Raw genomic sequence first — 57,671 nt, forward strand, 5'->3', positions numbered from 1 at the left:
AATCAAGCCAATCAAGCCAATCAAGCCAATCAAGCCAATCAAGCCAATCAAGCCAATCAAGCCATTTTTAAATCTTGATAAGTAGCATTTCAATGCCTTATTAAAGTAATGTACTTATGAAGATTAAATCTGTCGGCGGGCATACTAGCAGAAAATTATGCAATTTCTATTATGATTTGTGCTCAAATCCTATTAAAAAATAGCGTAGTGTATATTTTTTGTAAGAATTACTTGTTTTATTTACAACTATTAAAATCATTTACATTTTAACTCTATTCAGTTTTTATCATCAATCCAGAAATATAGTTACAAATTGCTATGTATATAGCCAATAACTTGGGTAGAATAGCTTCAATTTTAAAATTTAAAAATAATCTCTGGGAAAACGTGTGCGACACTTTCAACTAGCTGCTTTATTGGCATGTGGCATTGCTACTACAGGGTGTGCAGTCACCTCTGGTTTACAAACATATGACTTACCTAGCGAAGGCGTTTTTCAAACCGACCTCGGTACGACAGTCAATGTCATAAAACTCACTCAAGATTCTATGATGGCTGTTCAGCCTGCTGTACAGAATATTCAACAACAATATGCCCATCTGTTTAATACACAGCATCGTAACTACAATCTGAGTCCAGGCGACATTCTATCAATTTACTTATGGGCTTATCCTGAACTCACCTCTCCTAGCAATAGTATTAATAATGATCAAGCTGCTCAAGCCAGTGGTTTCCAAATCGATTCAGAAGGTTATATTCAGTTTCCCATTATTGGCCGTTATAAGGCCGCTGGGAAATCACTGACACAAGTCAATCGTGAATTACGCAGCCAATTATCACGTTACCTGAAAAACCCAGATGTGATTGCACGAGTATTGTCTTATCAAGGCCAGCGTTACTCAGTACAAGGTAATGTGATGAAGGGCGGTCAATTTTACTTAAGTGACCAACCTGTGAGTGTTTATACTGCTTTAGGTATGGCAGGTGGTGTGAATGCACAACAAGGTGATAATGCCTCTATTACATTAGTACGCCAGGGACGTTCATATAGCCTAAATACCGTAGAGCTAGAAAAAGCAGGGCTTTCACTGCATCACTTGTTGATCCAGCCAAATGACACGCTATATGTCAACAACCGTGAAAATCAAAAAATCTATGTCATGGGTGAATCGGGTAAAAACCAATCTTTAGCATTGCGTGATCAAGGCATGAGCTTAAGTGATGTTTTAGGTGAAAGTCTCGGTCTTAATCCACTTTCTGCCAGTCGCAGTAAGATTTATGTGGTGCGTAGTCAGCCCACGACTACTCACACTGAAGTCTACCAGATGGATTTGACCAGCATTGCTGATTTTGGTCTGGCCAATCAGTTTAAGATGCGCAGCAATGATATTGTGTATGTCGATGCCTCTGGCTTGGCGCGCTGGCAGCGTGTCGTCAACCAGATTATCCCATTCTCAAATGCTTTGTATAATTTAGACCGTTTGGGGAATTAATGAAAATCAATCATATTTTAGTGGTTTGTATTGGCAATATTTGTCGTAGCCCCATGGCAGAATACTTTTTAAAACAGCAATATCCGCATTTACAGATTGAGTCTGCGGGTATTGCGGGCGTGGTTGGACATGCAGCCGATGAAAAAGCCAGTCTATGCATGCAACGCTTTGAGATTGATATGAGTGCGCATATTGCAAAAAAACTCAATGCTGAGCTGATTAAAAAAGCTGACCTAGTTCTTGTGATGAGTCAGAATCAGCAAAAACATATCGAACAGACCTGGCCATTTGCCAAAGGTAAAACCTTTAGACTGGGGCATTGGCAAAGTAAAAATATTGCCGATCCTTATCAGCATGATCAAACATTTTTTGATGACACCTGTCAATTAATTCAAGACTGTATTGCTGACTGGAAAAAATATATTTAATTTTTTTAATATTTTCACTTTTTGATATTTAAATTATGAGCCAAACCGCCAACACCGAAGACACCATTGACTTAAAGGAATTGTTTTTTTCCTTGATTGCGCAATGGAAACTGATTGCCCTGTGCGTTACTTTAAGTTTGATCTGTGCCTTACTGTATTTAAGAACCACACCGGATACCTATTCAGTAGATGCTATGGTACAAGTCGAAGACAGTAAAGGGACTTCGGCTGCTTTATTGGGTGATTTATCCAGTATGATCGAGCAAAAATCCCCTGCTCAAGCCGAAATTGAAATTTTAAAATCGCGTTTGGTGCTCGGTGAGGTCATCAACCATTTAAATTTAAATATTCGTATATCTGGTACAGAAGACAGTTTCTGGAATCGGTTAATGGCTAAACATGAATACGACACCACGTATTCAGAAAAATCAGTATTGTTTCAAGACAATCGAAATAGTTTCGATATTCGCCAGTTTGATATTCCGCAATATTTCCAGGATAAAAACTTAATTTTAAGTTTTAAAGAAGGCAAATATAGCCTGACTGATGAGAAAACTGAACAGGTGGTTTTTTCTGCGCCTCTAAACCAGATCAGTCAATCCTCATCTGAGTTTGGCCTGTGGAAAGTTGCAGTTTATAGTCAAGATCATTTTGATACCACGTATAATATTCAAAAACAGAGCTTACCTGCTGCCATGCAGTCTTTGACCAGTAACTACTCAGTGGCTGAAAAAGGCAAGATGAGCGGTGTCTTAGGGCTTAACTATCAAGGCGAAGATACGCAGCACATTACTCAAGTCCTGAATGCCATTCTAGCTGCTTATAGCCAACAGAATATTGAACGTCGATCTGCAGAAACTGCGCAGACACTTGAATTCCTAGAAAATCAATTACCGGAACTAAAACAACAACTTGATGTTGCAGAGCGTGAATTCAACCGCTTCCGCCAACAAGCAAATACAGTGGATGTTACGAAAGAATCGGAATTATACTTAACCCAAAGCATTACTTTAGAGACACAAAAAATCCAGCTGGAGCAGCAGGTTGCAGAAGCTTCATCCAAATATATGGATGAACATCCGATGATGCAGCAAATGAATGCACAACTCGCTGCAATCAATAAAAAAATTGCAGAGCTAGATGGAACATTAAAACGTTTACCTGAACTACAGCGCCAGTACTTACAATTGTTCCGTGAAGTTGAAGTCAAACAGCAGCTGTATACAGGCTTACTCAATTCATACCAGCAACTTCGTATTGCCAAAGCCGGTGAAATTGGCAATGTGCGTATTGTCGATACTGCAGTTGAACCCATTGAACCAATTAAACCTAAAAAATTGATTGTTTTAATTTTATCGCTGTTTGTCGGTGGTTTTATTGGTGTCTTACTTGCATTACTTAAAAATATGATGCGTTCAGGCATTAAAGATGCCGCTCAGATTGAAAATGAGCTGGATCTGCCAGTGTATGCCACCGTGCCACGTTCTTTAATTCAAGAAAGTCGTATCAATCTGCTAAAAAAGAAAAAAAATATTCCTATTCTTGCGGTTAAAGACGGCGGTGATATTGCAATTGAAAGCCTGCGCAGTATGCGTACCGCAATTCACTTTGCCTTAATGAATGCCAGCAATAATGTGATTGCACTGTCAGGCCCTGCCCCTGAGATTGGGAAATCTTTTATTACTGTTAACCTTGCAACCATTTTGGCGCAAGGTGGAAAACGGGTACTCGTCATTGACGGTGATATGCGTCGTGGTTATTTACATAAATATTTCAATGCTGATATCAAACCGGGTCTAGCTGAACTGTTAAATCGTCAAAATAGTTATGAAGATGTTGTCCAAAACTCGACTGTAGAAAACCTGTTCTTTGTCACTCGCGGCAAGAGTCCAGTCAATCCGTCTGAACTGTTAAGTACCGATAAATTCAAGGCTTTCCTGGATCAGGCATCTGCTCATTTTGATCACATCTTAATTGATACTCCACCAGTACTTGCTGTTACTGATGGTAGTATTATTGCGCAATATGCAGGGGTCAATTTATTAATTGCCCGTCATGGACAAACGCAAATTAAAGAACTTGAAATTACGGTGAATCGTTTTGAACAGGCCAATGTAAAAGTTAATGGCGTGATTCTGAATGACGTACAAAAAGGTGCAGCGGGTAGTTATGGTTATAATTATGCCTATGCCTATACTGCACATAAAGATAATGACTAATCTAGTCTAAACTCAAATTTCACACTCTGTCTGAACAGGGTGTGAAATTATCCATCCTTACATTTATTGCAAATGATTGTTGTTGAAAAAATCAACTAAAAAATCTATCGTGGTTATAGTTTAAAACTCCTGAGAATATACAAGAATGTTATCCAAAACACTGCTCGCTACCTTGGCATTAAGTTCTTCCCTCGCCTTTGCACAAGGCATCGTTTTAAATGACCAAAACTTACGTACCGATTTAAACTGGCTCAATCAGCAGGGTGTGATTCAAATCAGTACTTCCACTTGGCCCATCAGTGGTGATGAAATTCAACGTGCTCTTGCCCAAGCTAAAATCAACAATAATACTCAGCAAAAAGTCATTGATACTGTATTGGCACATTTGAATGCCAATAACCAGTTGCTCAAAGCATCCTTATTTGCAGAAACTGATCAAAAGAATATTCCTCAAGCCTTTGGCGATCAGCAAAAAGCACAATATCAGGCAGGCATCGAGTTAAATGTGGGTAACGAGAACTGGGATGCCAGAATTCGTATGAATGCAGAAAAAGACCTACAGATTGACAATGATCAAGATCTTAATCTTGAGGGCTCATATATCGCTAGAAAATTATGGAATCAATGGCTGATTGCTGGACAGATCCCGACCTACTGGGGTCCTGCACATGATGGCAGTTTAATTCGTGGTGATGCCAGCCGCCCTGTGTATGGCGTGACGATGCAACGTGCCGAACAGAATGCTTTTGCAAACAAATGGTTGGCCTGGATTGGGCCTTGGCAATATCAAGCTTTTGCTGGACAACTGGATGACTACGATGCTGTGCCTGATGCCAAACTGATTGGCTTACGTGTCACTGCACAACCCTTGCCTTATTTAGAACTGGGTGCATCACGTGCTATTCAATGGGGTGGTGAAGGACGACCAGAAAATTTAAGCTCACTTTGGAATGCATTTTTGGGATATAAAGATAATGGAGATAATGGTATACCAGGTACATCTAACCAAGTTGCTGGCTTAGATACTCGGCTAAATTTGCTTCCATTAATAAATATACCGATGGGTGTATATGCACAATATATAGGTGAAGATGAAGCAGGCTATATGCCTGCAAAGAAAATGTATTCGGCTGGAGTCGATTATTCATCAAGTTATAACAATATGTCTTTCCAACTGTATACCGAATGGGCAGACACTCGTACCAATGGCAAGGTACAGGGCATTTCCTATAATCATAGTGTATATACCGATGGTTTTTACCAGCATGGCTATCCCCTAGCGCATGCCATGGGTGGTGATGGCCAAATGCTGTCTGTAGGTGGCGATATTCGTTTGGATCATCTCAATCGTGTTAATACACGCATCCTATTTGCGAAATTTGATCAAGCAGCTAATCGACGTGATAGAGGCATTACTAATTTAGCTTTTCCAGCACAGGATGAATTAAAAGCGCTAGATCTAACCTGGACACATTATCTACGCCCAGACATTCCACTTAAACTGAATGGGTGGGTGGGTGACTCTGAGGTATACGGTAACGATGGCGGTGTATCAATTGGTATCGAATTCCCCTTAGAAAAGGGCTTATTTTCTTACTAAGACCTATTCAACACTTAAGTACGGGAGATAGCGACAACTTTCCCATACCTCCCAAAATACTGATGAAACTGAAAATAAAAAACCAGCGCTTGCTGGTTTTTTATTAAGTATCTGGTAATGCATCGAGCTGCCCTACACCGACTGAACCAGTCTTTTAAAAAGTGATTTACCCCAGCCCACTGATAAATCAGCTACTGATGAGAGAGGGGTCAATAATCACCATACTTATCAACTAATATATGGCTCAGTAGCTCAGGACTGGCTATACCTTTTATTAATCACTTGCGTCAGCATCAATTTTCTAGCCTGAATGTCACCTTAGTCTCAAACCACTTGTCATACACTTAGTATTTTTTGTGGAACTGTCAATCTAATATTCAGTTTTTCACTCGTATCTCATTCGATACCTGTAGCTGGAAGGCATAGGTACATTATGCTAATACTCGCTTATGCTCAAAATTAATAGTTTAGATATAATCTTGTAGTACTCCGCATTTAGCTTTCGTGAAAGTCTTATTTATCCATGCTTGGTGTTATTTCACCTCTTTTGTAAATAAGCTAGTGTCATGAATACTTTTTTTTGAAAACCGCGCAGCACCGACTTCCTGATCAGGAGCATTAATTCCCTCTTGGCTTAGCATTACCTTAGCGGTTTTAAACATAATTTTAAAATCAAACCAAATATTATACTGTTCAATATATTGCACATCTAATTCAAATTTTTCTTCCCAAGATAAATTGTTGCGTCCACTCACCTGAGCAAGCCCTGTCATACCCGGTTTTACCTCATGGCGTCGCATTTGTTCAGCTGTATAATGTTCTAGAAATTCTTTCATTTGAGGGCGAGGCCCAACAATACTCATATCCCCTTTTAAAACATTAATCAGTTGAGGCATTTCGTCCAAGCTGGTTGAACGTATCTTCTGTCCAAATGATGTGATACGAAATTTATCAGGCAAAAGATTGCCATCTTTATCTACTGCATTTCTCATAGAGCGGAACTTAATCATTTTAAATAATTTACCATTTTTACCCGGGCGTTCTTGGTAAAAGAAAATGGGGGAGCCTAAATTTTTCCGCACTTTATAGCTCATAATAATAAAAACTGGAAATAATACTAATAAAGCTATTATTGCAATAACTATATCTACTATTCTTTTAGATAATTTTTCTTTAGTAAAAATATTAGAAAAAGAATAAAAATGAACATGAGGAAATAAAGATTTTTTTAAACTAAAATTCTTTTTATCCATATAATGCCAAGAGTTTTTCTTATCTGTTTCATTAACTCCATTCTTCTTTGAGGAAAATTGTATTATTCCATTCTTATGCCCCTGTGTATTTTTAGAATATTTATTTGATAAACTATTATCTTTTTCAATAAATAAAGACTTATGTCTTACAATATTGCTTCCTTCAAAGTTTTTGATCTTATTTTTTTCTTTTTTTAGATCCATTAATAAACACCTCAATATGTCTATTTATCAATCATAACAATTATATTTTTTTAAAAGTAGAGATATGTTTATCAAAAAAATATTAACCAACCATTTATTATAGATTAATATTTCTTTATTAAAAATAATCATACAATTAGGTTCTATGATATTTCACTTAATTGAGAAATTAAGACTTTAAGAAAATTTCAATTAAATAAGCCACTTTAGAAATTATATCCCTTCATGAGCTTTTAATATATTTAATAAATAATTGTGAAAGTTACTATTTATTGAAAAAAAATCTATTTTTTAAATACAACACACCTCACACTAAAAAATATGTGACAAAATGTAAAATAGTTTTAAATAAGGTGAATTAATTCACCTTATTAATTAATTTTAAGCAAGTCTAAGCCAGATAAGTAGAAAGAAGGAAGTTTACTCAATATAACATCTAAGATTTATATAAAAATCTTATTGATATTTACTTAAAATATTTTTATTTTCAAACAGATCAGACCTTATTCATATTTCTATGAGATAAATCCAAAAAAATTGGCCAGCTTTAAAAGTAAGCTACTTCATTTTTAGAATATTGATAGCCTTTATTATCAGTATAAAATACTAAAGAAAAAAATAAAAAGAGGCAGAAAATTTACCTCTTATAAAGTGTTGATCTATGCTTCAAAGTAGAGGTATTTCTATATGAGTTCGGTCACTATATATCTATACTATAAAAATCATGCACAATCGCACGAGCACCAAAACTTTCTTTTTGATTAATCAGTCCTGTATTTAAAAACTTTCCTTCTTTTTCATTTGAGATACCGAAATCAAATATCTTAGTAGACTGCATATTTTTATTGATTAAAAAATCGATTAGAATATCTAAGGCTCTTTCTTCCCTTCCCTTATCATTACTGGCTAAATACTGTAAATGGACTACTTTCTCAGTTTCAAAAGTCACTGCTGCTGCAACAATCTGACTTTCAAAACAACATTTATAAGCCCTTATGTTATTAGGGAATCTACTTTTTAATAAATCTATTTCCGTTTCATTATGAACTGGCTTTTGATGATGATGTTGACCTAAGACTTCACGAATAACTTCCCAGACTATGCTTGGCTGTTCGACTTCTTCATAAGTTAATCCAGATTTTTTTGCTTTATTGATTGCCCATTTTTTAGATTTTGAATAGTAAATTTTTTCCTGTAAGTTAATAGAAGTACTAATATCCCGACGATAGAGCCTTGCTTCATTTAGAAATAAAGCATATAAATCCTCTTGAGCAGGATAATGATGATAAATATTAGGTATGCATTTATATATAATTTTTTTAATATAATTTTCTTTTAAAAAACCTTTTAACTGAGAAAAAAGACTTAACATATCAATAGCACGACAATCCCTATCAATCAAAAAACCACCAAATGTTAAGCCTTGATGACTATAAAAAATATTATCTTTAATATTTCCAGGCAATAAAGCCACGATTTTATCTTTATCATTTTTAAACATTAAAGAAAAGTCTTCAAATCGATCAGAATGGTAGTCCATAAAATTCCGATTAAACATGAAATGATAATTTTTACAGTTTAATAAAAAATCATTCCATACTTCTTTATCAGCATCTTCATATTTTTTTATTTGAAAACTTACAGCTTCTTTCACCGTAATCTCCTTTATCATTATAAATTTTCATAAGGTATAAAATTTAAATAATATTTTTAAAAATCATTATTAAAAAACCTTAAGACTTATCAATTCCTAGCATTTTGGATAACCTATAATTGATCAAATCTGCATTAAAATTTTTTTTAGCATATAAAAATCCTTGATATCCCATCTTATTTACTTGTTCAGGATGCTCTATAAAATAAATCATTTTTTCCACTAATGCAGCTATATCCCATTTTGGAATAAGAAAACCAGTCACCCCATCTACTACAGTCTCATTACAGCCTGGAACATCAGTGGTAATCACTGGGCGTCCTATAGCCATCGCTTCTTGTGTGCTGCGAGGCACACCTTCACGATAGGATGGCAATACAAATACTGCGCTATTACATATTCGTTGAGCAACATCTGTGACGAAGCCAGCATATTCTATAATCCCTGTTTCTATCAATTGATCTAATTCTGCCTGTTTTAAACTTGTCAGGTTTTCAGTATCTAAGCCACCTATAATTTTAAACAGTATTTCAGGATATTGTTTTTTAACTATTCTGGCAGCTTCTAAATACTCAAATATGCCCTTTTCAGCGATTAACCGAGCTACAAAAATAAAAGATATATTTTTTTGATTATCCCATTTTTTGTAGGCATACTCTTTTAAATTAAGGCCTATCGGCCCCAAGACTTCAATGGCATTTTTTTTATGATAAATATTATAGCGTTGTACTAAGTCCTTAGGATCATCATGATTTAAGAATATAATTTTATCTAAATAAGGAAATACAATTCTGTATAAAGATACTTGTATAAAGCGTATAAATTTAGCTTTCAAACTTTGACCATGTTTATGCATTGTAAAAGGCGAACCTAAGCCTTCAATCATGCCATAGACATAAGGAACTTTATTCTTATAAGCAGCCAAAGTTGCATAAATGACCGGCTTAGTTGAATATGAAAATACAATATCGGGTTGAATTTCTTTTATTTTCTGTATGAGTTGATAAGTTGAACGTAGATCAGTCAATGGATTTAACCCACCACGGCTAAGTTTATAGGTAATAGGAGTCACTCCAAGATTTTTTATTTTATCCAACCAGTCATTGCTATATTCAGATACGAAAGCATAAACATGATAATTTTTTGCTAAACATGACAACATGAAATCTTTACGAAAACCATAAAGATTATATGCAGTGGTTCCAATTATAATAATTTTTTTATTTATCATTATTTTAATCGTCCTATAAGTTCTAATTGTGAAGCATAAGAAATTTTATCCTCGTCTGAAACAGTGGTCATCCTGCGCTTATGTAAAATATGCATTAAATTCAAAAAACTTAATATTTTTACAATCATTTTTTTTATTTCAAATTTCAATACAATCTTATTTTTGTCTATATCAGAAATAACATTATTATAATATTTTTTGATCACTTCAATTTGAGTATTATAACCACGAATCATTTTTTCTTTTTTTACATTTTCTACTTCTCTATAAAAATATAAGGGTTCTTTCATAACCACATAATTGAAATCATTTTTTATCGCTGCCGAGAGCCATAATTCATAATCTTCCGCTAGACAGTTATTAACTTGATAGGGATTTCTTTTACACCACGCCTTTCGTGCAAGCAGTGAAGGATGTAATAAATTGGTCAGGCCCTGCAAAATTTCTTTGGGTTGCATTTGATGATTAGAATAAATTCTTTTCCCTAAAATTTCGTTTTTATTTCCAATCGAATACAAGCTGGTTACCACTAAATCAATCTCTGGATTTTCAGTTAAGACTTTTATCTGTTTTTCCAGCCGGTCTACTGCCATTAAATCATCAGCATCCATACGTGCAATAATGTCATATTGTGCTTCATTAATAATTTGATTTAAGCGATAAGGTAATCTTCTATTGCATCCATCAGCAATGATACGAATCCGAGGATCGACAAATGATTGGGCTATCTCTAAAGACCGGTCTGTTGATCCATCATCTACCAATATCAATTCCCAATTTTGAAAAGTTTGAGCTAATACAGATTTAATCGCATCTTCCAAGTATTTTTCTGCATTAAAAAATGGAATTCCTATAGAAATATACATATTTATTCTTCCTTCTTATTATTTGAAAATAGTAAAAAAGCCGCCAATAAAAACCAGAAAATAAGTGTTCTTGCACTATAAGTGGTAAACCCATATAACATTGGCCCTAATAATATCATTTTATTTGAAAGTGAAAGTTTCTTGAATATTTGATATAAAAATATTAAAAATAAGAATATGCCTACAATTCCATAATAAAATAAGATCCCTAACCAGGTTGAATGAATTTCATTGCCTGTGGGGTTATATAACCAGTAAGCTCCTTGCCCAGCCCCAAAAATCAAATATTGAGGATAATCAAAGAAACTAAAAAGACCACGTCCTTCTACTTGGCTATCTCTTTGATCTAATCCTTCTATAAATCGTAATACAACATTATCAAAAACCCCCATATTATATAAAAAGTAGCTTAAAACACCAAAAAAAACCAAGGTCCCAAAGAATACAAATATTCTTTTATTCAAATCTCCTTTTTGACTAAAAATAAATCCTAACGTTAACATTAAGAATCCAATTGAAGCAGATCTTGACATGGTCAATAAAATCAAAAATAAGGCCAAAGAATAAACGATTATTTTTTTAAAGTTGCTTCCAGAAATATATAAATAAATTGCACAGGTACTGAGTACCCAAAATGCCATTTGATTAGGATCATTAAAAAGACCATTGTATCGTGGGTCAAAATCATAACGACCTAAGTTACTTGCCCAGATAATAATTTCGATGACATAGGAGAAAGGAATAAGAAATAAGAGTTTTTCATGGAAAAAATTAATCTGAACCTGATTCAGGTTCATCATTAATAAAAAGAATAATAAATTGAAGACCCAGTAAATAGTTGACATCATATAACTGGAATCTAGGACGATTAAATACCAGGCAAAATTTATACAAATTGCATATGTGACAAACAATAAAATTATATTAGAGTATTCAATATTTATTGAAGAACTTTTATTAAATAATAATAAAATAGCCCCCATAATAAAGATGTGACTAAACTGAGGAATCCCACTGGACCAAAAATAAAACTGAGATAAAAAAAATGAAAACAATACAAGATATATAACAACTTTATCTCTTATATTACTATCACTTAAAAAAATAATGTTATTTTTTGAATTACTTTCATTTAAAATAATCATTATCTATTCCTTTTATATTATCTGATGCTTTAAAAAAGCAAAAGAACTGATTAATATTTCATATTGTTAATATTATTGTTTTTTATTTAAATTTTTTAAAACTATTAATATATTATTTATCAAACTTAATTTTTATTAAAACTCTTTTTTAATAAATAACCAGTAAAAAAATCTGAAAAAATCATATGTCAAAATTTCAGATGGATATTCTCTCAAAATTCCCAGCATTTTTTCTAATGATTTCTTTTTGGATATTAACCCTAATTCAAACGCATTTATCCATAACGCTCTTTTTTTTGCTTTATTAAAAAATATATGATTTTGGTACTCATTTAAAATCATCATTCTTGAATCATGCATGAGAGAGGTTTGCTTATGCATATTATTATCATGTAGCCTGTATTTAGCAAACAGGACGGGAAGATAACATAACTCCCCTTCTTGTGCTAAAAGCAACCACATATACCAGTCTTCAATTTTCACCTCAGCATCATAACCACCGATTTTTTTTAAAGCATTTGATCTAATCAGTTGTGTCATGGCGGGTAACTCATGCTCTAACAATAAAATTTGTTCAAAACTATAGCTTTTTCTTTTTTTAATTCTATTTTTTACCTGATTAGAATCATGATCAATAACTGATATTCCTCCAAACACTGCAATACAATTTTTGTTATGCTTTAAAAACTCGGATTGTATTTTTATTTTATCTTCCAAGATTATATCATCAGAAGCGAGAGAAGAAAAATATTCTCCTTGCGCCCATTCTAAGGCTTCATTCAAGGTTGCACTCAAGCCCTTATTCGGTCGATGCCTAAATTCAAACCGGGTAAATCGTTTTTCACATCGTGGAATCAGTTTTTTTATTTTTTCTACTGAAGAATCTGTAGATCCATCATCAATGACAATTAACTCAATATTCTGATAAGACTGGTTAATGACACTCTGAATACTATCGCATACAAATTTTTCATGATTATAACTTGGTATAATGACAGAAACTAAAGCTTGGCCATTTATCATATTATCTCTCTTTGTTTTAATGATTTAAATATAAAAAAACTGATGACGACCCAATACATTCCATAGTTTATGAGGTGGGCTATTGAAACACCTTCAAATCCAAAAAGCTGGGTACATACATAGGTCAAAGCAATAAGAGATAAGGTAAATATAATCTCTGTAGAGATGTACAGTTTGGTCATTGCTTTACTGAGCATCAAATAAGCCAGTATCCAGCTTCCTATTTTTAGTGCATCCCCCATCATTTGCCAAAAGAACAGGCTTTGCATGGGTGCGAAAGATGGACTGAATAAGACATTGATAATCAAGTCACGCAGCACAAAAATGACTACTCCGCCTGCCACAGCCAGTGGAAAAAGAAATTTATAGCCTAAATAAACTTCTTTCTTAATTTCATCAATCATCTTGAGTTCTGACAAGCGCGGTAAGTAATAGACTCCCAATGTTGTTGTGACCAGCATCAGGTATACGGTGCTTAGACGGATCATGGCTTCCCAGTAACCGGCATACGCCAGGCCAAATTCCTGACTTAAATAGGCTCGAATTAAGATTTGCGATAAAGGCACACAGATCGCACTGACCAATGCCATCCAGATAAAAGAACTAAGTTTTTTAGTAATTTCTAAGTCTATTTTTCCAAACAGAGAGGAAAACTTAAACCAATCCGCTCGATAACACAGAAATAACGTCACTATAAACGCAATAGATTGATAAATGGATAATGCAATTAAGGCACCATATAAATGTAATTTTATTGCTAAAATACTCGTAACAATAAGCGCAAATAAACTACCCGCAATATTAGCAAGCACCAGCTTTAATATTTCTTTTTTGCCATTGAGTATGGCTAAAAACAGGGTATTAAAATTAAAGAATAATAAAAATACTGCAAACCATACAAAAACTGTTTGATATTCAAGTGTATGAAATATATAAAGTGATAGCTGCCTTTGGAAAATTAAAATTAAAAATGCGAACATCAGACTAAATACAAAAACAATACTGCCTGCTGTTTTCCAGATTGCACGTTGTTTGCTTTCATCTTCATGATATTCAGCAGTATATTTAATGACTGCGGTATTAATTGCACTACCCGCAAAAGTAGTCACCATTTGAATAAAATTTTGGAATTGACCTAAAGCTGCATATCCAGTCGGCCCCAGATATACAGCCAGAATTTTATTCAGTACAAACAGGGTTATGGTCTTAATCAGGACCGCCACCCCATTCAGTACACTGGTCTTAAGTAAATTCATCTATATTTGAAAACCATTACATAACTGAACAACTTGCTTTGCTTCATCCATGGATAAAGTAGGCCCTATCGGCAAGCTCAAGACCTGCGCATGAATTTGTTCTGAAATTGGTAAGTTTAAGTTATTCCATGCTTTATAAGCTTGCTGCTTATGGGGCGGAATCGGATAATGAATCAATGTCTGTACCCCATGCTCTGCCAAATATTTTTGTAATTCCTCCCGATATCTGGTCTGGATCACAAATAAATGCCAAACATGCTGCATATCAGTTGCGGTATTTATATTTTTAAGTGGAAGCACAATGGCTGGATTCTGAATTTCTTTTAAATAGAGATCTGCAATCTGACGACGATGCTGGTTTTCCTGATCTAAAAATGGCAGTTTTACATTCAGGATAGCCGCCTGAATTTCATCAAGGCGACTATTTACTCCCATGACCAGATTTTTATATTTTTCATGTGAGCCATAATTACGTATAGCCTTAAGCATATGGGCCAATTCAGCATCATTGGTGGTAATTGCCCCGGCATCACCCAGCGCACCCAGGTTTTTTCCTGGATAAAAACTGAAGCCTGAAGCATCTCCCCAATTCCCTGCTTTTTTACCCTCGATTTCAGCGCCATGGGCTTGTGCCGAATCCTCTAAAACCAGTAAATTATGTTTCTTGGCAATCGCCATAATTTCTGGCATGGCAGCAAGCTGTCCATATAAATGAACAGGCAAAATTGCCTTTGTTTTGATGGTAATCGCGGCTTCAATTTTTTTAACATCAATATTGAACGTATGGATATCCGGTTCGACCAATACCGGTTTCAGATGATTCTGTGAAATTGCCAAAATACTTGCAATATAGGTATTTGAAGGTACGATCACTTCATCGCCTTCATTCAGTTTACCCAGTTCTTTCCATGCACGCAGGGTCAGAATTAGAGCATCCAATCCATTGGCAACCCCTATGGCATACTCTGTACCACAATAATTCGAAAAATTTCGTTCAAAATCCTCTAACTCTTTGCCACAGATATACCAACCAGAATCAATGACCTGTGTACAAGCTGCTATAAGTTTGTCACGGTATTGAGCATTTATCGCTTTTAGCTCAAGAAAAGGTATCATTCTTATCAATCTCGTATAAAAATTTGTTATTCATTTTTTAATTTCACATTTATCAAAACTAATCTATTGATATGAATTAAAGTGAAAACCCCAATATTATTTATTCAGTTCATAATTCTTAGATTTAAAACTTGGCTCTAATAAAAATTTCTTCATCTTTTTATTTAGAGGCTTTTCAATATATTTATACATTATAAAGCTGGCTATTAAAGTCACAATAAATATAATCAATGAAAACAACATTAAATCTATATCAAATAAAAACATCTTTTTTATATAATTTAAAACTTGTATTTCCAAAACATGAAGCAAATAAAAACAAAAACTGATTTCTCCCGCCAAAACCATATATTTATTTGATAGAAACTTGGTAATAATACTTTTTTCATTAACAACATGAGACAATGCAAAAACAAGAATGATGGTAGCCATAGGTAACCAATAATAAATTGAGTATCTATAACTGATATCTATCTTGCTATGAAATACAAAGAATAAGACAAAAAGTAAAATCGCTCCTGATTCAAATACAAAAGTAGGTATCTTCACTTTAGAATAATTAACTTTTATTTTCTCATAAAGATCAAACAGGATAATACCAAGTAAAAAATCTGAAAAACGTACCCATGGTGAAATGTACAGCCAATAGTGATTCTGGTTTTTATCAAGCTGCATATTCAAAACCAAAATAGCTATAAGATAAAAAATAAATATATAGCTTCTTATTTTTTCAGAAATTAAAAATGCAAATGGAAAAAGTAAATAGAAGAACAATTCATCGGAAATGCTCCAGGATGGAGAGTTTAATGAAAAATGAATATTTTCTTCTAAAAAAAAGCTTTGTATTAGAAAAATGTGTTGAATTAAGTATTCCCATCCTTGTCCAGACTGGCTAAAGGTCAACAGAAGTACAATTGCCGTAGTTGCTAGATGTACTGGATATACTCTTGCTAAACGAGAAATATAAAACTCTTTTTTTGAAAAATTTCCTCTAAAAAATTTTTCTTTATAGTTATAGGATAAAATAAATCCGCTTAATATAAAGAAAAAACTGACGCCTAAAAATCCTTCGTCAAAAATACTGTTAAAAATATTTACATAATGCGTGTCATTTTTTAAAAAGGCCAAATGACTAAGAAAAACAAATAGTGCAAAAAACATACGCAATGATGTAAGCGGCTTAATCATCTCATACATCTCCTTTATATTTATTATTATTTAAAATTCTATTTTCTGAAGTCTCTTGAGTAACAAAGCCATCATACTTGTGAATTATTTTTCTTAATTTTATGATCTCATTTTCTATGCAATAAAAGTTTTATCTGCTTCTTTTAAAAACTGGTCATAATTACGGATATAGTCACTTTCATCATAATAATCGCTTGCCAATACCAACAATATGCAATCTTCAGAAAAATCATGCATTTCATGCCAAACCATGGGCGGAATTAATAATCCTTTATTGGGCTGACTTACGCACACTTCTTGTTTTTCTTTACTGTTATCCATTAATATTTTACAGCTGCCTTGAATACAAAACCCAATTTGTTGAAGCTCTTTATGTGCATGAAACCCGCGAGGAACATCAGGCTGAGCGCCAAAAATATAGTAGAGCCTCTGTATATGAAAGGGAATATTCCGATTGGCTTCAGCGACCACCAAACTGCCACGATGATCTCCCAGATTAGGTAAATCAATCCATTCAATAAGATTCATCATGATTACCCCACCAAAGAAATCAGATATTGACCATAGCCATTTTTACTCATCGTTTGACCAATGGCTAACACTTGTTCTTTGCTTAACCAGCTATTATTCATTGCAATTTCTTCTAGACAGGCAACTTTATAACCTTGACGCTTTTCAAGGGTTTCCACAAATTGAGCTGCCTCAAGTAGACTTCCCTGTGTACCTGTATCTAACCAGGCAAAGCCACGTCCCAGCAATTCAACATTTAAATCACCACGTTCCAGATATGCCTGGTTAATGGAGGTAATTTCCAGTTCACCTCGCTCAGAAGGTTGTACTTGTTTGGCAATCTGAATCACATCATTGTCATAAAAATACAGGCCCGTTACAGCAAAGTTAGATTTAGGTTTTTCTGGTTTTTCTTCAATTGAAATAGCACGTTGCTGTTGATCAAATTCCACCACACCAAAGCGTTCAGGATCTTTGACCTGATAGCCAAAAACAGTGGCTCCTTTTTGACGTTCAGCAGCCTGACGCAGCATGGGGGTAAAACCTTGCCCATAAAAGATATTATCGCCGAGCACTAAGCACACATTACTTTGCCCAATAAATTCTTCACCCAGAATAAAGGCTTGTGCCAAACCATCAGGTCGAGGCTGAATCGCATAACTCAGCTGCATGCCAAATTGTGAACCATCACCTAATAATCGCTTAAACCCATCAATATCTTCCGGGGTACTGATGACAAGAACCTCCTGAATACCGGCTAACATCAACACAGATAATGGGTAATAAACCATAGGTTTATCATAAATCGGAAGTAACTGTTTCGAGATTCCTTTAGTGATTGGATGCAAGCGTGTGCCCGAACCACCTGCTAAAATAATCCCCTTTGTTGATCTTGACATTAGACTGCCTCCCCTAAACGTTCACGCTGATAAGAACCATCCTGAACGCGACGGCACCATTGCAGATTATCCAGATACCACTGCACAGTTTTACGAATACCGGTCTCGAAGGACTCTTGTGGTTTCCAGCCAAGTTCACGCTCAATTTTTGAAGCATCAATGGCATAACGTAAATCATGACCAGGCCGATCACTGACGAAGCTAATCAGGCTTTCATATATTTGGCCATTGAGTCGTGGCTTAAGTTCATCCAAGATGGCGCAAATGGTTTTAACCACATCAATATTCTGTTTTTCATTATGCCCCCCAATATTGTAGGTTTCGCCTACCCTGCCTTTGGTCGCAACCTGATATAAAGCACGGGCATGATCTTCTACAAAAAGCCAATCCCGAATCTGCTGACCATTACCATAAACAGGTAAGGATTTTCCATCCAGCGCATTTAAGATGATCAAAGGAATCAGTTTTTCAGGAAAATGATAAGGCCCGTAATTATTTGAACAGTTCGTAACCACGACCGGCAAACCATAGGTTCGATGCCAAGCACGCACTAAATGATCCGAGCTGGCTTTACTTGCCGAGTAAGGTGAACTTGGCAAATAAGCTGTGGCTTCATTAAATAAGTCGGTTGTTTCTTTTAAATCCCCATAGACTTCATCTGTTGAAATATGATGAAATTTAAATTTAGACTTTTTGATTTCACCCAAATTTTGCCAATATTTTCGTGCGACCTCCAAGAGTGTATATGTACCCACAATATTGGTGCTGATAAATTCAGCTGGACCATCTATCGAACGATCCACGTGAGACTCTGCTGCCAAATGCATGACGATATCTGGCTGAAATTCTGAAAATAATCGTGTTAAAGATACATGATCACAAATATCAGTTTGAGCAAATTGATAACGGGGATGAGCTGATATAGAAATTAATGACTCCAAGTTGCCTGCATAAGTTAACTTATCAACATTTAAAACATGATGTTCAGTCGCTTTGATGATATGCCGGACGGTAGCAGATCCAATAAAACCAGCTCCACCAGTCACTAATATTTTTTTCACCATTCCCAGTATTCCTTTTATTTTTATTTTACTTTTCAAATATTTTTTTAATTCATTGATGCCTTCTGGCATAGATATTCTTATTTGATTATTTATAACATATATTAATTTTATTCAACACACCACCTATAAAAATATTATTCTCAAATATAGTTACATTTTATGGATAAGTATTTTTCTTATACCACTTACCCAATACTTTATAATTATTGTTTTTTTAAAACACTTTTCAACCAATAAAAATCAGCTTAAGCTTTACAACTACTGATATATTACTTTCAACTAATAAGAGGTTATTAATTAACACTTCATTTATATAATCTAGTTAATGCCGAATAAATATATGTGAAATTTAATAAAAATAGAATCTAAAAAACCTTTAAAGTATACACAAATAATATGAAAATACTTTCATTGCTACTAAGTTTTTGTTTTGTATAGTTATACTGTGATAATCACCTTAATCTGCAAGCAATAAAATTTATAAACAATCCATTTTACCTGAATAAACTAAGCAGTGCTTGTATCTCGACACCTTAATTTAATGGAAGTTTTAGATACTTTTTTTAATAAATACTATTGATCTATTTTAATTCAAACGTATACTTAGAACTAAAAATAAGTATAGACAAGCTATATAATTTGTTATAACTTTTAGATGTTAATCACATAAACCATGTTAAAAAAATTAATAATTACGAATAAATACTAATTTTAAATATATAAAAATAAAGGGGTTTCAAGTGAACAATAGACACCTTATAGGCGTTTTAACCTTAAGCCTATCATTAGTCGGATGTGCAGCAACATCTGGCTTTCAAACCTATGATTTACCAGATGAAGGAATTTATCAAACCGAACTGGGAACTCAAGTTAATCTGGTAAAATTGACTCAGGACAATCTACCTGCAGTGCAGTCAGCCCAAACTCAAAACCTGAATCATTACGCACCTTTATTTCAGCATGAAATGCAGGATTATCGTTTGAATCCAGGTGATATTTTATCCTTTCAATTATGGGCCTACCCGGAAATTAGTGCAGTTCCAACAGCAACTGATAATACCAATGGTTATCAAATTGACCGAAATGGTTATATCCATTTTCCATTAATTGGACGCTATAAAACAGTAGGGAAAACCCTTCCGGAGGTTAATCGGGAAGTACGCCGACTATTAATTCCTTATTTAAACAATCCAGATGTAGTGGTGAGAGTACTTTCTTATCAGGGACAGCGTTATTCAGTGATGGGTAATGTGAAATCAGCTGGGCAGTTTTATTTGTCTGATCAGCCCGTGAGCGTTTATACAGCACTGGGTCTGGCCGGCGGCATTAACGAGCAAGGTAACTCTAGCTCTATTCAATTGGTGCGTCAGGGTGTGGCTTATGACCTCAATACAATTGCATTAGAAAAAGCAGGATATTCATTACATAAGCTGTTAATTCAACCCAATGACACCCTGTATATCAGTCCTCGTGAAAATCAGAAAATCTATGTCATGGGTGAAGCAGGCACGAATACCCCCTTACCCATACGTGACCAGGGGATGACTCTCGCGGATGTTCTCGGTGAAAGTGAAGGGATTAATCCCTATTCAGCCAGTGCTAGTCGAATTTACGTCTTACGTGACAATTCAAATAATCAGATGACTGAAATATATCATTTAAGTTTAAAAAATCTTGGAGATTTTGGCTTGGCCAAAAAGTTCAAAATGCACAGCAATGATATTGTCTATGTGGATGCCACAGGCCTGACTCGTTGGGAACGAGTGGTTAGCCAGATTCTTCCATTTTCAAATGTTGCTGGTACAGCTATACGCTAGCAGGTAGTTCAGCTATGCATATTAAAAAGATTTTGGGGAGCTGTTTTGAAAATATTAACCATCGATTAATGACTGAATGTTTATTAACGAGATCTGCCCGTATTTGTAGATTAAATCTATAAATATAGATGGCTGAAGTAATGCTCAGCGCTGATCACAAGACAGCATTTTTTACGTAATAGCATGGGATCTGCCTGCAACTCCATGTAGTTCAACACTAAATATGAAGCAGATTGAATAAAAATAATCTTATCCTGATCATCATAAAAATATCTGGTTTTACCAGACTAGATTTTTTATGAGGGAACAATAAAACCAGCATATTGGGGATTCATTTTTGCAGGGGCAGCAGGTCTTTGATGAAGTTCTGTAATTTAATTCAACACGACGTCATCGACTGGAAAAATCACTTTTAAACTTTTAGAAAGCAAAATTATGAACAAAAATAACAATACCGAAAATATGATTGACCTAAAAGGGGTGTTATTTTCCTTGTTTGCGCAATGGAAACTTATCCTCGTATGTGCCTTGCTCAGCGTGCTTGCTGTCCTGCTCTATTTACGCACTGTAGCGATTAATTATAAGGTCGATGCCATCGTCCAAGTCGAAGAAAGTAGAGGTGCCTCAGCTGCTTTATTGGGTAACCTTTCAAGTGTCATTGGACAAATGTCTTCATCTAATGCTGAAGTTGAGGTATTAAAATCACGCAATATTCTGGAATCAGTAATTAATCGCTTAAATTTGGATCTTCAGATTGCCAGTACTGAAGACACTTTTGTTCAGCGACTATTTCAAGGTGTAAATTATCAAACCGAATATCAACCTGAAACTGTGCGCTTTAAAGAGGGTCAAAAAAGCTTCGACATTCGACAGTTTGAAGTTCCTGCCGCCTATTTAGATAAAAATCTGCTACTGCAATTTCAACAACAGGGCTTTAGTCTAATCAATCCTGTGACAGAAGAAACCATTTTCAAGGGTGCACTGAACCAGCCAGTACAATTCAAGACTGCGCAGGGCGACTGGAAAATCGCGATCTTTACTCAGGATCCGCTAGATAGCAGTTATCAGGTGCAAAAGCTCTCTTTACCCTCAGCGATTGATTCTATTCTTGCCAATTATTCAATTGTAGAAAAAGGCGAACTTAGCGGGATTTTGCAGCTTCGCTACCAAGGTCATGACAAACAGCACATCACCAAAGTTCTGAATACTATTTTGGCAATTTATAGCCAAAATAATATTACCCGTCGTTCGGCAGAAACTGCTCAGACCCTCGCTTTCTTGGATGCTCAATTACCGGATTTAAGAAAACAGCTGGATGATGCAGAGCGGGTCTTTAACCAATTCCGTCAACAGCATAATACTGTCGACATCACCCGCGAGTCAGAATTATATTTAAATCAGAGTGTGACTTTAGAAACACAACGAGCTCTACTCGAACAGAGACAGGCGGAAATAGGCGCCAAATATGCAGCAGCACACCCGACCATGCGAGAAGTTACTGCTCAACTTCGTGTGATTAATGGCAAGATTCGTGAGCTCAATACGACACTTAAAAATCTTCCAGAGATACAACGCCAGTATTTACAACTGTCTCGTGAAGTCGAAGTCAAACAACAACTGTATACCAATTTGGTCAATTCCTACCAACAACTGCGAATTGCCAAAGCCGGCGAGATTGGCAATGTACATGTTATTGATACTGCGCTTGAACCGATTGACGTGATTAAACAGAAACAGCCATTAATTCTGTTCTTAACTTTTTGCTTCGGTACTTTCTTGGGAATTCTGGTGGCATTATTCCGCAATATGTTCCGTTCTGGAGTGAAAGATAGTAGCCAAATAGAATACCAGCTGGATCTTCCCGTCTATGCCAATATTGCACACTCCCCTGTTCAGAAACCGGGGCTGAAACTGCTGAAAAAGAAAAAACTGCCTTTCTTATTAGCCCTTAAACATAGTGATGATATGGCGATCGAAAGCTTGCGCAGCATCCGGACAGCAAGTCATTTCGCTCTGTCTCAGGCCAAAAACAATATTATTATGATCTCGGGTCCAGCGCCTAGAGTTGGAAAATCATTTGTTTCCAGCAATCTGGCAGTCATCATGGCAGAAAAACATAAACGCGTATTGATCATTGATGCGGACTTGCGTCGTGGTCATATACACAAATATTTTGATTTGGATAATCAATATGGATTAACTGAATACCTGAATGAGCAAATTACCTTGGAACAGATGGTACAAAGCACCAATGTAGCAAACCTCAGCGTCATCACCTGTGGTGAAAATCCAGTTAATCCATCCGAACTTCTCAATTCGGTACGGTTTCAGGAATTACTGCAACACCTGACGCCACACTATGATCATATTATAATTGATACGCCTCCTGTCCTGGCGGTCACGGATGCGATCATCGTGTCCCGATATGTCGGACTCAATCTGGTGGTGGCCCGCTATGCAAAAACACAAATGAAGGAATTGGCACTGACAGTGAACCGTTTTAAACAAGCGGGAAGTACCGTAAATGGCTTTATCCTGAATGATATCCAGCGTTCAGCAGGTGGTAGTTATAGCTATGATTATACTTATAGCTATAAAACCAAAACAAAAACCAGTTGATCTTTTTGAATAAAAAAACCAGCCATTGCTGGTTTTTTTATTTTTTTAAAGCTCTACCAAACTGCGATATTTGCTTGCTAAAAAACCACCCATTCTGCAAGATTTCTCAAAATTTTCTGCTAAGATGGAATGAACCTCAACGATAACATTAGATTGGAATAATACATGAGCAAGGCCTTACCGATTGCTGTCGCTGTTCTTCTAGGCGGTGCCGCGCTAGTACCTGTTTACTATGCAACTCAAAACCCAGCTGCTCAAACGACTAAAGCATCTAAAGATGCCTCTGCTGTTTCTAAAATCAGCTATGCTCTCGGTTATGAAGTGGCTCATCAAACCCCACCTGAACTCGATATTAATAGCTTTGTGACAGGCGTACGTGAAGGACATGCGCGTACTGAACCGGCATATACTGAAGAAGAATTACAGGCAGCTTACGAACAGTTCCAGAAAGAAATGCAGCAAAAGCAACTCGATAGCACTAAACAGGCACAAGCATCGAGTGACAGTTTCCTGACAGAAAATGCCAAAAAAGCGGGTGTAAAAACCACAGCTTCCGGTTTGCAATACCTAGTGACTAAAGAAGGCACGGGCAAACAGCCAGCTGCTTCTTCAATCGTGAAAGTCCATTACACCGGCAAACTGGTGGATGGTACTGTATTTGACAGTTCGGTTGAACGTGGCGAGCCGATTGAGTTTCCACTCAATCAAGTGATTCCAGGCTGGACTGAAGGTCTGCAACTGATGAAAGAAGGCGGTAAAGCGACCCTGTATATCCCATCTCAACTTGGTTATGGTGAACAAGGCGTGCCAGGGACGATTCCTCCACACAGTACTTTGATTTTTGATGTGGAACTCATTGAAGTCAAATAATCTATAAATAAGGAGAGCAATGCGCTCTCCTTTATTTTGAGAATAAATATGAAAATACAAATAAGTTTGATGGTTTTACTGCTAAGTTCTGGCAATCTGCTTGCCAAAGATGTGACCAATAAAAGCGCGGAAGCTGAACAGGTCGGTTATAGCTTTGGTTATCTGATGGGAAAAAGTAATGCCGACTCTTTGCAAGGGATTGATCTGGATGCTTTCAGTGCCGGTTTAAAAGCTGCTGCTGCCGGAAAACAATCCACTTTAACTGAAGAAGACATGGCTCGAGTGCTGACTCAGTTTAAACGTCAAAGTGAAGCCAAAGAGCTGATTGAATTAAAACAAAAAGCTGAAGAAAATGCCAAAATCGGTCAGGCTTTTCTGACAGAAAATGCCAAAAAAGCAGGGATAAAAACGACTAAATCTGGCCTGCAATATCAGATTCTTCAGCAAGGCAAAGGCAAATCGCCAAAAGCCGATAGCAATGTCCGCGTACATTATGAAGGCCGTTTGATTGATGGTACGGTTTTTGATAGTTCAATTGCCCGCAATCAGCCTGTGGTCTTCCGTACCACCCAAGTGATTACCGGTTGGACTGAAGGCCTGCAACTGATGAAAGAAGGTGCCAAATACCGCTTCTTCATTCCTGCAGAACTGGCCTATGGACAAATTGGTTCAGGTGATGTGATTGAGCCAAACAGTACCTTAATTTTTGATGTGGAATTACTGGAAATTATGAAGTAATCAATACTGTTTTTTTAAATACTCAATCAGAGAGGCGCGATAGCGGCCTCTCTTTTTTATATGGATGAAGCATAATTAATCGAATGTTTTCATGTCACATTCAGATCAGTTTTGCTATGTTATATGTTAATTAAACGGTTCAACAAGAATAGAGGACGTCAGCATGGCAGCAATCAAGACCCGTGAAATTCATTATACTGCGCCGGATGGTAGCGCATTGATTGGCTATTTTGCCGCTCCAGAAACAGATGCACCCCTTGCAGGTGTGCTGGTCGCACCAGAATGGTGGGGTCGTAATGAATATACCGAACAGCGCGCTCGCGAACTTGCAGAACATGGCTATGCGGCCTTGGCGATTGACATGTATGGTGACAAAAAAGTGACCACCCATTCTGATCAGGCCTACCAGTGGATGATGCAGACCTTTGAAGATCCGGACACCATCGTTGATCGTGCGACAGCAGCTTTAAATACCTTGGCAGCACAGGATGAAGTCAATGCAGAGAAACTTGCTGCCATCGGTTTTTGTTACGGCGGTAAAGTGGTGCTGGATCTGGCGCGTGCCAATGCCCCTTTAAAAGCAGTGACCACCTTCCACGGGACACTTACTGCCAAAGCACCGGCTCAAGAAGGTCAGGTTCAGGCCGAAATACTAGTCTTGCACGGTGAGCTAGACAGCATGGTCACCTTAGATGATGTCGCCAGTTTCCGTGAAGAAATGCATGCGGCCAACGTCGAGCATGAGGTGATTGTCTTTGAAGATGCAAAACATGGCTTTAGCAACCCGCTCGCCGACGAACGGGCCAAAGCCAATGGCGTGGATCTTGGTTACAATGCTGAAGCGGAACAAAAAAGCTTGGCGGCGATGTATGCCTTATTGGAACGTCATTTGGCTTAAATAGATATAAGTGCTCGACTTGAAATCAAGCTGAGCACTTTAAAGAATCATTGAAGAAAAGAACGATAAATCCTACCAGAGGAGAATGCTGACTATGGCTGAAACCAACTGCCCTTACTGTAACTATGACGAATATGATGTCATTGCCAAAAATGATTATGGTGTAGTGCTGCCTGAACCGAATTCATTATCCGAAGGTCACTGTGTAGTGATTCCACTCCGGCATGTGGCTTCATTTTTTGAAGTGACGGACAAAGAACGTAAAAGCCTGATGTCTTTGCTCGAACAGGCACGTAATGAGCTCAATTTACGTTACCAGCCCACCGGTTTCCATGTCGGTTTTATTGATGGCGAAGTGTTTCAGGAAAAGGTCGAACATCTGCATATTCATATTATTCCGCGCTATAAAGACAAAGTGTTGAAGCTGGATGAACGCTGGGGGATTAGCGACTAAATCTTTGCTGTTTTAAAATAAATGCTCTTCGGAGCATTTATTTTTTGTGTTATTAAGCCGATATCCATACACACTACTCCGCAGTTTTTATCTACTTTTCACCTTTCACGTCTGCTGATTCCGCTATAATGGCTGCTGCTTATTCGGTTGCTATTTATCCATGTTTGTATTTTCAGATGCCCTGTTAGAATGGTTTGATGTGCATGGTCGTCATGACTTGCCCTGGCAGGTGACAGATGATCCCTACAAAGTCTGGGTCTCTGAAATCATGTTGCAACAAACCCAGGTCAAAACTGTGCTGCAATATTATGAACGCTTTATCCAGCGTTTTCCCACTGTACAGGACTTGGGCACTGCCTCTTGGGATGAGGTCGCACCGTACTGGGCAGGACTGGGCTATTATGCCCGTGCCCGTAATCTGCACAAAGCTGCCGGCATGGTGACAGCACAGCAGCAGTTTCCTCAAACCCTGGAACAATGGATTGCCTTGCCGGGGATCGGCCGTTCCACCGCTGGTGCCTTAATGTCACTGGGTTTACGCCAATACGGCGTGATTATGGATGGCAATGTCAAACGGGTGTTGTCGCGTTTTTTCGCGATTGAAGATGATCTGTCCAAACCCATTCATGAACGTGCTTTATGGCAACTGGCTGAAGAATTATGTCCGGTCGAACGTAATCATGACTATACCCAGGCGATTATGGATCTCGGGGCTACGGTCTGCACCCCGAAAAAACCACTGTGCCTATATTGTCCGATGCAGCAACATTGCAAAGCGCATCAGCAAGGTCTGGAAAATGAATTACCATTCAAGAAAGCCAAAAAACCGGTGCCAGTGCGTTCAGCACAGGTATTATTAATTCAGTCCGGTAAAGAATGGCTCTGGCAACAACGACCCAACAGTGGCCTGTGGGGCGGACTCTGGTGCTTGCCAATTATTGAAAATACCCATGAATTCGAACAGCAATGTCAGCAGCTTGGCCTGAAAAATATCCTCAAAAAAGTCCAGATCAGCCACAGTTTCACCCACTTCACCTGGCAGCTTGAAGCAACCGTTTTCGCAGTGGATCAGGATCAGCAGGAACATCTGGCGATTGAACTGCAAAGCAACTGGATGCGTCCAGAGACAGCCATTGATTGCGGTCTGCCGACAGCAATGAAAAAATTGATCTCTGCGGTAAATGTATGACATAGTCTGAACAAAGCAAAAAATCGATCAGCTCAGAATGAGCATTGCCAATATTTAAGGATGAATAGCGTGCGCCAATACCTTGCTTTGACCTGGATGGCTTTGATTGCCATATTACTGACCGCCTGTAGCAGTACGCCGAAACAACCTTCTTCTGCACAGTTAAATCCGCTACTGGTACAAAAACTGCAAAATAAGCGAATGCCTTCTTCACTGCCCATCCCGGTGGCACGTGTACAGGCACGTGAATTACAGGATACCTGGGGGGCGTCGCGCAGTCGCGGACGTTTGCATGAGGGCATTGATATCATGGCTCCACGTGGAACCAAAGTCTTTAGTGCCACAGAAGGTCTGATTGCAGATTTACGCAATAACAATTTGGGTGGTAAAGTAGTCTGGATTCTCGGTCCGGGCGGCTCCTGGCATTATTATGCACATCTGGATGGACATAAACGCGGCCTGAAAGTGGGTGATCCTGTCAAAAAAGGCCAGCTCATCGGCTATGTGGGCAATAGCGGTAATGCCCGACATACTGCACCACATCTGCATTATGGTATTTATTTACAGGGCAAGGGACGCGGTGTGGTCAACCCCTACCCCTATTTACGTTAATTTTAGGATATTTACATGTCAGAAACGTTGATCAATCGTCTGGTAGAATTTGCTGAATCAGGCAATCAACAAAAAATCGTACTGAATGGTCAAAGCTATCAGGGCTGGGTGATGGAAATTACCGAAGATGCGCTGCTGATCAGTACCGGTTATGCCGACAAAAGTGGTAAAGACATGTGGATTCAATTTAGCGATCTGGATCAGGCTGAACTGTCTTACTGGGATAATCAGCAAGATCAATGGGCTGTGTTTAAATTATAAAACTATAAAAATAAGGAGCATGGCATGACTCTGCAACGCTGTGGCTGGTGCTCCAATGATCCGCTGTATATCACCTATCATGATCAGGAATGGGGACAGGTCCTGCTGGATGAAAATCGCCTGTTTGAAATGCTGTGTCTGGAAGGACAGCAGGCCGGTCTGGCCTGGATTACCGTGCTCAGAAAACGTGAAGCTTATCGTGAACATTTTTTTCAATATTCCATTGAATCTATTGCCTCACTTACAGATGAACAACTCCAACTGAAACTTGAAGATGCTAGCCTGATACGACATCGCGGCAAGCTCAATGCCATTCGGAAAAATGCCCAAGCATGGCTGAAGCTAAAACAGCAAGGCATCAATCCGGTGGAATGGCTCTGGTCTTTTGCCCAGCAACCGCGGCTGAATAATGATGTTGCGGATTATCGTCAAGCGCCCGCCCAAACAGTTGAAAGCCAGAAGATGTCTAAAGCACTCAAACAGGCTGGTTTTAAATTTGTCGGGCCCACCATTTGCTATGCGTTTATGCAGGCCGTCGGTATGGTCGATGACCATGAAAATCATTGTAACTTTAAAACAATATCCTCCCATTTAAATAAGAGCTGAAATCATGTCGAATAGTATTATTCAAGCTTATGCCGCCATGTCCGCAGGTGCTGAACTCGAACCTTATCAATTCGATGCTGGTGAACTACAGCCACATCAGGTCGAAGTCAAAGTAGAATACTGTGGCCTGTGTCATTCTGATATTTCAGTCCTCAATAATGACTGGGGTTCATCCGTTTATCCGGTCGTGGCTGGACACGAGATTATTGGCATCATCACGCAACTGGGTGGCGAAGCCAAAGGCCTGAAAGTGGGACAACGGGTTGGCATTGGCTGGACTGCGGAAAGCTGCCAGTATTGCGATCCGTGTATTTCAGGTCAGCAGGTACTCTGTACTGGCGGCCAAGTGGCGACTATTGTCGGACATGCCGGTGGTTTTGCCGACAAGGTCCGTGCTGGCTGGCAATGGGTCATTCCCCTGCCTGAAGATCTGGATCCTGAAAGTGCCGGCCCCCTGCTCTGTGGCGGAATTACCGTATTTGATCCTATCCTGAAACATCAGATTCAGGCTATTCATCATGTTGGCGTAATCGGGATTGGCGGTTTGGGTCATATCGCGATTAAATTGCTCAAAGCTTGGGGCTGCGAGATTACCGCTTTCACTTCAAATCTGGATAAAACCGATGAGCTGAAAGCCATGGGCGCTGACCATGTAGTGAACAGTCGTGATGTCGCTGCATTAAAGGCTCAGCGTGGCAAGTTTGATTTATTACTGAGTACCGTCAATGTCACCTTGAATTGGCAGGCTTATCTGGCAACTTTAGCGCCGAATGGCACTGTGCATATGCTGGGTTTACCACTTGAGCCGATGCAGATTTCGGCTGGCATGCTGATTGGCGGAGCTAAATCAGTCACAGGTTCACCTACAGGTTCACCGGCGGCATTACGTCAGTTACTCCAATTTGCTGCACGTAAAAATATTGCCCCACAAATTGAGGTTTTCCCGATGTCACAGCTGAATCAGGCGATTGAACATCTGCATTCTGGCAAAGCCCGTTACCGGATTGTACTTAAAGCAGATTTTTCAGCTTAAATTCAGTCTGTTTTCTCATCTGTTAAAAAGGCCCAGCGATTGGGTCTTTTTTATTGCAGGGCTTCAGGCAAGATCGCAATAGGTGAAGGCTTGCCCAGCTCGGTCTTCATCTTTTGCAGCATTTGATAAGGCTGCTGTTGCACAAACATATTTACGAAGGTCAAAGGAATGGAACCTTCCGGATTGGCATAACCATAGGTAGAGACCTTAACCTTGTTATTGGCCAGTTTCTGAAAAGTCCAGTCGCCCTGATAATCGGTTAAACGCACATAATCCGGGTTTAAAGGATAGGCACTCTGGATAGCTTTATTCTTGATGGTGATCTGGCCATTGGCTTCCTTGATCATCTTGCCTTGTACAATCAGGTCACGGTCTTTTAAGGGAAATGGAAAATCCAGCACCATATACAGGGTAAAGTCGCCTTTTTTATCATCGCGGGACAGGATCTTGATGCTTCCCATATAGGGAACCCACTGTACTGCATGCTCGACATTCAGAATCAGGGACACGGCATTTTCAATGGGCGCAGTATAGGTGGTTTCAGCTTTATAGAGAAAGACCGGGTTTTGCTCATTCTGGTAGGTCCAGACCTTGATATTATTTTTATGAATACTCAGTTTAGGCGTCCCGACAGGCTTTGCCTGCGCAATGGCAGCAAGCGCCACTGCACAGAGCAGGAAAATCATTTTTTGCATTTTTTATTCGTCTTATTTTAGTTGTAGATTTTTTTATAAATGATTTTGACGCAGTTTTAAACCTGAATATCGTTAAAACCGAGCACGTCTTTCATATCATATTTACGCGCTTCACGGCCTACGACCCAAGCAGCAGCACGTACTGCACCGCTGGCAAAGTTCATGCGATTGGTGGCTTTATGAGTAATTTCCACACGTTCCCCATCAGCAATAAACATTGCAGTATGTTCACCAACAATATCGCCACCGCGAATGGTCTGGAAGCCAATACTCTTACGCTCACGCGGACCGGTATGACCTTCACGGCAATACACGGCATCTTCTTTTAAGTCACGACCCAAAGTTTCCGCAATCGCCTCACCCCACATCAAAGCTGTACCCGATGGCGCATCTACTTTATGACGGTGATGTGCTTCAATCACTTCGATATCAACCGTATCGCCAAAAACTTTAGAGGCCAGTTCAAGCAGTTTGATCGACACGTTTACACCCACTGAATAGTTTGCTGCATAAACTACAGGAGTTTCTGTCGCAGATTGATCCAGATAGGCTTTTTGCTCATCATTCATACCCGTCGTACCAATCACGATAGCGACACCGGCTTCACGGCAAATTTTCAGATGATTGACGGTCGCTGCTGGCGCAGTGAAATCAATCACGACATCACAGTCTTTGACTACATCGGTAAGGCTACCCACAACCTTGACACCTGTTGCGCCAATTCCGGCAAGTTCACCAGCATCTGCGCCTAATAGTGTACTTTCAGGGCGTTCTACCGCAGCCGCCAATTGATAACCTGCTTCATGCACAGCCTGAATAAGGATACGCCCCATACGACCGCCTGCACCCAAGATCCCAATGCGTGGTGTAGCTGACATAACATAGTCCTGATGTTGATCCAAAATTGCTCTTACTATAGCAAAACTGCGGAATAACACTAAGATGCATTGCATAAAAATCAATGAAAAGATATGAAAGGTGTTATGAGCGATTTTTATATATCTAGAATTTTCTGATTAGATTGGCTTTATAAAGTTGTGGAACATTGCTCAAATAGTAAGCGTGGAACGTGAATAATCATAAAAAAAGCCCAATCGGTGAGGATTGGGCTTTTCAATACAACATAAACAACTGAATTAAAACAAATAATTTAAAGCATTTCGTATAAGGTGTATTATGTTAATTTTAGAAAATATAAAGAATGAATATGGTTCATGACTTGGGTAGCGATATATCAATTAATGCCCATACACATTCTTTATATTCATTTAAAGTCATTAAATCTTGAATATTAGGCACATCTAACAATACTGGCTCATTATCTTCTAATAAAATTTCAATATGCACAGTTGCTGCCTCAATAGCATTTTCAATAGCATTTTCAATAGAGTCTCCCATAGAGTTACACCCAGGTAATGATGGGAATAAAACAGAATATGGCAGACCGCCTGAAAAATTAATAGCTATTGGTAATAGCATTCATTACTCCTGATGTTTTATAAAACATAATTTTTTTATGTCTTTTAGTGAAAAAATCACTTTCTGAAAGTTGTGCCATCTTCATGATATTTTGTAAGGTAGCTAGCTTTAGCTCTTCGGCAGCATGATATGGCACTGTCACTAAACCTGATATTGTTTCATGTTTAAAGTGATAATGGCTACCTGTAACTCTCCTGACGTACCAGCCTTTAGATTTTAATGCTTTTATAACTTTACAAGCTTTCATTTCCCTCTCCTAGAGATGCCCTTAGAAATGGACATCTCTCCCAAATAACCAAATAGCTAAAATTTTTGAAAACATTCTTCAATCTCCTGTTAGCGTCTATTGATTTCATCAACAATAATTTTTCCGACTTCAGCCACAACAACTACTAATAAAGCTTTTAGGATTGATTCCATATTTAATTCCTCATCTTGTTTGAGTTAAGTTGATAATTTGAATAATATCTATCAATTAAATTCCTTTAAATGTATTTTTTTTATCAACTTTTGAGAGCACTAAATTGGCTAAGTTAAAAAAAGAACAGAATGTTGCACTAGATATTATTGATTTTATTCACTTTTTTGATGTTTATAACCTAGTTTCTTTATCAGATGATAAGAACGAGTTTTATGATTTACTTTTAGATTTGATTGATACTGAAATTAAATCTCATAGAATAAATATAGATTCTTATCAAATACTTAAACATTATTTGATATGTGGAATTGAAATAGTTCTTAATAAATTTGAACACCCAGATCCAGATAGTTATGAGAATTGTTCTATTTCAAAAGAAACAGCAGATAAAGTTCATGAACATGATATTCATTTTTCATTAGCATTATTAAGTATACTGGCTGAACAAAAAGGAATAGATAAAAATATTTTAATAGAATCTGTATCGAATATTGTTTCCAATAAGATATTTAAAAAATATCCTTTACACTTATATTATAGACTTGCAAATCAGCTACTATGTCATGAATATATAGGCGCTTCTTTTTATATTTATAAAAAATTTCTAGATCTAGAAATTCTAACCTCTAGTAAGTATCCAGAATCTAAAATAACTAGTGAAGATCATAATAAATCTAATGATATATTTACCAGAGTTTGTCTTTTAATTGAATTTGAATTATATAGAAGATCATCTAGAAAAAAAATTATTAAAGAAGATAAAATAACTTTACATATTCCTCAAAAATTTGCTACTAACGTTCATAAAGATAATTTGATTCGCTATTATAAAAAACTTATTGATAATGTGTTTAATCAAGATAATTCATTGAAAGTAATAATGTTTTTCCCATCAAAATGCATCGATAGTAGGGAAAATTTAGAGAGATTTTTAACTGATATTTATGATGATTTTATCCATAATAGAATGTTTGTTAAAAATCATATTGGCTGGATTAGTACTTTAGGTGCTTTACATATTCAAATGTATAAAGAAGCTCAGGAGGATATTTCAATCTATTCAACGTTGAATAATGAAGACAATGCAAGTGACTTAGTAAGTAGGATTTTTAAAAATTACGGTTTTTGGATATCTTCAAAAAATTTATATATCCATTATAAAAAACTAAGAAAAATCCACTATAAACAAGTAGAGGAATATCATAGAAACATCATGAATTTTCCAACATTGTTGGGATGGGATAATACAGACCACCTATATAATTTCTCTCTAAAATTAATTCCATCTTAAGATATTACAAAGTTTATTATTTAACATAATGGGCGTTATACGAAATGCCTTTTTAAATAGTATTATTTATCAATTACTTAAACCCATAAATCCAAAACCCAAAACCCAAAAGATCAAAAAACAGACGTTCTCATAACTCGTGTGTTTTTTAAGCAGATTTGTAATCTTTCGCCAATAAAATCGTCTAAAAAATGCTCAATTTTGGCATTTTCCCAATGTTCTCAGCTCTTCCAGGGCGAAAACTATCCCCAATTACTGTGGATGAAATTTAGGCTATTTTGTACGCTTTGGCTCACATCAATCTCGGTCCTTTGCGGCTATCTGAAATACTGGAATTTTCATATGATTAGTTTGTCAGGAACAGGAAGTTTCAGATAATAAAAAAATAAGCACCAGGATGGCGCTACACAAGACATGTAAGAGCACAAACCTAATGTTCCAATAAAAAACCCCGGCAGGATGCCGGGGTTTTTTATTATCTAAACTTCTTAAATTAAAGTTGGATGAGCATCTAGAATACGAATTAAGGTCGCTGCAGGACCAGTCGGATAGCGACGGCCCTGTTCCCAGTTTTGTAGGGTTCTCGCGCTGATATGCAAACGTGCAGCAAATTCTGCCTGGGTTAAGCCAGTTTTCTCACGTACTTCTTTTATATCTGGTAATTCAAGCTCAGTCACTCGACTTGCTTTTATTTCATTGCGTTTGATGGCACCAGCTTCTTTGATTGAAGCAATCAGGTCATCAAATAAGTTGTTATCCATGAAATTGCTCCTTCACTAATTGACGTAGGATCGAGGTCTCTTTGTCTGTCAGATTATCTTTCACAGACTTTGGATAAGCGACTAGGAAAAAGATCTGATCATCCTCTGTGACCCAATAATAGATCACCCGGATACCACCACTTTTACCCTTATTACCTTGAGCACAACGTACTTTACGAATACCACCGCCATTCTTGATTAAGTCACCTTTATCGGGCTGTACCAAGAGATCTTGCTGGAGCTGACGATACTCTTCATCACTTACAAGCTCTTTGATTTGCTTGGTAAAAATACTGGTTTCAATGAATAACATAGGTTGAAGTACGTCAATGGCGTATAGGAATTTTAGCAGTTTTTACATAAAAAAACGAGAGCTTTGAGCTCTCGTTTCGCACAATCAATATCGTATTAGTTTTAACAATAGTATTTATAAAATTTTAAAAATTTTTCCACTTAAAGTACTTTGGAAAAACATTTCGAAACTAGGTCGAATATCTTCTCCATCAACAGTGATATGTTTTATATTCGAGTGAGATTGCGTATCGGCAAACTGATGATCTACTGTTGCTTGAATAGCGTGTTTAACCCCAAACTGGTCTTTTACGCTGAGATTCTGTTTAAACATATATATTCCCTTAATAAAATTATAGTGGTAGAAATCTACCCAAATTTTTAATGCTTGTTGATGTTGGCTCTAAGCAACTTTATGACTTAATTTAAATAGCTGATTTAAAGAAGTGTAAAATGTACGGCCATCCAAATTTAAATCAACTTCCATTCCAGATGAAAGAAGGACTCTTTTACCTACTTCAATTTTTTTTGAACCTTGGCGCGTATTCTGCATTTTATTAAGAGGAATTAATGAAACAATAATTTCAGTACCATTTTTAGATTTTGCAATTAAATCATTTATTTTTAACAACTTATATCCTGTTTTTTAGAAATTTTTCCAATTTAGAAAACAACTTTAAAATTAAATTTTAAAGTATAAAAAAGCACTCATGAGTGCTTTTTATTACTGCCTATTATTACTTAGATAGCAACAATATTTACAGCATTTGGTCCTTTTTGACCTTGAGCTACACTGAATTCAACCATTTGGCCTTCCATTAAGGTTTTGAAACCTGAACTTGAAATTTCGCTGAAATGAGCAAAAACGTCTGGACCTGACTCTTGTTGAATGAAACCAAAACCTTTAGTTTCGTTAAACCACTTTACAGTACCTTTAACAATATTTGAGTTTGACATAATATATCCTACTAATTTTTAATAATTTTGAGTCATGTTATTGACTGGGTATAAACTTTGAAAATAATAAAGAAGCGACTTAAAATCTGAAAAAACGAAGGATTATGACTAAAACTGCGATACTTAAAGAAGATTTACCGGAACAAGACTTTTTTCTAGTTAAAGTAACTATACACTAAAAATAGAAATAATCAAGTTTTCTTATATATATATTTACCAAACTCATAAAAAACCAAAAAGTAGTCAAAAAATATAATAAAATCATATTTTTATTGTAAATGTAACAATATAAGATTAGTATATTGGTCTAGTAAGATTGATAAGTAATGAATGCGATTATATAGTTCTGTAATAACAATATTGATGTTTTTAATTTCGGGAATGATGATTTTTTCCCAGACACAAATCATATATCAACCACCAAATTTTACCGTTTTAAATATCTCTAGTTAGAAATATTTTATAAAAAACCGCCTAATAGGCGGTTTTTTTAATTTTTGAAGAAATAATGAATCTCTCTATTTAACATAAAATCTCTTATGCGAAATCCCATTGTTAGAACCCATTTCAAGTACCTAATTCTATTTCTATCATAGTATAAATTTAAAGCACAAAGAAGGACGCCGCAGCGTCCTTCTTTATTTTCATTCGATCAATCAAACAAACGATCAAAGAATGATTTTTTCTTTGGTGATGATTTACTGTCTTCACCATCCATAGTTTCTTGCAGCTCTTTCAACAGTTCACGTTGACGTGCACTTAAATTAACTGGTGTTTCCACTACAATACGGCACAGCAAATCACCTTGCATGCTGGTACGTACCGGTTTAACACCTTTGCCACGTAAGCGGAACAGTTTACCCGTTTGCGTCCCTTCAGGAATTTTCAGGCTTACTCGACCGTCTAGAGTCGGAATCTGAACCTCCTTACCTAACGCTGCATCGGCGATTGAAACCGGCACATCCATATACAGGTCAGCACCATCACGCTGGAAGATTTCGTGCTCACGCACCACCACTTCGACGTACAAATCACCTGACTGACCATCACGAATCGCTTCACCTTTACCGGTCAAGCGTACGCGGTCGCCATTATCCACACCCGCAGGAATAGTAACTTCCAGCGTTTGCTGACGATCCGACACACCTGAACCATGACATTTATTACATGGGTTCTTGATGATCTTGCCCTGACCGCGACAGGTACTACAAGTTTGCTGCACCGAGAAGAAACCTTGCTGCATACGCACTTGACCGGCACCATGGCAGGTACGGCAGGTTTCTACATCATTTGGATTTTTTGAGCCTTTACCATCACAGGCATCACATGGTGCCGGTGCAGTAAAAGTAATGGTTTTCTTGACGCCTTTGACCGCTTCTTCCAGGGTCAATTCCATCACATAGCGTAAGTCCGAACCACGGCGTGCACGTTGCTGGCCACGACCACCGCCGCCACCGAAAGCACCACCGAAAATATCACCGAACTGGCTGAAAATGTCTTCTGCGCTGAAACCACCACCGAAGCCGCCACCGCCGCCCATACCCCCTTCAAAGGCCTGATGGCCCATACGGTCGTACATGCTGCGCTTTTCACCATCAGACAGCACTTCATAGGCTTCTGCTGCTTCTTTAAATTTATCTTCAGCTTCAGCATTGTCCGGGTTACGGTCTGGATGATATTTCATCGCCAACTTACGGTAGGCTTTTTTGATTTCATCATCACTAGCGGTTTTAGCGACGCCCAAAACCTCATAATAATCACGTTTAGCCATGTCTGGCGATGCTCCTCACGGAATTTTGTTTAATATTCAACTGAGGTCTGAAATTGGGGTCAAACCTGATTTTACAAGGGGAAATATGAAAAAAATTATATGCTTTAGAACACGGCTTTATTTTGAGAGAATTTATGCAGGCCTTTAAACCAGGCATTGAGCAGGAAAATAAAGGCAATAAAGCTGAAAATCACCCCGGTCACGACACAGGCCTTGACCCATAACTGGCTGTCCCAGGCAAAGAAAAACAGCGGAATAAACCACAGCGCAGCAAAGAGCGCCAAAATGGTATAAATCACGATATTTCGCATGATCCACAAGGCCTGCGCCTGTAACCAGACTTCGGCATAATCGACTTGCGTCACTTTACGGGCCAACCAGTAAGCAAAAAGTCCACTAAATAGCGTAAATAAGGCCAAAAACATGAAGACATAAGCCATCGCTACGGAACGTCGCATCTTGGTTAATGTAGTTTGAGTCATGTTTGGTTTAACCTCATTACCGGATTGGCAGTTCGGCCAATGCAGTAGTTACTTATTTTTTTAAATTATAAAAATCTCAGCTGCTACTATATTGAAAATTTCAATATTTCGCACCTGAAATTATGACAATTTTAAACAGAATTTAAACTTTTTTTCACTTTAAACCATTGTGCATATAAGGCAGGCAGGAAAAACAGGGTCAGAAGTGTCGCCACAATTAAACCACCCATAATTGCCACTGCCATCGGCCCGAAAAAAATACTGCGAGACAAGGGAATCATGGCTAAAACAGCGGCCAATGCGGTCAAGACAATCGGGCGACAACGGCGGACTGTGGCATTGATAATGGCATCCCATTGGGATTCTCCGGCCTGAATATCCTGCTCGATCTGGTCAATCAGAATCAGGGAATTTCGCATGATCATTCCAGAGAGCGCAATTGTCCCGAGCATGGCCACAAAACCGAAAGGTTTATTGAAAAGTAACAGGAATAACACCACCCCGATAATGCCTAAAGGTGCGGTCAGGAATACAATAAAGGCCCGTGAGATGCTCTTGAGCTGAATCATTAACAGGGTCATCACCACCGCCAGGAATAAAGGCATGCCGGCATTGACCGAGTTCTGGCCACGCGCGGATTCTTCGACCGTGCCGCCGACTTCCAGCAGATAGCCATTCGGCAACTCAGCTCGAAGTTGGTGCAGTGAATCGTGTAATTCATTCACCACAGTGGCCGGCTGTAAGGCCGTGCGAATATCGGCACGCACTGTGATGGTCGGTAAACGATTCCGATGCCAGATCAAGCCTTCTTCAAAGCTATATTCAATGTTGGCAAGCTGTGCCAACGGTACCGAAGTACCACGTGACGTCGGTATCGCCAGACTGCTTAAAGAAGCGACATCAACACGTTCAGCCTGCGCACCACGTAAACGGATTTCAATCAGTTCACGCTTTTCCCGATACTGATCAATGCCGGCCCCCAAAATCGAGCTGTTCAGCACATTGGCCAGTTCGCTGCTAGTCACGCCCAACTGACGGGCACGATCCTGATCGATCTCCAGTTTGATGACTTTGCTCGGCTCACCCCAGTCTAGATGTACATTGGTGGTATTCGGATTTTCGCCCACGGTTGCGGCGACTTTCTGCGCCCATTCACGAACCAGTCCCAGATCTTCACCAGAGACCCGGAACTGCAATGGATAACCGACTGGAGGGCCATTTTCCAGCAGGGACACCCGGGTACGGACTTCCGGTAATAACAGCCGAATCTGGTCACTCAAGGATTGACGGATTTCGTTACGATCTTCCAAAGAGGATGCCAGCACCACAAACTGGGCAAAACTGGTTTGCGGCAGCTGCTGATCCAGCGGTAAATAGAAACGCGGAGAACCAATTCCGACATAGGCCACATAGTTATCAATGCCCTGCTGTTTCGACAAAAAGGCTTCAACTTTTTTCACCGCAGCTTCGGTGGCTTTCAGAGAGGCGCCTTCTTCGAGTTTGAGATCCACCAGAATTTCAGCCCGATTCGAGGGCGGGAAAAATTGCTGTGGCACCAGCTTAAACATTAAAATGGAGAGAATAAAAATTCCTACCGTTGCTGTAATCACGGTCTTACGATAGGTCACACAGGTATTTACCCAACGGCGAAAACCTTGATAAAACCAGGTTTGATAAGGGTCATGCTGTTCGCCGGCATGATGTACGACCGGCTGAGGTTCGGGCTGCTTGCGCAAACGCGCCCAAAGGCGCTGATACCACGGCGCTTTTTGTATCAAGTCTTTGTTGAAATTGGGCAGCAGTTTATCGCCCAGATAAGGCACAAATAACACCGCGGCAATCCAGGACATCAGCAGTGCAATCGTGACCACCTGAAAAATAGAACGGGTATATTCACCGGTACTCGATGCTGCTGTGGCAATCGGTAAAAATCCGGCGGCGGTAATCAGGGTGCCGGTCAGCATTGGAAAGGCGGTGGTTTTCCAGGTAAAGCCTGCCGCCTCAAGCCGGCTATAGCCCTGCTCCATTTTAATCGCCATCATTTCAATGGCAATAATCGCATCATCGACCAGAAGACCGAGTGCCAGAATCAGGGCACCCAAGGAAATTTTATGCAGGCCGACATCAAATAAATGCATGCCGGCAAAGGTCATGGCCAATACTAGCGGAATCGAAAAGGCCACCACCAGTCCGGTACGAAAACCCAGCGAGAAGAAACTGACCAGCAGCACAATAATTACTGCCTCTGCCAGCACTTTCATAAATTCGTTAATGCTGCGTTTGACTGCCACTGGCTGATCGGAGACTTTTTGCAGCTCCATGCCAAGGGGCAAGGTTTTTTGCAGACGGGCAAATTCCTGTTCCAGATGTTTGCCCAGTGCCAGAATATCGCCGCCTTTGCGCATGGACACGGCAATACCAATGCCATTTTCAGCCATAAAACGCATCCGGGGTTGGGCCGGATCACTAAAGCCGCGATAGATCTCAGCGACATCTCCCAGCTGAATGGTTTCGCCATTTATCAAAAGTGGCAGTTGCTGTAATTCTTCAATACTGTTTAAGGCACCGCTGACCCGAACCTGAATCCGGTCTGAGCCGGTTTCAAAAAAACCGGCATGGGCCATGGCATTTTGCTGCTGCAAAGCCTGCTGAATGGCGCTGACTGGAACTCCGAGCTGGATGGCTTTGGTGTTGGAAATCTCAATCCAGATTTTCTGGTCTTGCAGGCCGATTAAATCGACTTTGGCGACATCTTTGACCCGTTGCAGTTGTAGCTGCAAACGGTCGGCGTATTCCTTGAGGGTCGCATAATCGAAGTCTTTGCCTTTGAGCACATAGATATTGCCAAAGGTATCGCCGAATTCATCATTAAAGAATGGGCCTTGTACTCCTTGCGGCAATTCATGCCGGATATCGCTGACTTTCTTGCGGACGTTATACCAGACATCGGCCACATCTTTCGAAGCCAGAGAATCCTTGGCAATAAAGGTCACCATGGATTCACCCGGACGCGAATAGGCCATGATGCGGTCATACTGCCCTGTGGTCATCAGTTCCTTTTCAATCCGATCCGTGACCTGTAGGGACACTTCTTTGGCACTGGCACCCGGCCAGTAGGTCTGAATGACCATCACTTTAAAGGTAAAAGGCGGATCTTCACTTTGCGACAGCTGGGAATAGGACACGATGCCAATCAGCCCGAGCAGGATCATAAAATACAGTACTAGGCCCTTATTCTTTAAAGCCCATTCCGACAGGTTAAAGTTCATATTTAACTCCCTGCCTGAACGGTCACAGGACGGTTTTCACGATTAATCGGATTGATTTTTTGCTGGTCACGCAGCAAATGTACGCCGCCAATCACCACATAATCTTCCGCTTTCAGGCCACTGAGTACCGGTACGCTATCGCGACCATAAGCCCCTAAAGTCACCGGGACTTTGTGTACAGTATGATCCGGCTTGACCAGCATCACATAGGCTTGTTGATCTGTGGCTGAGACACTGGACAGCGGTACACTGAGTCTATTGTCCCGGCTGTGCTGAAAAAACACCCGGGCACTTTGTCCGAGCTGGATCTGAGCATTGCCTTCGCGCAGTGAGACTTTGACCCGGAAGGTACGGGACTGATCCGCAGCTGGTGATATTTCACGGACAAAGGCACTAAATTTTTCTTCAGGTTTGGACCATAAAGTCACCGTGGCAGGCTGTCCGACCTTGACCTCTGAAATGGCCTGTTCCGGCACGCCAATCACCACTTCACGCTCACCGGAAATGGCTAACTCATATGCCGCTTGCCCGGCTGCGACCACCTGACCCGTTTCGATATTTCGTGCCGTGATCACGCCATTTTTAGTGGCAATCAGCTGATTATAAGTGGTCTGGTTTTTGGCAGTATCATAATTGGATTGCGCCTGTTTCAGACTCGACTGTGCAGCTTTATATTGATTATCGATGGCATCATATTGCGAGCGACTCACGGCATTGACCGGTAACAGCTGCTTGAAACGCTGTAGTTCATCCTGAGCAATTTTACTGGCAGACTGCGCGTTTTCCAGCTGGGCACGTGCCGCATTCAGCTGCAACTGGGCATCTTTTACATCCAGTGTGGCCAGCACCTGTCCGACTTTGACTTGGTCCCCGACATCAACGAAGCGCTGGGTCACCTGTCCCGCTACCCGAAAGGCCAGTGCTGTTTGCTGACGCGCCTGCACATCGCCGGCATAACTTTTCAGTTCATGCTGTGAAGTGCTCGGTGTGGTCACCATGACAAAGGGAATTTCCTGTTCTGCGGCGATTGTATCTTTACTGCATCCATTTAAGGTCACACTGCAAAGCATCATCATGCCAGCCAACACGCTGTAAATCCTGCTCATCTTATTCGCTCTTATCTGATCATCTTTTTTCGGGCAAACTATGCTGATATATTGAATTGCTTATTTTTTAATTAATATACCACCCGGTACACTAATTACAACAGAACCCTCAAAGCAATGACCAAGTTGACTTTTTTTGGAAGAAATTGTGCAAATACCTGTAGGACGACCGAAAGATCTGGAGAAACGCCAACGCATCCTGAGCGCGGCCAAAGCGCTATTTTTAGCGCATGGTTATCATGCCTCCAGCATGAACCAGATTGCCCGTGAAGCCGGGGTGAGCAAACTGACGGTGTATAACCATTTCCAGGACAAAGCGACGCTGTTCAGCTGTGCCATTGAAGATACCTGTGAAGCCATTCTGCATGAGCATCCGCAGGTCTTGCAGCCAAGCAGTGACTTTGCTCAGGAATTTTATCGGGCCTGTTTACGCGCTTTGAATATTATTAGCCTGCCTGAAGCCATCAAACTGGACCTATTACTCATGGAGCTGGCCTCGCAGCAAAGCCCGCTGGCAGAGCAGTTTTATCAGGCCTCGCATGCCAAACTGGAGGCGGTCTGGCATGATTTCTTTGCGCTGGCGCAGCACTACCAGTTTATTCAGGTCGATCGACCCGAGAAACAGACCGAACTGATCGTGTGCCTATTGACCGGAACACGTCATCAAAAAATCCTGCTCGGACTTACAGCTCCGCCCTCCAGTACAGAACAGCAGCAGATCATTAGTCAGGCGATTGAGCTGTTTATGCTGAAATACGGAATATCTGGCTAAATCCCTTCTGATCGCTTGAGTGCTGGCGACAGGATACTGGCTAAAATTTGCTAAAAAATCTGCAAAATATCTGCAACTTTTGTCTGTAAAGGACTTGGATTGTCCTACAGTCGCGGTATAGTCAAAGCAAGCATTTAAGGGAATATAAAAATGATTCAACAAATTGATGCACCACTACGCGAAGACGTACGCTTACTGGGTAATTTGCTGGGGGAAACCTTAAAATTACATGCGGGGCAGGATTTGTTTAATCAGATTGAGCAGATTCGTGCTTTATCTAAAGGCGCACGTGATGGACAGGTCGAAGCAGAAAAACAGCTAGAACAATTATTTTTGAGTCTGGAAGATGCGGAAATCCTGCCTCTAACCCGTGCCTTTACCCATTTTTTGAACTTTGCCAATATTGCCGAACAATATCATGTGGTGCGTCGTCGCCGTCAAAGCGAATTCGATGACACGGCAGAATCCCCTAATCCTCTGGTACCGTTATTTGAAAAATTTAAACAGCAGGAGATTTTTGCCGACACGCTGTACCAGCAAATCTGTGAATTAAAAATTGAACTGGTACTGACCGCGCATCCGACAGAAGTCAGCCGCCGCACCCTGATCCAGAAATATGATGGTATCAATAATGCCCTGTCCAAATTCGACCAGCAGAAACTGACTCCACGTGAACGTCAGGCAGTTCTGGCCGACCTGAAACAGCTGATTAGCTCGGCCTGGCAAACCGATGAAATCCGTCAGCATCGCCCGACCCCGATCGATGAAGCCAAATGGGGTTTTACGACCATTGAACAGACCCTGTGGAATGCGGTTCCGAAATTTATCCGAGAATTAAATGGCATGGTGCAAGCGCAATGCGGCCAGAACTTGCCCTTAAATATTGCACCGGTACGTTTTGCTTCCTGGATGGGTGGTGACCGCGATGGCAACCCGAATGTCACCCATAATGTGACGCAAGAAGTGTTGTGGCTGTCACGCTGGAAAGCTGCCGATCTGTATTTACGCGATATTGAGAACCTGCGCTGGGAACTCTCCATTCAGCAATGTAGTACGGAAATCTCCGAGGCATTGGGTCAGGATCATCCGGAACCCTATCGTGAATATTTACGTGATACCCGTAGCCGCCTGAAAGCGACCCGACACTGGCTGGCAGAAAAATTAAAGGGCAATGATGCCGATGATAGTTTAGTCATTAAAAGTAAAGATGAGCTATTACAGCCACTATTGACCTGCTATCGCTCATTAATGCACTGCAATCTGGCCGAAATTGCCAATGGCAGCCTGCTGGACTTTATTTACCGGGTCAACAGCTTTGGGATTGAGTTACTGAAACTGGATATTCGTCAGGAATCAGGACGTCACCGTCAGGCGATCTCGGCGATTACCGAATATTTAGGGCTGGGAAATTTTGAAACCTGGACCGAACAGGCACGTCAAAACTTTTTATTGCAAGAATTGCAAAGCAAACGTCCCTTGCTCCCAAAACATCTGAATGAACCAGCCGGCAGTCTGATTCAGCATCCGGATGTACAGGAAGTCTTTGCCACCATGCGCACCCTCGCAGAACAGCCAAGTGAGTCTCTGGGTGCCTATATTATTTCCATGGCGGAATATCCAAGTGATGTGCTGGCGGTATTGCTTCTACAAAAAGAAGCGGGTATCAAGCACGCCTTACGAGTGGTACCGCTGTTTGAAACCCTCAAAGATCTGGACGGTGCAGCCGAGACCATGTCGACCCTGTTCAATATGCATTGGTATAAACAGCATATTCAGGGCAAGCATGAAGTGATGATTGGCTATTCGGATTCAGCCAAGGACGCCGGTTTTATGTCGGCCAACTGGGCGCAGTACCGTGCCCAGGAAGAACTGACGACGATTGCCCAGCAACATGGCGTTCAGCTGACCCTGTTTCATGGCCGTGGCGGTTCGATCAGCCGTGGCGGTGCGCCAACCCAGCAAGCCTTGTTCTCACAGCCACCGGGGTCGATTTCAGGCACGATTCGGGTGACTGAACAGGGCGAAATGATCCGCTTTAAATTCGGACTGGAAGAAATTGCCCTGCAGAATCTGGAAATTTATACCGCTGCAACACTGGAAGCAACCTTGCTCCCGCCACCCGAGCCGAAACAGGAATGGCGCGACTTGATGCATCAAATGACCGAACTCTCGGTTCAGGTCTATCGCCAGACCGTGCGGGAAAACCCGCATTTTGTCAAATACCTGCGCACCGTCACTCCGGAACTTGAACTGCAAATGCTGCCGTTGGGTTCACGGCCGGCGAAACGTAAAGTCAGTGGCGGGATTGAGTCCTTGCGTGCGATTCCCTGGGTATTTGCCTGGACCCAGATTCGTCTGATGCTGCCTGCCTGGCTCGGTACCGGTGCCGCGCTGAATGAAGTCCTGGATCAGGGACAACGTGCGGTACTCGATGAGATGCTGGCAGAGTGGCCATATTTCCAGACCCTGATTGATATGCTGGAAATGGTGCTGTCCAAAGCCGATGCACATGTGGCCCTGTACTATGAATCACATCTGACCCAAGATGAAGATCTCAAAGTACTCGGCACAGAGCTGCGCCAGCGTTTGCAGGATGCTGTACAGACCTTGCTGACGTTAAAGGGTGAATCCAAATTGCTGAGCAGCAACGGCGTCCTGGATCAATCCATGAAAGTCCGTAAACCGTATTTGTTGCCACTACATTTGCTGCAAGCCGAGCTGATGAAACGTCGTCGTCTCTATCTGCAACAGCAGCAAGCTGAAAATACCCCGGTGGATCATGCCTTGATGGTCAGTATTGCCGGAATTGCTGCGGGTTTACGCAATACCGGTTAATCCAAACAGACTGTTTAAAAGCACATCTTCGCGATGTGCTTTTTTATTGAGCAGTCAATAGCCAAGAAATATTTTATTTTATATAGTAAATCAGATTTATTTATACATAGCCCTATTGATTATAAGAAATTAATCTACTGATTTCACTTTAGTTTTAACTCAAAATTCTTTTACCACCCGGTAAAATATTAAATAAAGTCATAGAATTAATTTGAACAAAAATTTTGTTTAAGTGATTAAATCTTCTAAAGAACAAGAGTATGATGTGCACAATTTATCTTTCGAGTGCTCATTTTATGTCCAGTTGGTTTCCCAAATGGCGCCCTTATGAGGGCAGCATCGATGCACGCCCAGTAGGTACCGCAGAGTATTTGCCACCCGCACAAACGGTCGTTTTGGGTGTACAACATGCTTTTGCCATGTTTGGCGCGACTGTACTGGCACCTTTTTTAATGGGCTTTGACCCTAACCTGGCCATTTTAATGTCAGGGATTTGTACCATCCTGTTCTTTCTGATTACCGGTGGCCGGGTTCCAAGTTATTTAGGTTCAAGCTTTGCCTTTATTGGGGTGGTCATCGCGGCAACCGGTTATGCCGGTGGTGGTGGACTCAACCCCAATATTGGCGTCGCAGCCGGCGGTATTATTGCCTGTGGTATCTTCTATGCCCTGATGGGTTTTCTGGTCATGGCGACCGGCACGCGCTGGATTGAAAAGCTGATGCCACCGGTGGTGACCGGTGCCGTAGTGATGATCATTGGTCTAAACCTGGCACCGGTGACGGTAAAAAGCGTGATGGGCAACACCTTTAATATGTGGATGTCTCTGGTTACCGTCATGTGTATGGGCTCAATTGCCGTCTTTACCAAGGGCCTGCTACAACGCCTGCTATTATTGGTGGGGCTGTTATTGGCCTATCTGATCTATTTCGTGCTCAGCAATATTATGGGTTATGGCACTGCGATCAATTTCCTGCCCATTCAGCAAGCCGCCTGGTTCGGGTTACCGACCTTCCACGCACCGACTTTTGAAGTCAATGCCATGTTGATCATTGCACCGATTGCACTGATTTTGGTGGCTGAAAATCTGGGACATATCAAAGCGGTAGGCGCGATGACCGGAGAGAATCTGGATCCGCATATTGGGAAGGCCTTTGTTGCAGATGGTGTTGCAACCACTCTGGCAGGCGGTGTGGGTGCCCCGGGCATGACCACCTACGGTGAAAATATTGGGGTCATGGCCGTAACACGGGTTTATTCGACCATCATTTTTGCAGTGGCTGGTGTCTTTGCGATCTTCCTGGGTTTATCACCCAAGTTTGGGGCGGTGATTCATACCATTCCCACCGCGATTCTGACCGGTGCTTCGATTGTGGTCTTTGGTTTGATTACCATTGCCGGTGCCAAAATCTGGATTGAAAATAAAGTCGATTTTTCGCAGAACAAGAACCTGATGGTGGCTGCGGTGACCATTATTTTAGGTACCGGTGATTTTGCCCTGACATTTGGCAGTTTTAATCTGGGTGGTATTGGTACGGCAACTTTTGCCGCATTAATCCTGAACTGGTTCTTTAGTCTGGCCGATAAAAAATAAAACTCGAAATAAAAGTATTGAGCAGCCGAATGGCTGCTTTTTTTATCTTTATATTTTTCAACTTTGCGATGAAAGAAATGAAAAGAAGCCCCGCAAGGCTTCTGTTAAAGCACAAGTCTGGTTAAGGGCGAAACTCTTTCAATTCACGTTGAATGAAATAATGAAACATTTCACGATACAGATGTTCAATAAATTCCTGATCGACGCCCTGCTGCTGCGCCAGTGCTCTGACATGTTCTACAATCTGTTCCATACGTTCCGGTGACTGTAAATCGGTTTCAGTTTTTTTAAAACGGGTGGTTTGATCAACATAAAATTGACGCGCAGCGATCAGCTCAACTAAAGCTGTATCAATGGCATCGATCTGTTGACGTGCATGTTCTAGTGATTCAGCTTTGATCTTTTCCATGTTTTTTCAATTCACTTTCAGTTTGATTATTACTCTTATACTTTTCTTCTAACACATTACTGAAAATACTTTCAATCATCCAGACCCGATATAAGCTATTAAATGTATAACTTTGATCATCGATGCGCAGTTCCAGTACCGGAAAGTTCGGCTGCGACTTCATTTCACAGAGCATATCATTGTCCTGCAACTTGGCCAGAATATCGTCCTGGCTCAGCTCGGCAATGTTGAGTTGCTGCTGCATACGCTGGAAATGCGGTGCATAGGACAAGTCTTGACCACGGGTCCAGACAGCTTGCAAGATCTGATACATGGCCTCAATGCGCTGTTCTTCAGGACAGCTATAAAATAACTGCGCCATGGGGGCAATCGCCGGCTCAGTCGGACGGCAGAACGGGGTAAATTCGACCTCAGTCCGTTTCGATAAACGCGTGGCCAGACTCCAGTCAAACTCATCCCGGCCACGGTAAGACAAAGGATAGACTTTCAGCTGGATATTATAATAATCCGCCAGTTCTTCTTTGATATAGGCCAGCAACAACCAGGAAATCGGATCTTCCAGCGCAATATATAAATCCAGTTCCGGGTCCATCGACTGGATCTCGTTCAGCTCTTCGGCATCACTGATCAGATGCTCACGCCATTCAATATGATTGATCAGGAAAATCGGATTGCCGGTGAGCAGTTTCTGCTGCTCCAGACGCCGAGTCAGACGTAATAGGTCATCCACCGCCTGATACTGGCGGCCCCCCAAATCAAAATAGCTGGCCAGAACCGGGGTCTGGTCAAAAATGCGTTCGGGAAAATCCTGTGGCTGATGATGGCGGCTGGCCATGGCATATAAGGTACGTAATTTTCCGGTCTGCTTTTGCCAGAGCATATGAAATACATCTTCCAGCAGATACAGGAAATCCTGCCCGCGTAGCGGGGTGCGCCGTAAAATCAGTTCCGCCTGTTGCAAGGCTTCAGCGCTTGGCAATTCTGGCGTGTCATGAAAACTGAAACGATGCTGTTTCGACAAGATCTTGGCATCATTAATCGTGTAATGCTGCCATTCCTCAAAAGACATCTGATTGGGGGGTTCTGCATGCGCACTGGAAATGACGACTTTCAGCGGCTTGAGCTGCGGACTTAAAATTTCTTCAAGCTGCGGTAACTGCTGTACCACCAGATAGCTGTACACATCATCCAGTCTTAAATGGATACTCAGCCCATCTTGAATAGATAACACCGTTTGACGGATTGGTTTCTGGTAAAACCAACTCGATCGGATTGGATCAAACCAACGGCGTAACAGGGACATGAGATCGGCCTCGACAAGAATGACAGTGCGCAGCTCGACAAAGCTAAATCTGCGCAGAATAATCTATTTTTAAGATCGCAGAGCCAAAGCCCTGCATGGTGTAAAAACTTATATCAAGTCATAAGCAAATGTTCAATGTTTAACAATGGATTAGAGCTCAAGATTCAGGTCAGTGACTGCCCCGGTTTCTGCACCTGAGGTCAGTTTGGCGAATTTGGCCAGAGCGCCGTGGGTATAGTTCGGTTTTGGTTTGATCCAGGCTGCTTGACGTGCTGCAATCTCCGGCTCATCCACATGCCAGGTCATTTCCCGGGTTTCCGCATTAATTGAAATCTGGTCGCCATTTTGTACCAGACCAATCGGGCCGCCATCATAAGCTTCGGGGGTGACATGACCAATCACAAAACCGTGACTGCCACCCGAGAAGCGTCCATCGGTAATCAGGGCAACTGAAGCGCCTAAGCCCTTCCCGATAATCGCAGAGGTCGGTTTCAGCATTTCTGGCATTCCTGGGCCACCTTTGGGACCAACGCCACGAATCACCACCACTTCACCCGGCTGGACTTCGCCATCCAGAATACCGCGCATGGCACCCTGCTCACCTTCAAACACGCGAGCTGGGCCAGCAAAATGCAGTCCTTCCTTACCGGTAATTTTGGCGACCGCGCCCTTCGGTGACAGATTGCCTTTTAGAATCACCAGATGCGAGTCTTTTTTCACGGGCGCATCAAAAGGCAGAATAATCTGCTGGCCTTCCGGATAGTCCTGCACATCGGCCAGATTTTCTGCCAGCGTCTTACCGGTGACCGTCAGACATGATCCATCCAGCATGCCGGCATCCAGCATGCGCTTCATCAGCGGTTGAATCCCGCCGATGGCAATCAGTTCAGACATTAAATACTTGCCAGATGGACGTACATCTGCCACCAACGGAATATCTTTACCAATCCGTACGAAATCATCCAGACTCAATTCAACCCCTGCGGTATGCGCCATGGCCAAAAGATGCAGCACGCCATTAGTCGAACCACCCAGCGCAATCAAGACTTTGATCGAATTTTCAAAAGCAGCCTTGGTCATGATGTCACGCGGCTTGATATCCAGTCGCAACAGGTTCATCACCGCTTCACCGGCCCGGGCACAGTCAATTTGTTTGTCATCCGACACCGCTTCCTGTGCAGAGGAACCCGGCAAGCTCATGCCGAGTGCTTCAATCGCAGAGGCCATCGAGTTAGCGGTATACATGCCGCCACAGGAACCCGGACCCGGCAAAGACACTTCTTCAATATGCTTGACCTGAATCGCGTTGATTTCACCTTTGGCATATTGACCGACTGCTTCAAATACCGAAATCATGTCGGTATGGCCTTCGCCCGGTTTAATGGTTCCGCCATAAATAAACAGCCCCGGACGGTTGAGGCGCGCCAGTCCCATAATGCAGCCCGGCATGTTTTTGTCACAGCCACCAATCGCGATGACTCCATCATAAGCCTGACAGCCGACCACGGTTTCAATCGAATCTGCGATCACTTCCCGTGACAGCAGGGAATATTTCATGCCTTCGGTGCCATTGGAAATGCCATCTGAAATGGTAATGGTATTAAAGATAATGCCCTTGCCACCCGCCGCACTCACGCCCTGCTCTACGGTTCTGGCCAGACCATCAATATGCATATTACAAGGCGTGACATTGGCCCAGGTCGAAGCAATGCCGATAAATGGCCGGTTAAAATCGGCATCCTGAAAACCGGTGGCACGCATCATGGAACGCGCCGGTGCATTTTCAATACCTTCATAGACAGGGGCTGAATGCTCACGAATATTATCTTTACTCATTATTTTATTCCTTGGCGATGACCAATTTTAAACATGGGTCTTTGGCAATTTATTTTAAGATCATTGTATAGAAAGCATTCAGCATGTAAAAGAAATTACCCTACAGAAAAACATTTTGATGAATTTTAAAAAAAATTTCATCACATGACCAAGCGACATGGATGTCGCTGTTTCGCTGCTCTACAGGGAAGTAGAGTTAGCAGAACGAGAGCGTTTTGTTACTTTTGCGCCGTCAAAAGTAAGATTCTGCCTGCACAAAGATCATTAGAACTTTTAAAGTTATTAAAGCTTTGATTTTAAGTGGATCTTCGATTTTTTACCATACAGCCTCAAATTACCTGAGTAATTTTTAATGTTATCTCGTAGGCACTTTTACTTTTGCCGGGCCAAAATGAGAATCTCAAAATATATTTTGAGTTCGCAAGAAAAGCCCCTTATTTGCCCGATATGGCATCCCTGCCATACGGGCAAACGTGCGACTTCCTGTCGCACTCCACTGGGCAAAATTTGGAAAGTCTAAAAATAGTTTCTTGTATAAAAAAAGCACCTCATCTAGAGGTGCTTTTCTGTACTATAAGATTACAGCTTAGATATCACGTACCGCACCTTTCGCCGCACTTGTGGTATGCATTGCATAGGCTTTCAATGCTTTTGAAATTTTACGCGGACGCTCTTCAGCGGGTTTCCAGCCTTTGGCTTCTTGCGCTGCACGACGTTCAGCCATCACCGAATCTTCAACTGCTAAATGAATGCTACGATTTGGTATATCAATTTCGATACGGTCGCCATCTTCAACCAAACCAATCGCACCGCCTTCAGCTGCTTCTGGAGAAACGTGACCAATGGAAAGACCTGATGAGCCGCCCGAGAAACGACCATCTGTAACAAGCGCACAGTCTTTACCCAAACCTTTCGATTTTAAGTAACTGGTTGGATACAGCATTTCTTGCATACCCGGCCCACCACGTGGACCTTCGTAACGGATCACCACCACATCACCTGCCGTGATTTTGCCACCTAAAATCGCGTCTACAGCAGAATCCTGGCTCTCAAAGACACGTGCTGTGCCATTGAATTTTAAGATGGAGTCGTCCACGCCTGCTGTTTTGACGATACAACCATCCAGTGCAATGTTGCCGTAAAGCACTGCCAAACCGCCGTCTTGCGAGAAGGCATGTTCAACATTACGTATTACACCATTTTCACGGTCGCCATCTAGACGGGTGTAATAACGATCTTGTGAGAATGCAGTTTGGGTTGGTACACCGCCCGGTGCCGATTTGAAGAAGTTATATACCTCTTCATCTTCAGTACGGATGATGTCCCATTTGTCTAAAGCATCTTTCAACGTTGCTTCATGTACGGTCGGTACAGACGTATCCAGTAAGCCACCACGGTCTAGTTCACCGAGGATCGACATAATGCCGCCGGCACGGTGAATATCTTCCATGTGGACGTTTTTAACCGCAGGTGCCACTTTACACAGTACAGGCACTTTACGAGATAAACGGTCGATATCGTCCATGGTGAAGTCTACTTCTGCTTCGTGAGCAGCTGCCAACAAGTGAAGAACGGTGTTGGTTGAACCACCCATCGCGATATCTAAAGTCATGGCATTTTCATACGATGCTTTGGTTGCAACATTACGCGGCAATACGCTGTAATCATTTTGCTCATAATGACGCTTGGTGATTTCCACAATCAACTGACCTGCACGCTCGAATAATTTTTTACGGTTGGCATGGGTTGCCAGCGTAGAGCCATTGCCCGGTAAAGATAAACCAAGCGCTTCGGTTAAGCAGTTCATGGAGTTGGCCGTGAACATTCCTGAACACGAACCACAGGTTGGACATGCAGAACGTTCATAGGCTTTGACTTCTTCGTCAGTATAGTTGTCATCAGCAGCCACGATCATCGCATCAACAAGGTCAATCGCCTGTTCATTACCACGGATTTGGACTTTACCTGCTTCCATCGGGCCACCAGAGACAAATACCACCGGAATGTTCAGGCGCATCGCAGCCATCAACATGCCCGGGGTGATTTTGTCACAGTTTGAAATACACACCATCGCATCTGCACAGTGTGCATTAACCATGTATTCAACCGAGTCAGCAATCAGGTCACGTGAAGGCAATGAGTACAGCATGCCGTCATGACCCATCGCGATGCCATCATCGACTGCAATGGTATTGAATTCTTTTGCCACACCGCCTGACGCTTCAATTTGACGTGCCACCAGCTGCCCCAGGTCTTTGAGATGCACATGACCCGGTACAAACTGGGTGAACGAGTTCACCACCGCAATAATCGGCTTACCGAAATCTTCATCTTTCATTCCGGTAGCACGCCATAAACCGCGTGCGCCAGCCATATTTCTTCCGTGTGTCGATGTTTTTGAACGATAGTCAGGCATTTTATATTTCCAACAAAGTTTGAGCTTGAAATGAACCGGACAGATCCACTCTGGCTAAATCATACTGACAATGAGTAAATCAGTTGAATTTTACACCTATCATACTACAAGCCCTTGTTTTACAAGATGACCCTTTGGTTGTAGATGCAGGCAAAAATGTCTATAGAGAGGTCGTAATGATCTGACGATAAAAATTTCTTGATGAAATCTACTATACCGTCATCATCATCAGGACAATACAAAACTTTCATGAATAATTTTTACAATTTGCATGAGTTTTTTTTATATAAAAATTCCACTGAAATTCAAGCACTCACCGGTCTTATCCAATAAGTTTTTGCAACGATTAGGCTGAAATTTGGCTTTTGGCTTATAATACGCTTTAAGTTTATTTGGAATTTCATGTGTGAAGATCATATTTGCAGGCACACCAGAATTTGCAGCGACTGCATTGGCTGCGCTGCTCAAAACCGAGCATGAAATTGTGGCGGTGTATACCCAGCCTGACCGCAAGGCCGGACGCGGACAAAAACTCACGGCATCTGCGGTCAAGCAGTTGGCGCTTGAATACAATATTCCGGTTTATCAGCCTTTGCATTTTAAGTCATCGACTGAAGAAGGTCTGGCAGCGCAAGCAGAACTCAAAGCCTTAAATGCAGATGTGATGGTGGTGGCAGCCTATGGCCTGATCCTGCCACAAGTGGTTCTGGATACACCAAAATATGGTTGCCTGAATATTCATGGTTCCCTGTTGCCACGCTGGCGCGGTGCGGCGCCGATTCAGCGCGCGATTGCCACTGGCGATGCCGAGACCGGTGTGACCATTATGAAAATGGCGGCTGGTCTGGATACCGGGGACATGATGTACAAAACCATCTGTCCAATTACCGCCGAAGATACCTCTGCCAGCCTGCATGACAAACTGGCGCTACAGGGCGCTGAAGCGACGCTAAAGGTTTTAGAATCGGAACAGACCTTGCAGCACTATTTAGCACAGCGTGAAGTGCAAGATGACAGCCTGACGGTCTATGCACATAAACTGTCTAAAGCAGAAGCGCAAATTGACTGGACACAAGCTGCGGCAGAGATTGACCGTAATATCCGTGCTTTTAATCCTTGGCCGGTAGCCTTTACCCCGCTGGATGACACAAACAATTTACGCATCTGGAACTCATCACTTTCTACGCACAACGCAAGTAATGCTTTGCCTGGCGAAGTGATTGCCCTGGATAAAGACGGCGTACATGTGATGTGTGGTGATCAGAACGCCATTTGCATCACCAATCTGCAATGGCCAGGTGGCAAAGCCCTGAATGCTGTTCAAATTAATCAAACTCAAAAACTATCGGTAGGATATAAATTCGCATGAGCCAAATTCAATCATCAGCTAAAAACTTGAATTTGCGCGCGCAAGTTGTAAAAACGCTATTGGCTGTACAAAACGGCCAATCACTTGCTTCTGTACTCAACCAACATATCAATATTGTGTCTGAACGTGACCGTGGCTTGTATCACGAGTTAACTTTGGGCTGTTTACGTCAGTGGCATGGCCTGAAAGCCATTACCCTGCCACTGTTAACCAAACCTCTCGATAATCAGGCCTTGGAAAGCTGCTTATATTTAGGTTTATACCAGATTCTATGTACCCGTATTCCGGCGCATGCTGCGATTTCAGAAACGGTGACAGCAGCCAAACAGCTGGGATTCGAACCTTTAAGTGGTCTGGTCAATGCGGTGCTGCGTCGTGTTTCACGTGAAACAGAAGAATTTGATCTGGCTTTAAATCAGGCGCATGGCCTGCCAAGCTGGTTATTTAAGCGTTTAAAGAAAGACTGGCCGGAACAGCTGGCTGAACTGTCGCATGAGTTAAAACAGATTGCGCCGTTGACCTTGCGTGTCAATGTCAATCAGGTCAGCCGTGATGAATATCTGGAAATTCTGGAAGAAGAAGGTTATGAAGCACGCGCCTGTACCCTGTCTGAAGTCGGCATTGTGCTGGAACAAAACGTGCATATTCCGAACCTGCCAGGCTATGAAGCCGGCGGTTTCTCGGTTCAGGATGAACACGCACAGCTTTGCGCAACTTTAGTGCCTGATCTTGAAGGCAAGGTCGTGGTCGATGCCTGCGCTGCGCCGGGTGGGAAAACTGCGCATATTCTGGAAAAATACAGCCCGAAAAAGCTGTATGCAATTGATCAGGACGCCAAACGTTTAGTGCGTGTGGCAGAAAATCTGGAACGCCTACTGTTAACAGAATATGCCGAAGTTGAAATTATTGCAGCCGATGCCATCAACTGGACAGCGCCTGAACCAGTCGACTGTATCGTACTGGATGCGCCATGTTCTGCGATTGGTGTGATTCGTCGTCATCCGGATATTCGCTTGCTGCGTCATTCCACAGATATTCCGCAAACCGTCGCGCTGCAAAAGCAGATTCTGGAAAATATGTGGCAGCAGTTAAAAGTCGGCGGCACCTTGCTCTACATTACCTGTTCGATTCTGAAAGCGGAAAATGAACAGCAGATGGTCGAGTTTTTTGCCCAGCATGCCGATGCCAAGGAAATCAAGATCGAAGCCGATTGGGGCATCGAACAGATACATGGTCGTCAGTTGTTGCCGAAAGCAGATCAAGGCGATGGCTTCTTCTATTGTCGTATTGAAAAGATCGCATAAATCATCATTTTTAAAGTCGGAAAAGGTAGCTTCGGCTGCCTTTTTTATTGCATGCTTTATTGCATGGCCGACTTGTAACAGGACTTACTGAATAAACTTAAAGATCACCAGACTGGTTGCCAGTGCAGCCATGCCACTCACCAGTCCATAGACGGTTTCATGTCCTTCGGCATAACGTTTTGCCGTCGGCAATAACTCATCCAGTGCCAGATAGACCATCACCCCGCCAATCAGGCCAAACACCAGACCATATACCGTATCGCTCATATAAGGCGCCAGAATAAAATAGCCCAAGGCAGCACCCAAAGGTTCAGCCAGTCCCGACACCAGACTGGCCCAGAGCGCATAATCTTTGCGTCCGGTCGCCATATACACTGGCAAGGCAATTGCCACACCTTCCGGGATATTATGAATCGCAATTGCCACCGCCAAAGGCGCACCCAAGGCAGGACTTTCCAGCGTGGCAAAAAAGGTCGCCAGACCTTCTGGCAGGTTATGTGCGCTAATGGCGAATAAAGTCAGCATGCCGGTACGCAATAGTTGCGGTGAACTGACGCCCTCACTGGCATGCGTTTCAACAGTTTCATGCGGATTTGGCACAAAATGATCCAGCAATAACACCAGAATCACGCCCAACAAAAATGCAAAGGTGCCAAAGGCAAAACCGGTTTTTTCATCAAAAGCCAGACTAAAGGAGGCAATCGATTTATTCAGAATTTCGGTTAAAGAAACATAGATCATGGCGCCCGCGGCAAAGGCCAGACCAAAGGCCAGCAGACGGAAATTGGGTTTTTTTAAGAAGAGTATCAGTCCTCCACCCACTACGGTGGCAAGCCCAGCGAACAAGGTCACGGCAAAGGCTGTATAGACTTGTCCATCTGAAACGGAAATCATGCCAAATCGTCAGCCATTAAAAAAGTCATTATCACCATAGATGATAATGACTTTCGTTTACAGTAAAACAGTAGGTTTATGTGAAGATTTTTAGTCTTCTGGTTCTTCCGGATTTTTTGCCAGATGAATCACGGACAGTACCAGACCACCCCACAATAAAACGATAGAGATG

At 40.9% G+C, this 57,671-nt stretch carries 52 protein-coding genes (1 of these 52 running past the window's edge); 21 read left to right on the forward strand and 31 right to left on the reverse strand.

Annotation, left to right across the window (positions count from 1 at the left end; all coding sequences use genetic code 11):
- Window positions 1-389 precede the first annotated feature (389 nt).
- The 4 genes from LOZ91_RS12395 to LOZ91_RS12410 all read left to right on the forward strand — a co-directional run bounded on the left by LOZ91_RS12395 (window position 390) and on the right by LOZ91_RS12410 (window position 5,740).
- The gene (locus LOZ91_RS12395) at window positions 390-1,493 is read left to right on the forward strand and encodes a polysaccharide biosynthesis/export family protein (protein WP_244783291.1); all 1,104 of its coding nucleotides are present in this window, start codon (window positions 390-392) and stop codon (window positions 1,491-1,493) included.
- On the forward strand, window positions 1,493-1,921 hold the full coding sequence (locus LOZ91_RS12400; protein WP_005094751.1) for a low molecular weight phosphotyrosine protein phosphatase: 429 nt from the start codon (window positions 1,493-1,495) through the stop codon (window positions 1,919-1,921). Before LOZ91_RS12395 ends, LOZ91_RS12400 begins: the two co-directional genes overlap by 1 nt.
- Before the next feature lie 35 nt (window positions 1,922-1,956).
- Window positions 1,957-4,140 carry a polysaccharide biosynthesis tyrosine autokinase gene (locus LOZ91_RS12405; RefSeq protein ID WP_244783292.1) on the forward strand — a complete coding sequence of 728 codons (2,184 nt, stop codon included), beginning with the start codon at window positions 1,957-1,959 and terminating at the stop codon, window positions 4,138-4,140.
- A gap of 145 nt (window positions 4,141-4,285) precedes the next feature.
- On the forward strand, window positions 4,286-5,740 hold the full coding sequence (locus LOZ91_RS12410; RefSeq protein ID WP_244783293.1) for a capsule assembly Wzi family protein: 1,455 nt from the start codon (window positions 4,286-4,288) through the stop codon (window positions 5,738-5,740).
- Window positions 5,741-6,273: 533 nt separating this feature from the next.
- Here the strand turns inward: LOZ91_RS12410 and LOZ91_RS12420 are convergent.
- The 12 genes from LOZ91_RS12420 to rfbB form a co-directional block, all read right to left on the reverse strand.
- Window positions 6,274-6,924 (reverse strand): sugar transferase, encoded by a 651-nt coding sequence (locus tag LOZ91_RS12420; protein ID WP_244783329.1) that lies wholly within the window; start codon window positions 6,922-6,924, stop codon window positions 6,274-6,276.
- 973 nt (window positions 6,925-7,897) lie between these two features.
- Window positions 7,898-8,851 carry a GNAT family N-acetyltransferase gene (locus tag LOZ91_RS12425; RefSeq protein ID WP_244783294.1) on the reverse strand — a complete coding sequence of 318 codons (954 nt, stop codon included), beginning with the start codon at window positions 8,849-8,851 and terminating at the stop codon, window positions 7,898-7,900.
- Between the two features lie 79 nt (window positions 8,852-8,930).
- Window positions 8,931-10,082: a glycosyltransferase family 4 protein gene (locus LOZ91_RS12430; protein ID WP_244783295.1), complete on the reverse strand. Its 1,152-nt coding sequence runs from the start codon at window positions 10,080-10,082 to the stop codon at window positions 8,931-8,933.
- Complete coding sequence (locus LOZ91_RS12435; protein ID WP_244783296.1) at window positions 10,082-10,948, reverse strand: glycosyltransferase family 2 protein; 867 nt, start codon at window positions 10,946-10,948, stop codon at window positions 10,082-10,084. The genes LOZ91_RS12430 and LOZ91_RS12435 overlap by 1 nt, the downstream gene beginning before the upstream one ends.
- 2 nt (window positions 10,949-10,950) lie before the next feature.
- Complete coding sequence (locus LOZ91_RS12440; RefSeq protein ID WP_244783297.1) at window positions 10,951-12,093, reverse strand: O-antigen ligase family protein; 1,143 nt, start codon at window positions 12,091-12,093, stop codon at window positions 10,951-10,953.
- A gap of 135 nt (window positions 12,094-12,228) precedes the next feature.
- Complete coding sequence (locus LOZ91_RS12445; RefSeq protein WP_244783298.1) at window positions 12,229-13,116, reverse strand: glycosyltransferase; 888 nt, start codon at window positions 13,114-13,116, stop codon at window positions 12,229-12,231.
- Window positions 13,113-14,372 carry an O-antigen translocase gene (locus LOZ91_RS12450; RefSeq protein ID WP_074383750.1) on the reverse strand — a complete coding sequence of 420 codons (1,260 nt, stop codon included), beginning with the start codon at window positions 14,370-14,372 and terminating at the stop codon, window positions 13,113-13,115. The genes LOZ91_RS12445 and LOZ91_RS12450 overlap by 4 nt, the downstream gene beginning before the upstream one ends.
- Window positions 14,373-15,488: a DegT/DnrJ/EryC1/StrS family aminotransferase gene (locus tag LOZ91_RS12455; RefSeq protein ID WP_244783300.1), complete on the reverse strand. Its 1,116-nt coding sequence runs from the start codon at window positions 15,486-15,488 to the stop codon at window positions 14,373-14,375.
- A 96-nt stretch (window positions 15,489-15,584) separates the two neighbouring features.
- Window positions 15,585-16,676: an acyltransferase gene (locus LOZ91_RS12460; protein WP_244783301.1), complete on the reverse strand. Its 1,092-nt coding sequence runs from the start codon at window positions 16,674-16,676 to the stop codon at window positions 15,585-15,587.
- 114 nt (window positions 16,677-16,790) lie between these two features.
- Window positions 16,791-17,207 carry an FdtA/QdtA family cupin domain-containing protein gene (locus LOZ91_RS12465; protein ID WP_005173656.1) on the reverse strand — a complete coding sequence of 139 codons (417 nt, stop codon included), beginning with the start codon at window positions 17,205-17,207 and terminating at the stop codon, window positions 16,791-16,793.
- 2 nt (window positions 17,208-17,209) lie between these two features.
- On the reverse strand, window positions 17,210-18,085 hold the full coding sequence (rfbA, locus tag LOZ91_RS12470) for a glucose-1-phosphate thymidylyltransferase RfbA (protein ID WP_100355445.1): 876 nt from the start codon (window positions 18,083-18,085) through the stop codon (window positions 17,210-17,212).
- The gene (gene rfbB, locus LOZ91_RS12475; protein WP_100535504.1) at window positions 18,085-19,149 is read right to left on the reverse strand and encodes a dTDP-glucose 4,6-dehydratase; all 1,065 of its coding nucleotides are present in this window, start codon (window positions 19,147-19,149) and stop codon (window positions 18,085-18,087) included. The genes rfbA and rfbB overlap by 1 nt, the downstream gene beginning before the upstream one ends.
- 740 nt (window positions 19,150-19,889) lie before the next feature.
- Between rfbB and LOZ91_RS12480 the strand changes: the two genes are divergently transcribed.
- The 11 genes from LOZ91_RS12480 to LOZ91_RS12530 all read left to right on the forward strand — a co-directional run bounded on the left by LOZ91_RS12480 (window position 19,890) and on the right by LOZ91_RS12530 (window position 30,246).
- Complete coding sequence (locus tag LOZ91_RS12480) at window positions 19,890-20,966, forward strand: polysaccharide biosynthesis/export family protein (RefSeq protein WP_100355446.1); 1,077 nt, start codon at window positions 19,890-19,892, stop codon at window positions 20,964-20,966.
- A 435-nt stretch (window positions 20,967-21,401) separates the two neighbouring features.
- Window positions 21,402-23,585 (forward strand): polysaccharide biosynthesis tyrosine autokinase, encoded by a 2,184-nt coding sequence (locus LOZ91_RS12485; RefSeq protein ID WP_180075617.1) that lies wholly within the window; start codon window positions 21,402-21,404, stop codon window positions 23,583-23,585.
- Window positions 23,586-23,750: 165 nt separating this feature from the next.
- Window positions 23,751-24,455, forward strand: coding sequence for an FKBP-type peptidyl-prolyl cis-trans isomerase (locus LOZ91_RS12490; RefSeq protein WP_005094756.1), 705 nt, complete (start codon window positions 23,751-23,753; stop codon window positions 24,453-24,455).
- Window positions 24,456-24,503: 48 nt separating this feature from the next.
- Complete coding sequence (locus tag LOZ91_RS12495) at window positions 24,504-25,193, forward strand: FKBP-type peptidyl-prolyl cis-trans isomerase (RefSeq protein WP_244783302.1); 690 nt, start codon at window positions 24,504-24,506, stop codon at window positions 25,191-25,193.
- 163 nt (window positions 25,194-25,356) lie between these two features.
- Window positions 25,357-26,091 carry a dienelactone hydrolase family protein gene (locus LOZ91_RS12500; RefSeq protein WP_225553431.1) on the forward strand — a complete coding sequence of 245 codons (735 nt, stop codon included), beginning with the start codon at window positions 25,357-25,359 and terminating at the stop codon, window positions 26,089-26,091.
- Window positions 26,092-26,185: 94 nt separating this feature from the next.
- Window positions 26,186-26,545, forward strand: coding sequence for an HIT family protein (locus LOZ91_RS12505; protein WP_100329716.1), 360 nt, complete (start codon window positions 26,186-26,188; stop codon window positions 26,543-26,545).
- Between the two features lie 160 nt (window positions 26,546-26,705).
- Window positions 26,706-27,734, forward strand: coding sequence for an A/G-specific adenine glycosylase (gene mutY, locus LOZ91_RS12510; protein ID WP_244783303.1), 1,029 nt, complete (start codon window positions 26,706-26,708; stop codon window positions 27,732-27,734).
- 69 nt (window positions 27,735-27,803) lie between these two features.
- Window positions 27,804-28,346: a M23 family metallopeptidase gene (locus LOZ91_RS12515; RefSeq protein ID WP_244783305.1), complete on the forward strand. Its 543-nt coding sequence runs from the start codon at window positions 27,804-27,806 to the stop codon at window positions 28,344-28,346.
- A gap of 15 nt (window positions 28,347-28,361) precedes the next feature.
- Window positions 28,362-28,607 carry a hypothetical protein gene (locus tag LOZ91_RS12520; protein WP_074383759.1) on the forward strand — a complete coding sequence of 82 codons (246 nt, stop codon included), beginning with the start codon at window positions 28,362-28,364 and terminating at the stop codon, window positions 28,605-28,607.
- Between the two features lie 24 nt (window positions 28,608-28,631).
- Window positions 28,632-29,213, forward strand: a complete 582-nt coding sequence (locus LOZ91_RS12525; protein WP_244783306.1) for a DNA-3-methyladenine glycosylase I — start codon at window positions 28,632-28,634, stop codon at window positions 29,211-29,213.
- 4 nt (window positions 29,214-29,217) lie between these two features.
- Window positions 29,218-30,246, forward strand: a complete 1,029-nt coding sequence (locus tag LOZ91_RS12530; protein WP_244783307.1) for an NAD(P)-dependent alcohol dehydrogenase — start codon at window positions 29,218-29,220, stop codon at window positions 30,244-30,246.
- Window positions 30,247-30,296: 50 nt separating this feature from the next.
- On the opposite strand, the gene LOZ91_RS12535 is transcribed toward LOZ91_RS12530, so the two are convergent.
- The 4 genes from LOZ91_RS12535 to LOZ91_RS12550 form a co-directional block, all read right to left on the reverse strand.
- Window positions 30,297-30,941, reverse strand: a complete 645-nt coding sequence (locus LOZ91_RS12535) for an START domain-containing protein (RefSeq protein ID WP_244783308.1) — start codon at window positions 30,939-30,941, stop codon at window positions 30,297-30,299.
- A 56-nt stretch (window positions 30,942-30,997) separates the two neighbouring features.
- Window positions 30,998-31,819 carry a 4-hydroxy-tetrahydrodipicolinate reductase gene (dapB, locus tag LOZ91_RS12540; protein WP_004728905.1) on the reverse strand — a complete coding sequence of 274 codons (822 nt, stop codon included), beginning with the start codon at window positions 31,817-31,819 and terminating at the stop codon, window positions 30,998-31,000.
- A 334-nt stretch (window positions 31,820-32,153) separates the two neighbouring features.
- Window positions 32,154-32,420, reverse strand: a complete 267-nt coding sequence (locus LOZ91_RS12545; protein ID WP_004759133.1) for a type II toxin-antitoxin system HicB family antitoxin — start codon at window positions 32,418-32,420, stop codon at window positions 32,154-32,156.
- Complete coding sequence (locus LOZ91_RS12550; protein ID WP_244783309.1) at window positions 32,398-32,667, reverse strand: type II toxin-antitoxin system HicA family toxin; 270 nt, start codon at window positions 32,665-32,667, stop codon at window positions 32,398-32,400. The genes LOZ91_RS12545 and LOZ91_RS12550 overlap by 23 nt, the downstream gene beginning before the upstream one ends.
- A gap of 277 nt (window positions 32,668-32,944) precedes the next feature.
- Here LOZ91_RS12550 and LOZ91_RS12555 point away from each other — a divergent pair, with 277 nt between their 5' ends.
- Complete coding sequence (locus LOZ91_RS12555; RefSeq protein WP_244783310.1) at window positions 32,945-34,132, forward strand: hypothetical protein; 1,188 nt, start codon at window positions 32,945-32,947, stop codon at window positions 34,130-34,132.
- A 488-nt stretch (window positions 34,133-34,620) separates the two neighbouring features.
- Here LOZ91_RS12555 and nadS read toward each other — a convergent pair whose 3' ends face one another.
- The 9 genes from nadS to LOZ91_RS12600 form a co-directional block, all read right to left on the reverse strand.
- The gene (gene nadS, locus LOZ91_RS12560; RefSeq protein ID WP_005166627.1) at window positions 34,621-34,893 is read right to left on the reverse strand and encodes a NadS family protein; all 273 of its coding nucleotides are present in this window, start codon (window positions 34,891-34,893) and stop codon (window positions 34,621-34,623) included.
- Window positions 34,886-35,206 carry a type II toxin-antitoxin system RelE/ParE family toxin gene (locus LOZ91_RS12565; RefSeq protein WP_000897309.1) on the reverse strand — a complete coding sequence of 107 codons (321 nt, stop codon included), beginning with the start codon at window positions 35,204-35,206 and terminating at the stop codon, window positions 34,886-34,888. Before LOZ91_RS12565 ends, nadS begins: the two co-directional genes overlap by 8 nt.
- A gap of 114 nt (window positions 35,207-35,320) precedes the next feature.
- Window positions 35,321-35,518 (reverse strand): hypothetical protein, encoded by a 198-nt coding sequence (locus LOZ91_RS12570; protein ID WP_005166622.1) that lies wholly within the window; start codon window positions 35,516-35,518, stop codon window positions 35,321-35,323.
- A 69-nt stretch (window positions 35,519-35,587) separates the two neighbouring features.
- The gene (locus LOZ91_RS12575; protein WP_244783311.1) at window positions 35,588-35,815 is read right to left on the reverse strand and encodes a hypothetical protein; all 228 of its coding nucleotides are present in this window, start codon (window positions 35,813-35,815) and stop codon (window positions 35,588-35,590) included.
- 110 nt (window positions 35,816-35,925) lie between these two features.
- Entirely contained in the window at window positions 35,926-36,141 is a 216-nt protein-coding gene (locus tag LOZ91_RS12580) for a cold-shock protein (RefSeq protein ID WP_005166617.1), read from the reverse strand.
- Window positions 36,142-36,793: 652 nt separating this feature from the next.
- Window positions 36,794-37,912: a molecular chaperone DnaJ gene (dnaJ, locus tag LOZ91_RS12585; protein ID WP_005094779.1), complete on the reverse strand. Its 1,119-nt coding sequence runs from the start codon at window positions 37,910-37,912 to the stop codon at window positions 36,794-36,796.
- A gap of 104 nt (window positions 37,913-38,016) precedes the next feature.
- Window positions 38,017-38,394: a hypothetical protein gene (locus tag LOZ91_RS12590; RefSeq protein ID WP_004280853.1), complete on the reverse strand. Its 378-nt coding sequence runs from the start codon at window positions 38,392-38,394 to the stop codon at window positions 38,017-38,019.
- A gap of 131 nt (window positions 38,395-38,525) precedes the next feature.
- On the reverse strand, window positions 38,526-41,663 hold the full coding sequence (locus LOZ91_RS12595; protein WP_244783312.1) for an efflux RND transporter permease subunit: 3,138 nt from the start codon (window positions 41,661-41,663) through the stop codon (window positions 38,526-38,528).
- A gap of 2 nt (window positions 41,664-41,665) precedes the next feature.
- Window positions 41,666-42,769: an efflux RND transporter periplasmic adaptor subunit gene (locus LOZ91_RS12600; RefSeq protein WP_218208662.1), complete on the reverse strand. Its 1,104-nt coding sequence runs from the start codon at window positions 42,767-42,769 to the stop codon at window positions 41,666-41,668.
- Between the two features lie 148 nt (window positions 42,770-42,917).
- Between LOZ91_RS12600 and LOZ91_RS12605 the strand changes: the two genes are divergently transcribed.
- From LOZ91_RS12605 to LOZ91_RS12615, 3 genes are all read left to right on the forward strand, one after another.
- Window positions 42,918-43,541, forward strand: a complete 624-nt coding sequence (locus LOZ91_RS12605; protein ID WP_180072901.1) for a TetR/AcrR family transcriptional regulator — start codon at window positions 42,918-42,920, stop codon at window positions 43,539-43,541.
- Between the two features lie 150 nt (window positions 43,542-43,691).
- Window positions 43,692-46,376: a phosphoenolpyruvate carboxylase gene (ppc, locus tag LOZ91_RS12610; RefSeq protein WP_244783314.1), complete on the forward strand. Its 2,685-nt coding sequence runs from the start codon at window positions 43,692-43,694 to the stop codon at window positions 46,374-46,376.
- 296 nt (window positions 46,377-46,672) lie between these two features.
- Window positions 46,673-47,968, forward strand: coding sequence for a solute carrier family 23 protein (locus tag LOZ91_RS12615; protein ID WP_044109780.1), 1,296 nt, complete (start codon window positions 46,673-46,675; stop codon window positions 47,966-47,968).
- Window positions 47,969-48,089: 121 nt separating this feature from the next.
- Here LOZ91_RS12615 and LOZ91_RS12620 read toward each other — a convergent pair whose 3' ends face one another.
- The 4 genes from LOZ91_RS12620 to ilvD (LOZ91_RS12635) all read right to left on the reverse strand — a co-directional run bounded on the left by LOZ91_RS12620 (window position 48,090) and on the right by ilvD (LOZ91_RS12635) (window position 53,932).
- Window positions 48,090-48,377, reverse strand: a complete 288-nt coding sequence (locus tag LOZ91_RS12620; protein ID WP_005173592.1) for a chorismate mutase — start codon at window positions 48,375-48,377, stop codon at window positions 48,090-48,092.
- The gene (locus LOZ91_RS12625) at window positions 48,358-49,680 is read right to left on the reverse strand and encodes a hypothetical protein (protein WP_244783315.1); all 1,323 of its coding nucleotides are present in this window, start codon (window positions 49,678-49,680) and stop codon (window positions 48,358-48,360) included. The genes LOZ91_RS12620 and LOZ91_RS12625 overlap by 20 nt, the downstream gene beginning before the upstream one ends.
- A gap of 150 nt (window positions 49,681-49,830) precedes the next feature.
- Window positions 49,831-51,516, reverse strand: a complete 1,686-nt coding sequence (gene ilvD / locus LOZ91_RS12630; protein WP_244783316.1) for a dihydroxy-acid dehydratase — start codon at window positions 51,514-51,516, stop codon at window positions 49,831-49,833.
- A 586-nt stretch (window positions 51,517-52,102) separates the two neighbouring features.
- A complete protein-coding gene (gene ilvD, locus LOZ91_RS12635; protein ID WP_244783318.1) occupies window positions 52,103-53,932 on the reverse strand; it encodes a dihydroxy-acid dehydratase in 1,830 nt (609 codons plus the stop codon).
- A 406-nt stretch (window positions 53,933-54,338) separates the two neighbouring features.
- Between ilvD (LOZ91_RS12635) and fmt the strand changes: the two genes are divergently transcribed.
- Together fmt and rsmB are read left to right on the forward strand one after the other, a co-directional pair.
- Window positions 54,339-55,301 (forward strand): methionyl-tRNA formyltransferase, encoded by a 963-nt coding sequence (gene fmt, locus LOZ91_RS12640; protein WP_100357652.1) that lies wholly within the window; start codon window positions 54,339-54,341, stop codon window positions 55,299-55,301.
- Window positions 55,298-56,605 carry a 16S rRNA (cytosine(967)-C(5))-methyltransferase RsmB gene (gene rsmB / locus LOZ91_RS12645; protein ID WP_244783319.1) on the forward strand — a complete coding sequence of 436 codons (1,308 nt, stop codon included), beginning with the start codon at window positions 55,298-55,300 and terminating at the stop codon, window positions 56,603-56,605. Before fmt ends, rsmB begins: the two co-directional genes overlap by 4 nt.
- Window positions 56,606-56,689: 84 nt before the next feature.
- Here the strand turns inward: rsmB and zupT are convergent, their stop codons facing one another.
- Window positions 56,690-57,499 carry a zinc transporter ZupT gene (gene zupT, locus LOZ91_RS12650; RefSeq protein WP_159516528.1) on the reverse strand — a complete coding sequence of 270 codons (810 nt, stop codon included), beginning with the start codon at window positions 57,497-57,499 and terminating at the stop codon, window positions 56,690-56,692.
- Window positions 57,500-57,589: 90 nt separating this feature from the next.
- On the reverse strand, window positions 57,590-57,671 hold the 3' portion of the coding sequence (locus LOZ91_RS12655) for a methionine/alanine import family NSS transporter small subunit (RefSeq protein WP_005173576.1). Its footprint extends 29 nt past the window's final position; only the last 82 of its 111 coding nucleotides appear in the window; the start codon falls outside the window, past its right edge; the stop codon is at window positions 57,590-57,592.

This window comes from Acinetobacter sp. F-1, assembly GCF_022869025.1.
Classification (GTDB): Bacteria; Pseudomonadota; Gammaproteobacteria; order Pseudomonadales; family Moraxellaceae; genus Acinetobacter; species Acinetobacter pseudolwoffii.

Excerpts from the sequence above, each read along its gene's own strand:
- mutY (WP_244783303.1), top strand. The coding sequence starts at position 26,706 with ATGTTTGTATTTTCAGATGCCCTGTTAGAATGGTTTGATGTGCATGGT.
- rsmB (WP_244783319.1), top strand. The coding sequence starts at position 55,298 with ATGAGCCAAATTCAATCATCAGCTAAAAACTTGAATTTGCGCGCGCAA.
- LOZ91_RS12580 (WP_005166617.1), bottom strand. The coding sequence starts at position 36,141 with ATGTCAAACTCAAATATTGTTAAAGGTACTGTAAAGTGGTTTAACGAA.
- LOZ91_RS12455 (WP_244783300.1), bottom strand. The coding sequence starts at position 15,488 with ATGATACCTTTTCTTGAGCTAAAAGCGATAAATGCTCAATACCGTGAC.
- LOZ91_RS12435 (WP_244783296.1), bottom strand. The coding sequence starts at position 10,948 with ATGTATATTTCTATAGGAATTCCATTTTTTAATGCAGAAAAATACTTG.
- LOZ91_RS12565 (WP_000897309.1), bottom strand. The coding sequence starts at position 35,206 with ATGTTATTCATTGAAACCAGTATTTTTACCAAGCAAATCAAAGAGCTT.
- LOZ91_RS12450 (WP_074383750.1), bottom strand. The coding sequence starts at position 14,372 with ATGAATTTACTTAAGACCAGTGTACTGAATGGGGTGGCGGTCCTGATT.
- LOZ91_RS12590 (WP_004280853.1), bottom strand. The coding sequence starts at position 38,394 with ATGACTCAAACTACATTAACCAAGATGCGACGTTCCGTAGCGATGGCT.
- dapB (WP_004728905.1), bottom strand. The coding sequence starts at position 31,819 with ATGTCAGCTACACCACGCATTGGGATCTTGGGTGCAGGCGGTCGTATG.
- nadS (WP_005166627.1), bottom strand. The coding sequence starts at position 34,893 with ATGGATAACAACTTATTTGATGACCTGATTGCTTCAATCAAAGAAGCT.
- ilvD (WP_244783318.1), bottom strand. The coding sequence starts at position 53,932 with ATGCCTGACTATCGTTCAAAAACATCGACACACGGAAGAAATATGGCT.
- LOZ91_RS12600 (WP_218208662.1), bottom strand. The coding sequence starts at position 42,769 with ATGAGCAGGATTTACAGCGTGTTGGCTGGCATGATGATGCTTTGCAGT.
- LOZ91_RS12625 (WP_244783315.1), bottom strand. The coding sequence starts at position 49,680 with ATGTCCCTGTTACGCCGTTGGTTTGATCCAATCCGATCGAGTTGGTTT.
- LOZ91_RS12525 (WP_244783306.1), top strand. The coding sequence starts at position 28,632 with ATGACTCTGCAACGCTGTGGCTGGTGCTCCAATGATCCGCTGTATATC.
- zupT (WP_159516528.1), bottom strand. The coding sequence starts at position 57,499 with ATGATTTCCGTTTCAGATGGACAAGTCTATACAGCCTTTGCCGTGACC.
- rfbA (WP_100355445.1), bottom strand. The coding sequence starts at position 18,085 with ATGTCAAGATCAACAAAGGGGATTATTTTAGCAGGTGGTTCGGGCACA.
- LOZ91_RS12460 (WP_244783301.1), bottom strand. The coding sequence starts at position 16,676 with ATGATTAAGCCGCTTACATCATTGCGTATGTTTTTTGCACTATTTGTT.
- LOZ91_RS12465 (WP_005173656.1), bottom strand. The coding sequence starts at position 17,207 with ATGATGAATCTTATTGAATGGATTGATTTACCTAATCTGGGAGATCAT.
- LOZ91_RS12410 (WP_244783293.1), top strand. The coding sequence starts at position 4,286 with ATGTTATCCAAAACACTGCTCGCTACCTTGGCATTAAGTTCTTCCCTC.
- LOZ91_RS12550 (WP_244783309.1), bottom strand. The coding sequence starts at position 32,667 with ATGAAAGCTTGTAAAGTTATAAAAGCATTAAAATCTAAAGGCTGGTAC.
- ilvD (WP_244783316.1), bottom strand. The coding sequence starts at position 51,516 with ATGAGTAAAGATAATATTCGTGAGCATTCAGCCCCTGTCTATGAAGGT.
- LOZ91_RS12505 (WP_100329716.1), top strand. The coding sequence starts at position 26,186 with ATGGCTGAAACCAACTGCCCTTACTGTAACTATGACGAATATGATGTC.
- LOZ91_RS12485 (WP_180075617.1), top strand. The coding sequence starts at position 21,402 with ATGAACAAAAATAACAATACCGAAAATATGATTGACCTAAAAGGGGTG.
- LOZ91_RS12405 (WP_244783292.1), top strand. The coding sequence starts at position 1,957 with ATGAGCCAAACCGCCAACACCGAAGACACCATTGACTTAAAGGAATTG.
- LOZ91_RS12570 (WP_005166622.1), bottom strand. The coding sequence starts at position 35,518 with ATGTTTAAACAGAATCTCAGCGTAAAAGACCAGTTTGGGGTTAAACAC.
- LOZ91_RS12500 (WP_225553431.1), top strand. The coding sequence starts at position 25,357 with ATGGCAGCAATCAAGACCCGTGAAATTCATTATACTGCGCCGGATGGT.
- ppc (WP_244783314.1), top strand. The coding sequence starts at position 43,692 with ATGATTCAACAAATTGATGCACCACTACGCGAAGACGTACGCTTACTG.
- LOZ91_RS12545 (WP_004759133.1), bottom strand. The coding sequence starts at position 32,420 with ATGCTATTACCAATAGCTATTAATTTTTCAGGCGGTCTGCCATATTCT.
- LOZ91_RS12445 (WP_244783298.1), bottom strand. The coding sequence starts at position 13,116 with ATGATAAATGGCCAAGCTTTAGTTTCTGTCATTATACCAAGTTATAAT.
- LOZ91_RS12530 (WP_244783307.1), top strand. The coding sequence starts at position 29,218 with ATGTCGAATAGTATTATTCAAGCTTATGCCGCCATGTCCGCAGGTGCT.
- LOZ91_RS12615 (WP_044109780.1), top strand. The coding sequence starts at position 46,673 with ATGTCCAGTTGGTTTCCCAAATGGCGCCCTTATGAGGGCAGCATCGAT.
- LOZ91_RS12400 (WP_005094751.1), top strand. The coding sequence starts at position 1,493 with ATGAAAATCAATCATATTTTAGTGGTTTGTATTGGCAATATTTGTCGT.
- LOZ91_RS12495 (WP_244783302.1), top strand. The coding sequence starts at position 24,504 with ATGAAAATACAAATAAGTTTGATGGTTTTACTGCTAAGTTCTGGCAAT.
- rfbB (WP_100535504.1), bottom strand. The coding sequence starts at position 19,149 with ATGGTGAAAAAAATATTAGTGACTGGTGGAGCTGGTTTTATTGGATCT.
- LOZ91_RS12595 (WP_244783312.1), bottom strand. The coding sequence starts at position 41,663 with ATGAACTTTAACCTGTCGGAATGGGCTTTAAAGAATAAGGGCCTAGTA.
- LOZ91_RS12440 (WP_244783297.1), bottom strand. The coding sequence starts at position 12,093 with ATGATTATTTTAAATGAAAGTAATTCAAAAAATAACATTATTTTTTTA.
- LOZ91_RS12430 (WP_244783295.1), bottom strand. The coding sequence starts at position 10,082 with ATGATAAATAAAAAAATTATTATAATTGGAACCACTGCATATAATCTT.
- dnaJ (WP_005094779.1), bottom strand. The coding sequence starts at position 37,912 with ATGGCTAAACGTGATTATTATGAGGTTTTGGGCGTCGCTAAAACCGCT.
- LOZ91_RS12520 (WP_074383759.1), top strand. The coding sequence starts at position 28,362 with ATGTCAGAAACGTTGATCAATCGTCTGGTAGAATTTGCTGAATCAGGC.
- LOZ91_RS12490 (WP_005094756.1), top strand. The coding sequence starts at position 23,751 with ATGAGCAAGGCCTTACCGATTGCTGTCGCTGTTCTTCTAGGCGGTGCC.
- LOZ91_RS12535 (WP_244783308.1), bottom strand. The coding sequence starts at position 30,941 with ATGCAAAAAATGATTTTCCTGCTCTGTGCAGTGGCGCTTGCTGCCATT.
- LOZ91_RS12620 (WP_005173592.1), bottom strand. The coding sequence starts at position 48,377 with ATGGAAAAGATCAAAGCTGAATCACTAGAACATGCACGTCAACAGATC.